Annotated in this window: 55 protein-coding genes, 3 pseudogenes and 1 riboswitch (1 of these 59 only partly in view); of the genes and pseudogenes, 21 read left to right on the top strand and 37 right to left on the bottom strand. The window is 67.4% G+C overall.

Features of this window, described 5'->3' with window-relative positions; genetic code table 11:
- Positions 1-1,868: the 5' portion of an ABC transporter ATP-binding protein gene (locus HBE64_RS03550; RefSeq protein ID WP_371744082.1), read on the bottom strand. 19 nt of this gene lie to the left of the window's left edge; only the first 1,868 of its 1,887 coding nucleotides appear in the window; the start codon lies at positions 1,866-1,868; the stop codon falls past the left edge of the window.
- Between the two features lie 308 nt (positions 1,869-2,176).
- On the opposite strand from HBE64_RS03550, the gene prrA reads away from it, so the two are divergent.
- Both prrA and HBE64_RS03540 read left to right on the top strand, forming a co-directional pair.
- Positions 2,177-2,878 (top strand): two-component system response regulator PrrA, encoded by a 702-nt coding sequence (prrA, locus tag HBE64_RS03545; RefSeq protein ID WP_167097823.1) that lies wholly within the window; start codon positions 2,177-2,179, stop codon positions 2,876-2,878.
- Between the two features lie 12 nt (positions 2,879-2,890).
- On the top strand, positions 2,891-4,228 hold the full coding sequence (locus HBE64_RS03540; RefSeq protein ID WP_167097821.1) for a HAMP domain-containing sensor histidine kinase: 1,338 nt from the start codon (positions 2,891-2,893) through the stop codon (positions 4,226-4,228).
- Positions 4,229-4,305: 77 nt separating this feature from the next.
- On the opposite strand, the gene HBE64_RS24590 is transcribed toward HBE64_RS03540, so the two are convergent.
- From HBE64_RS24590 to HBE64_RS03495, 8 genes are all read right to left on the bottom strand, one after another.
- Positions 4,306-5,244: a hypothetical protein gene (locus HBE64_RS24590; protein ID WP_243841484.1), complete on the bottom strand. Its 939-nt coding sequence runs from the start codon at positions 5,242-5,244 to the stop codon at positions 4,306-4,308.
- Complete coding sequence (locus tag HBE64_RS03525; protein WP_167097819.1) at positions 5,244-5,396, bottom strand: hypothetical protein; 153 nt, start codon at positions 5,394-5,396, stop codon at positions 5,244-5,246. The genes HBE64_RS24590 and HBE64_RS03525 overlap by 1 nt, the downstream gene beginning before the upstream one ends.
- Positions 5,397-5,406: 10 nt before the next feature.
- Positions 5,407-6,399 (bottom strand): OmpA family protein, encoded by a 993-nt coding sequence (locus HBE64_RS03520; protein WP_243841483.1) that lies wholly within the window; start codon positions 6,397-6,399, stop codon positions 5,407-5,409.
- Between the two features lie 157 nt (positions 6,400-6,556).
- Positions 6,557-6,916, bottom strand: coding sequence for an FKBP-type peptidyl-prolyl cis-trans isomerase (locus HBE64_RS03515; protein ID WP_167097817.1), 360 nt, complete (start codon positions 6,914-6,916; stop codon positions 6,557-6,559).
- 46 nt (positions 6,917-6,962) lie between these two features.
- Positions 6,963-7,709 (bottom strand): SDR family oxidoreductase, encoded by a 747-nt coding sequence (locus HBE64_RS03510; RefSeq protein ID WP_167097815.1) that lies wholly within the window; start codon positions 7,707-7,709, stop codon positions 6,963-6,965.
- Positions 7,710-7,754: 45 nt separating this feature from the next.
- Positions 7,755-8,540, bottom strand: coding sequence for a GntR family transcriptional regulator (locus HBE64_RS03505; RefSeq protein WP_167097813.1), 786 nt, complete (start codon positions 8,538-8,540; stop codon positions 7,755-7,757).
- Positions 8,541-8,542: 2 nt separating this feature from the next.
- Positions 8,543-9,319, bottom strand: a complete 777-nt coding sequence (gene fabG / locus HBE64_RS03500) for a 3-oxoacyl-ACP reductase FabG (protein ID WP_167097811.1) — start codon at positions 9,317-9,319, stop codon at positions 8,543-8,545.
- A 25-nt stretch (positions 9,320-9,344) separates the two neighbouring features.
- On the bottom strand, positions 9,345-10,358 hold the full coding sequence (locus tag HBE64_RS03495; protein WP_167097809.1) for a phosphotransferase enzyme family protein: 1,014 nt from the start codon (positions 10,356-10,358) through the stop codon (positions 9,345-9,347).
- A gap of 281 nt (positions 10,359-10,639) precedes the next feature.
- On the opposite strand from HBE64_RS03495, the gene HBE64_RS03490 reads away from it, so the two are divergent.
- Genes HBE64_RS03490 through HBE64_RS03480 form a run of 3 tightly spaced genes read left to right on the top strand, consistent with a single transcriptional unit; the run spans position 10,640 to position 13,864 of the window.
- Positions 10,640-12,211 carry an APC family permease gene (locus HBE64_RS03490; RefSeq protein ID WP_167097807.1) on the top strand — a complete coding sequence of 524 codons (1,572 nt, stop codon included), beginning with the start codon at positions 10,640-10,642 and terminating at the stop codon, positions 12,209-12,211.
- A 42-nt stretch (positions 12,212-12,253) separates the two neighbouring features.
- Positions 12,254-13,573: an aspartate aminotransferase family protein gene (locus HBE64_RS03485; RefSeq protein ID WP_167097805.1), complete on the top strand. Its 1,320-nt coding sequence runs from the start codon at positions 12,254-12,256 to the stop codon at positions 13,571-13,573.
- Positions 13,574-13,600: 27 nt separating this feature from the next.
- Positions 13,601-13,864 (top strand): DUF2630 family protein, encoded by a 264-nt coding sequence (locus tag HBE64_RS03480; protein ID WP_167097803.1) that lies wholly within the window; start codon positions 13,601-13,603, stop codon positions 13,862-13,864.
- Here HBE64_RS03480 and HBE64_RS03475 read toward each other — a convergent pair.
- From HBE64_RS03475 to pdxH, 6 genes are all read right to left on the bottom strand, one after another.
- Positions 13,857-14,270: a MarR family winged helix-turn-helix transcriptional regulator gene (locus HBE64_RS03475; protein WP_167097801.1), complete on the bottom strand. Its 414-nt coding sequence runs from the start codon at positions 14,268-14,270 to the stop codon at positions 13,857-13,859. The genes HBE64_RS03480 and HBE64_RS03475 overlap by 8 nt on opposite strands.
- Positions 14,263-15,711 (bottom strand): MFS transporter, encoded by a 1,449-nt coding sequence (locus HBE64_RS03470; RefSeq protein ID WP_167097799.1) that lies wholly within the window; start codon positions 15,709-15,711, stop codon positions 14,263-14,265. The genes HBE64_RS03475 and HBE64_RS03470 overlap by 8 nt, the downstream gene beginning before the upstream one ends.
- 116 nt (positions 15,712-15,827) lie before the next feature.
- Complete coding sequence (locus HBE64_RS03465; protein WP_167097797.1) at positions 15,828-17,123, bottom strand: citrate synthase; 1,296 nt, start codon at positions 17,121-17,123, stop codon at positions 15,828-15,830.
- Positions 17,124-17,186: 63 nt separating this feature from the next.
- Positions 17,187-17,870 (bottom strand): TetR family transcriptional regulator, encoded by a 684-nt coding sequence (locus HBE64_RS03460; RefSeq protein WP_243841482.1) that lies wholly within the window; start codon positions 17,868-17,870, stop codon positions 17,187-17,189.
- Between the two features lie 115 nt (positions 17,871-17,985).
- On the bottom strand, positions 17,986-19,284 hold the full coding sequence (locus tag HBE64_RS03455) for an MFS transporter (RefSeq protein ID WP_167097795.1): 1,299 nt from the start codon (positions 19,282-19,284) through the stop codon (positions 17,986-17,988).
- Positions 19,285-19,304: 20 nt separating this feature from the next.
- Positions 19,305-19,931 carry a pyridoxamine 5'-phosphate oxidase gene (pdxH, locus tag HBE64_RS03450; protein WP_167108581.1) on the bottom strand — a complete coding sequence of 209 codons (627 nt, stop codon included), beginning with the start codon at positions 19,929-19,931 and terminating at the stop codon, positions 19,305-19,307.
- 116 nt (positions 19,932-20,047) lie between these two features.
- Between pdxH and HBE64_RS03445 the strand changes: the two genes are divergently transcribed.
- Entirely contained in the window at positions 20,048-21,172 is a 1,125-nt protein-coding gene (locus HBE64_RS03445; protein WP_167097793.1) for a citrate synthase 2, read from the top strand.
- 12 nt (positions 21,173-21,184) lie between these two features.
- Here the strand turns inward: HBE64_RS03445 and HBE64_RS03440 are convergent, their stop codons facing one another.
- The gene (locus HBE64_RS03440) at positions 21,185-22,522 is read right to left on the bottom strand and encodes an MFS transporter (protein WP_167097791.1); all 1,338 of its coding nucleotides are present in this window, start codon (positions 22,520-22,522) and stop codon (positions 21,185-21,187) included.
- 180 nt (positions 22,523-22,702) lie between these two features.
- Here HBE64_RS03440 and HBE64_RS24950 point away from each other — a divergent pair.
- Positions 22,703-22,828, top strand: a pseudogene (locus HBE64_RS24950) (VOC family protein); the annotation flags it as partial.
- Here HBE64_RS24950 and HBE64_RS03430 read toward each other — a convergent pair.
- On the bottom strand, positions 22,805-24,487 hold the full coding sequence (locus tag HBE64_RS03430; protein WP_167097789.1) for an FAD-dependent oxidoreductase: 1,683 nt from the start codon (positions 24,485-24,487) through the stop codon (positions 22,805-22,807). The pseudogene HBE64_RS24950 and the gene HBE64_RS03430 overlap by 24 nt on opposite strands.
- A 19-nt stretch (positions 24,488-24,506) precedes the next feature.
- Positions 24,507-25,523: a diiron oxygenase gene (locus tag HBE64_RS03425; RefSeq protein ID WP_167097787.1), complete on the bottom strand. Its 1,017-nt coding sequence runs from the start codon at positions 25,521-25,523 to the stop codon at positions 24,507-24,509.
- A gap of 140 nt (positions 25,524-25,663) precedes the next feature.
- On the opposite strand from HBE64_RS03425, the gene serC reads away from it, so the two are divergent.
- Both serC and sepH read left to right on the top strand, forming a co-directional pair.
- Positions 25,664-26,785: a phosphoserine transaminase gene (gene serC / locus HBE64_RS03420; protein ID WP_167097785.1), complete on the top strand. Its 1,122-nt coding sequence runs from the start codon at positions 25,664-25,666 to the stop codon at positions 26,783-26,785.
- Positions 26,786-26,862: 77 nt separating this feature from the next.
- On the top strand, positions 26,863-27,639 hold the full coding sequence (gene sepH, locus HBE64_RS03415) for a septation protein SepH (RefSeq protein WP_167097783.1): 777 nt from the start codon (positions 26,863-26,865) through the stop codon (positions 27,637-27,639).
- A gap of 6 nt (positions 27,640-27,645) precedes the next feature.
- Here the strand turns inward: sepH and HBE64_RS03410 are convergent, their stop codons facing one another.
- Genes HBE64_RS03410 through HBE64_RS03400 form a run of 3 tightly spaced genes read right to left on the bottom strand, consistent with a single transcriptional unit; the run spans position 27,646 to position 29,212 of the window.
- Positions 27,646-27,915 (bottom strand): DUF2537 domain-containing protein, encoded by a 270-nt coding sequence (locus HBE64_RS03410; protein ID WP_167097781.1) that lies wholly within the window; start codon positions 27,913-27,915, stop codon positions 27,646-27,648.
- 32 nt (positions 27,916-27,947) lie between these two features.
- Positions 27,948-28,784: an RNA methyltransferase gene (locus tag HBE64_RS03405; RefSeq protein ID WP_167097779.1), complete on the bottom strand. Its 837-nt coding sequence runs from the start codon at positions 28,782-28,784 to the stop codon at positions 27,948-27,950.
- Positions 28,781-29,212, bottom strand: a complete 432-nt coding sequence (locus HBE64_RS03400; RefSeq protein WP_167097777.1) for a MarR family winged helix-turn-helix transcriptional regulator — start codon at positions 29,210-29,212, stop codon at positions 28,781-28,783. Before HBE64_RS03400 ends, HBE64_RS03405 begins: the two co-directional genes overlap by 4 nt.
- 97 nt (positions 29,213-29,309) lie before the next feature.
- Here HBE64_RS03400 and HBE64_RS03395 point away from each other — a divergent pair, with 97 nt between their 5' ends.
- Together HBE64_RS03395 and HBE64_RS03390 are read left to right on the top strand one after the other, a co-directional pair.
- Positions 29,310-29,600, top strand: coding sequence for a DUF2530 domain-containing protein (locus HBE64_RS03395; protein ID WP_167097775.1), 291 nt, complete (start codon positions 29,310-29,312; stop codon positions 29,598-29,600).
- Between the two features lie 34 nt (positions 29,601-29,634).
- Positions 29,635-30,087, top strand: coding sequence for an SRPBCC family protein (locus HBE64_RS03390; protein ID WP_167097773.1), 453 nt, complete (start codon positions 29,635-29,637; stop codon positions 30,085-30,087).
- Here HBE64_RS03390 and HBE64_RS03385 read toward each other — a convergent pair.
- Positions 30,084-31,037 (bottom strand): DUF3027 domain-containing protein, encoded by a 954-nt coding sequence (locus tag HBE64_RS03385; protein WP_371744166.1) that lies wholly within the window; start codon positions 31,035-31,037, stop codon positions 30,084-30,086. The two genes, HBE64_RS03390 and HBE64_RS03385, sit on opposite strands and share 4 nt — an antisense overlap.
- Positions 31,038-31,209: 172 nt before the next feature.
- On the opposite strand from HBE64_RS03385, the gene HBE64_RS03380 reads away from it, so the two are divergent.
- Positions 31,210-32,814, top strand: a complete 1,605-nt coding sequence (locus HBE64_RS03380) for an MFS transporter (RefSeq protein ID WP_243841603.1) — start codon at positions 31,210-31,212, stop codon at positions 32,812-32,814.
- The gene (locus HBE64_RS03375) at positions 32,811-33,302 is read left to right on the top strand and encodes a DUF2771 domain-containing protein (protein WP_167097767.1); all 492 of its coding nucleotides are present in this window, start codon (positions 32,811-32,813) and stop codon (positions 33,300-33,302) included. The genes HBE64_RS03380 and HBE64_RS03375 overlap by 4 nt, the downstream gene beginning before the upstream one ends.
- Here the strand turns inward: HBE64_RS03375 and HBE64_RS03370 are convergent.
- Both HBE64_RS03370 and HBE64_RS03365 read right to left on the bottom strand, forming a co-directional pair.
- Complete coding sequence (locus tag HBE64_RS03370; RefSeq protein WP_167097765.1) at positions 33,299-34,300, bottom strand: glutathione S-transferase family protein; 1,002 nt, start codon at positions 34,298-34,300, stop codon at positions 33,299-33,301. The two genes, HBE64_RS03375 and HBE64_RS03370, sit on opposite strands and share 4 nt — an antisense overlap.
- Positions 34,301-34,339: 39 nt before the next feature.
- Positions 34,340-34,750 carry a cold-shock protein gene (locus HBE64_RS03365; RefSeq protein WP_167108578.1) on the bottom strand — a complete coding sequence of 137 codons (411 nt, stop codon included), beginning with the start codon at positions 34,748-34,750 and terminating at the stop codon, positions 34,340-34,342.
- A 145-nt stretch (positions 34,751-34,895) separates the two neighbouring features.
- On the opposite strand from HBE64_RS03365, the gene HBE64_RS03360 reads away from it, so the two are divergent.
- The 6 genes and pseudogenes from HBE64_RS03360 (at position 34,896) to HBE64_RS03335 (ending at position 40,420) form a co-directional block, all read left to right on the top strand.
- Positions 34,896-35,288 carry a YccF domain-containing protein gene (locus tag HBE64_RS03360; protein WP_167097763.1) on the top strand — a complete coding sequence of 131 codons (393 nt, stop codon included), beginning with the start codon at positions 34,896-34,898 and terminating at the stop codon, positions 35,286-35,288.
- Positions 35,285-36,349 (top strand): GTP 3',8-cyclase MoaA, encoded by a 1,065-nt coding sequence (gene moaA / locus HBE64_RS03355; protein WP_167097761.1) that lies wholly within the window; start codon positions 35,285-35,287, stop codon positions 36,347-36,349. Before HBE64_RS03360 ends, moaA begins: the two co-directional genes overlap by 4 nt.
- 1 nt (position 36,350) lies before the next feature.
- A complete protein-coding gene (locus HBE64_RS03350; RefSeq protein ID WP_167097759.1) occupies positions 36,351-36,620 on the top strand; it encodes a MoaD/ThiS family protein in 270 nt (89 codons plus the stop codon).
- Between the two features lie 217 nt (positions 36,621-36,837).
- A riboswitch (cyclic di-AMP (ydaO/yuaA leader) is annotated at positions 36,838-37,052 on the top strand.
- Positions 37,053-37,061: 9 nt separating this feature from the next.
- Positions 37,062-37,529 (top strand): annotated as a pseudogene (locus HBE64_RS03345) (transglycosylase family protein); the annotation flags it as partial.
- Between the two features lie 11 nt (positions 37,530-37,540).
- Positions 37,541-38,551 (top strand): annotated as a pseudogene (locus HBE64_RS03340) (DEAD/DEAH box helicase); the annotation flags it as partial.
- Positions 38,552-38,647: 96 nt separating this feature from the next.
- Positions 38,648-40,420 (top strand): PE-PPE domain-containing protein, encoded by a 1,773-nt coding sequence (locus HBE64_RS03335; RefSeq protein ID WP_167097757.1) that lies wholly within the window; start codon positions 38,648-38,650, stop codon positions 40,418-40,420.
- Here HBE64_RS03335 and HBE64_RS03330 read toward each other — a convergent pair.
- Positions 40,417-41,151: a DUF899 domain-containing protein gene (locus HBE64_RS03330; RefSeq protein ID WP_167097755.1), complete on the bottom strand. Its 735-nt coding sequence runs from the start codon at positions 41,149-41,151 to the stop codon at positions 40,417-40,419. The genes HBE64_RS03335 and HBE64_RS03330 overlap by 4 nt on opposite strands.
- Positions 41,152-41,167: 16 nt before the next feature.
- On the bottom strand, positions 41,168-41,905 hold the full coding sequence (locus HBE64_RS03325) for an SDR family oxidoreductase (RefSeq protein WP_243841481.1): 738 nt from the start codon (positions 41,903-41,905) through the stop codon (positions 41,168-41,170).
- Between the two features lie 146 nt (positions 41,906-42,051).
- Here HBE64_RS03325 and HBE64_RS03320 point away from each other — a divergent pair, with 146 nt between their 5' ends.
- Positions 42,052-42,999 carry an RNA polymerase subunit sigma-70 gene (locus HBE64_RS03320; protein WP_167097751.1) on the top strand — a complete coding sequence of 316 codons (948 nt, stop codon included), beginning with the start codon at positions 42,052-42,054 and terminating at the stop codon, positions 42,997-42,999.
- A 13-nt stretch (positions 43,000-43,012) separates the two neighbouring features.
- Here HBE64_RS03320 and HBE64_RS03315 read toward each other — a convergent pair whose 3' ends face one another.
- From HBE64_RS03315 to HBE64_RS03290, 6 genes are all read right to left on the bottom strand, one after another.
- Positions 43,013-44,158: a thiolase family protein gene (locus HBE64_RS03315; RefSeq protein ID WP_167097749.1), complete on the bottom strand. Its 1,146-nt coding sequence runs from the start codon at positions 44,156-44,158 to the stop codon at positions 43,013-43,015.
- Between the two features lie 19 nt (positions 44,159-44,177).
- On the bottom strand, positions 44,178-44,603 hold the full coding sequence (locus HBE64_RS03310) for a Zn-ribbon domain-containing OB-fold protein (protein ID WP_167097747.1): 426 nt from the start codon (positions 44,601-44,603) through the stop codon (positions 44,178-44,180).
- 91 nt (positions 44,604-44,694) lie between these two features.
- Positions 44,695-45,684 carry an LLM class F420-dependent oxidoreductase gene (locus HBE64_RS03305; RefSeq protein WP_167097745.1) on the bottom strand — a complete coding sequence of 330 codons (990 nt, stop codon included), beginning with the start codon at positions 45,682-45,684 and terminating at the stop codon, positions 44,695-44,697.
- Between the two features lie 39 nt (positions 45,685-45,723).
- Positions 45,724-47,211 (bottom strand): class I adenylate-forming enzyme family protein, encoded by a 1,488-nt coding sequence (locus HBE64_RS03300; RefSeq protein WP_167097743.1) that lies wholly within the window; start codon positions 47,209-47,211, stop codon positions 45,724-45,726.
- Between the two features lie 82 nt (positions 47,212-47,293).
- The gene (locus HBE64_RS03295; protein ID WP_167097741.1) at positions 47,294-49,441 is read right to left on the bottom strand and encodes a 3-hydroxyacyl-CoA dehydrogenase NAD-binding domain-containing protein; all 2,148 of its coding nucleotides are present in this window, start codon (positions 49,439-49,441) and stop codon (positions 47,294-47,296) included.
- Between the two features lie 9 nt (positions 49,442-49,450).
- The gene (locus HBE64_RS03290) at positions 49,451-50,662 is read right to left on the bottom strand and encodes an acetyl-CoA C-acetyltransferase (protein ID WP_167097739.1); all 1,212 of its coding nucleotides are present in this window, start codon (positions 50,660-50,662) and stop codon (positions 49,451-49,453) included.
- Positions 50,663-50,817: 155 nt separating this feature from the next.
- On the opposite strand from HBE64_RS03290, the gene HBE64_RS03285 reads away from it, so the two are divergent.
- Positions 50,818-52,032: a pyridoxal phosphate-dependent aminotransferase gene (locus HBE64_RS03285; RefSeq protein ID WP_167097737.1), complete on the top strand. Its 1,215-nt coding sequence runs from the start codon at positions 50,818-50,820 to the stop codon at positions 52,030-52,032.
- Here HBE64_RS03285 and HBE64_RS03280 read toward each other — a convergent pair.
- The 5 genes from HBE64_RS03280 to HBE64_RS03260 all read right to left on the bottom strand — a co-directional run.
- Positions 52,006-52,920 carry an LLM class F420-dependent oxidoreductase gene (locus tag HBE64_RS03280; RefSeq protein WP_167097735.1) on the bottom strand — a complete coding sequence of 305 codons (915 nt, stop codon included), beginning with the start codon at positions 52,918-52,920 and terminating at the stop codon, positions 52,006-52,008. The genes HBE64_RS03285 and HBE64_RS03280 overlap by 27 nt on opposite strands.
- A gap of 39 nt (positions 52,921-52,959) precedes the next feature.
- Complete coding sequence (locus HBE64_RS03275) at positions 52,960-53,412, bottom strand: SRPBCC family protein (protein WP_167097733.1); 453 nt, start codon at positions 53,410-53,412, stop codon at positions 52,960-52,962.
- Between the two features lie 56 nt (positions 53,413-53,468).
- Positions 53,469-54,551 carry a CaiB/BaiF CoA-transferase family protein gene (locus tag HBE64_RS03270; RefSeq protein WP_167097731.1) on the bottom strand — a complete coding sequence of 361 codons (1,083 nt, stop codon included), beginning with the start codon at positions 54,549-54,551 and terminating at the stop codon, positions 53,469-53,471.
- A gap of 14 nt (positions 54,552-54,565) precedes the next feature.
- Positions 54,566-55,006 (bottom strand): SRPBCC family protein, encoded by a 441-nt coding sequence (locus HBE64_RS03265; RefSeq protein ID WP_167097729.1) that lies wholly within the window; start codon positions 55,004-55,006, stop codon positions 54,566-54,568.
- 65 nt (positions 55,007-55,071) lie between these two features.
- On the bottom strand, positions 55,072-56,158 hold a 1,087-nt coding region (locus HBE64_RS03260), incomplete at its 5' end, for an MlaD family protein (RefSeq protein WP_167097727.1).

The raw sequence follows: 56,158 nt of genomic DNA, 5'->3' as shown, positions 1-56,158 counted from the left end.
GATGCGACGTAATCGGCTGGGAAACGGGAGGATTCACGTTCACCGCGCGACTCGTCGTAGACGTGGCCCAGCCGCTGCCGGTCGTCGTCGCCTTCCCAGTCAGGTTGCGGCTCGCAGCCGTCGTCGAGTTCGTCGTCAGCGGCCAGCAGGTAGCGATACCGCGGCACCGTCGCCAGCAGTTCGGCATGGGTACCGACGTGGGTGATGGTGCCCTGATCGAGCAGGGCAACCTTGTCGGCCAGCAGCACAGTCGAGGCGCGGTGGGCCACCACCACTGCCGTCACACCACCGAGCACCCGCTGCAGCGCCTCGGTGACCGCGGCCTCGGTGTGCACATCGAGGGCGGACAGGGTGTCGTCGAGCACCAGGATCCGCGGTGCGGCCAGGATCGCCCGGGCCAGCGAAAGTCGTTGCCGCTGACCGCCTGACAGGCTCATGCCCTGTTCGCCGATGCGGGTTTGCAGGCCGAACGGCAGGTCGTAGACGAACTTGGCGGCCGCGATGTCGATGGCCCGGGCCAGTTGGTCGTCGGTCGCGTCAGGGCGCCCCAGCCGCAGGTTCTCGGCCACCGACATCGAGAACAGCGTCGGGTCCTCGAACGCGGTGGCTACCACCGCCCGCAGCACCGGCAGGGGCAGCTCACGCACGTCGGTGCCGTCGATGCGGATCGAGCCCTCGGTGACGTCGTAGAGCCGGGGCAACAGCGCCGCCAGCACCGACTTACCCGACCCGGTGGCACCCACCAGCGCCAGGGTCTCACCCGGTTCGACCGTCACGTTGACATGCCGCAGCGCCCAGGCTTGAGAGTCAGGGCTCAGGCCATCGTTCCCCGCCGTCGCGGGGAAGCGGAAGCCCACGTCCACCAGTTCCAGCCGGCCCCCGCGCGGCACGTCGGCCTGGGCACCGTCGGTGATCTCACGCGGTGCGTCGAAGATCTCGGCGATCCGGTTGGCCGCCGTCATCGACTCCTGCGTCATCGACAGCAGGAATCCCAGCGAGGCGATCGGCCACACCAGCGACAGCATCATCGTGATGAACGCGACCAGCGTGCCGAGGGTGACCAGTCCGTGGCCGGCGGCATAGGCGCCGAACCCCAGCACGACGATCAGCGTGAGGTTGGGGATGACCTCGAGCATGGTCCAGAACTTCGCCGAGACGGCGACCTTTTGGACCTGGGTGTCGTAGAGCATGCCGGCCTGCTCGTCGAAACGGTCGTAGACGTAGTCCTCACGGCCGAACGACTTCACCGCGCGCAGCCCCAGGGCCGACTCCTCGACGTGGGTGGCGACGTGGCCGGCCTGGTCCTGGGCCAGCCGGGACAGTCGGGTGAAGGTGCGCTCGAAGTGCAGCACGATCAGGGTGATCGGCACGATCGAGACCAGCACGACCACGCCCAGCGGCCAGTACATCGCCAGCAAGATGCCGGTGACGACGGTGATCTGCAGGATGTTGAGCATCAGGAACACCAGGCCGAACGACAGCAGACGCCGAATTGTGCTCAGGTCGTTCATCATTCGCGACAGCAGCTGACCTGACTGCCAACGCCCGTGGAACGACATCGGCAGGATCTGCAGACGCGCGTAGAGGTCCTTGCGGATGTCGGCTTCCACACCCATCGTGGCCCGGCCGACCAGCCACCGGCGGACGAACCACAGCACCGCTTCGGAGATCCCGACGGCCATCGCCGCGGCCCCCACCACCCACAGGCCGTGCCGATCCTGGTGGCGCACCGGACCGTCAATCACCGCCTTGGTCATCAGCGGGATCGCCACGGTAGCCCCCAGGCTGGTGATCGCGACCACGATCATCGCGATCCAGCGGGCGCGGTAGGGCATCAGATACGGAGTCAGCCGCAGCAGGTCGGACACCGCACGAGGATGCGGACGCGGTGCGGCGATAGCCGGAGCCGGACGCGCAGCACCCGGTTCCTGGGTCAGATCGCCCAACAGTCCGTCTCCCTCGTCATCGACCGCCGCTGAACCCGGCGCGTCTGGCAACAACGCCGCGGTCGACCCCCCGATTCCGATGATCCCACGGCGTGCAATCCGATATCGGCTGCACCATGGGCCACGCTAGAACCTCAACCACCATTGAGGTCAACCGCGGTCCCGGACGCGTCACCGTGTCAGGGTCCGGCCTCCCACGCCGACGGGCAGCCATCAGGCAAGATGAGGTGATGGACAGTAGTTCGGCCTCACCGCGGGTGCTCGTCGTCGATGACGACCCCGATGTGCTCGCATCCCTGGAGCGTGGGCTGCGACTCTCGGGATTCGAGGTGTCCACCGCCGTCGACGGCGCCGAGGCGTTGCGCTCGGCCACTGAGACTCGCCCCGACGCGATCGTGCTCGACATCAACATGCCGGTACTCGACGGCGTCAGCGTGGTGACCGCGCTGCGCGCCATGGACAACGACGTGCCGGTCTGCGTGCTCTCGGCCCGCAGTTCGGTCGACGACCGGGTGGCCGGCCTGGAGGCCGGCGCCGACGACTACCTGGTCAAGCCCTTCCAGCTGGCCGAGCTGGTCGCCCGCGTGAAGGCACTACTGCGCAGGCGCGGGGCCACCGCGACGTTCTCCTCGGAGACCATCCAGGTCGGGCCGCTCGAGGTCGACATCCCCGGTCGGCGCGCCCGGGTCAACGGCGTGGACGTCGACCTGACGAAGCGCGAGTTCGACCTTCTGGCCGTGCTCGCCGAGCACAAGACCGCCGTACTCAGCCGGGCCCAGCTGCTTGAGCTGGTCTGGGGTTACGACTTCGCCGCCGATACCAACGTCGTCGACGTGTTCATCGGCTACCTGCGCCGCAAACTCGAGGCCGGCGGTGCGCCCCGTCTGCTGCACACCGTGCGCGGGGTGGGCTTCGTACTGCGAACCCAATGATCTGAAACCGACGTGACGCTCGCGCGCATCTTCCGTCGCACCCCGTCCCTGCGCACCAGGGTGGCGTTCGCGACGGCGATCGGCGCGGCGATCGTGGTGACCATCGTCGGCACCATCGTGTGGATCGGCATCACCAACGACCGGCTCGAGCGCCTCGACCGGCGACTCGACGAAGCCGCCGGGTTCGCGGTCCCATTCGTGCCGCGCGGCCTGGACCAGATTCCCCCGTCACCCAACGACCAGGACGTCGTCATCACCGTCCGCCGCGGCGAACAGGTGAAGTCAAACTCCCCCGTCGTGTTGCCCAAGCTCACCGGCGACTACGCCACCACCTATATCGACGGCGTCAAATACCGGGTGCGCACCGTGGAACTGCCCTATCCGGATGCCACCACGCTGGCCGTCGGCGCCACCTACGACGACACCATCGCCGATACGAACAGTCTGCACCGGCGGGTACTGATCATCTGTGCGTCGGCCATCGGCGCGGCAGGACTGCTCGGCTGGCTGCTGGCCACCTTCGCGGTGCGCCCCTTTCGGCGCCTCGCCGAGCAGACCCGCCAGATCGACGCCGGCGACGTCGCCCCCGACATCGATGTCAGCGGCGCCAGCGAGGCGATCGAGATCGGCGAGGCGATCACCGGGCTGCTCGGCCGGGTCCGCGCCGAGCAGGACCGCACCAAGGCCGCGCTGGCCTCGGCGCGCGATTTCGCCGCGGTGTCCGCCCACGAGCTGCGCACGCCACTGACGGCGATGCGCACCAACCTCGAAGTGTTGGCCACCCTGGACATGCCCGAGGAGCAGCGCAAAGAAGTGCTCGGCGACGTGGTACGCACCGAAGCTCGGGTGGAGGCCACACTGGGCGCGCTGGAGCGGCTGGCCCAGGGCGAGTTGTCCACCGCGGCCGACCAGGTGCCCGTCGACATCACCGAGTTGCTCGACCGCGCCGCGCACGACGCGATGCGGGTCTATCCCGATCTGGTGGTGTCGTTGGTGCCGTCGCCGACGTGCATCATCATCGGGCTGCCCGCGGGCTTGCGGCTGGCGGTGGACAACGCGATCGCCAACGCGGTCAAGCACGGCGGCGCCACCCGGGTGCAGCTCTCGGCGGTCAGCTCACGCGACGGCGTGGAGATCGCCGTCGACGACGATGGCAGCGGCGTGCCGGAATCCGAACGCACCGAGGTCTTCGAACGGTTCACCCGCGGCTCGACGGCCTCGGTGTCCGGCTCCGGGCTGGGTCTGGCGTTGGTCGCACAACAGGCCGAGATCCACGGCGGCACAGCAGCGTTGGAGACCAGCCCGCTCGGTGGCGCGCGGCTCATACTGCGACTGCCGCCACCCCGCTAAGGGTTGCCCGCCCGCAGCGACAGTAACGCCACGGCGGTTTCAGAGCACATTCACCACCGTGGCGTTACTGTCGGAAACTAGCGGAAGTTCTTGTCCCACTTGTCGAAGCCGGCCGCCTTGGCGGTCTCCTCGTCGAAGAACCAGACCTCGGCGATGGTCTCGTTGTAGGCGGGGCTGTCCGGCGGATGGTAGAGCATCGAATCCGCGTTGCCCTTGATCAGCCAGCCCGCCGGGCCACTGCCACCGTCGCCGGCCTTGGCCGAACCCTTGCCGTACGGGCCAGGCGGCACATCGGCAAGCGAGGCGACCTTGACACCCTTGTCCTTGGCATCCCACCGGGTGAACCCGGCAGCCTGGGCAGTGGGTTCATCGAAGAACCACACCTCGGCGATCGTCTGCTCGTACCAAGGACTTTCGTCCGTGTGATACAGCATGGAATCTTCGTTGCCCTTGATCAGCCAGCCCGCCGGGCCGCTGCCACCGTCGCCGGCCTTGGCCGAACCCTTGCCGTAGGGGCCGGGCGGCACATCGGCGAAGGCCGAGATCGTCGCGCCCTTGTCCTTTGCGTCCCAACGGGTGAACCCGGCGGCCTGGGCGGTGGGCTCGTCGGCGAACCACACCTCGGCGATTGTCTGCTTGTACCAAGGGCTTTCCACCGTGTGGTAGAGCATCGAATCCTCGTTGCCCTTGATGTCGAACCCTGACGGTGCGGCGGCCCCGGCGGCGAGCCGGATCGACCCGGTTCCGTAGGGCTCCTCGAAGTCGCCGGCAGCGAACTTCGCAGCGGCCGCGCCGGTGGCAGCTGCACCCGCGGCCACTGCCCCGGCACCGGCGGCGGACAGCTTCACCTCCGGTACATCGGCGCCTGCACCCTTGAGGCCGCTGGCCCCAATCGCGGCGGACACCGAATGCTTGACCGGTACCTCACGAGTGACCCGGCCGATCACCAGCACCAGGGTCAGGATCAGACCTAGCGCGAAGGCCAGGGCCATCAGCCACCAGTTGACGTCGTGCATCAGCGGGCTCCAATCTCACGTGAGCCGGGCAGGTCGGCGATGGCTTCTTCTTCGCTTGTCCGTTTGATCGTCGCGATGGCGATCAGCCAGGCGACCACCGAGCCGGCGACGAACGCCAGCAGGTACCACAGCCATTGAATGACGAATTCCATGTCGGTTCTCCTAGCTGACCGTGATCTCGACGCGACGGTTCTGTGCACGACCGGCCTCGGTGTCGTTTGTGGCGATCGGGTTCGCCGCTCCAAGGCCGTTGGTGGTGATCTCAGCGGCTGAAACCCCTTGAGAAACAAGGTAATCGCCGACCGACTTGGCCCGGTTGCCGCTCAGCGGGATGTTGATAGAGTCGTTGCCGGTGTTGTCGGTGTAGCCGGTCACCACGATCCTGGCAGTCGGGCACACCTTGATCTTGGCGGCCACCGCGGCGAGCATCTGCTGCGTCGCCGGCGTCAGTGTGAAGCCGTCCGTCTCGAAGTTGATCGGGGCGTTGAGCGCGGCGGCGATATCAGACTGCAGCGAACCGCACCCCCCACCACCGGCCGGCGCAGTGGCCGTCGGAGCGGTGGTGGCGGGGGCCGGGCCCTTGACCGTGATGTTGTTGACAATCGTCACGTTCGGCCAGGCCGCCTTGGCGGCGGCCTCGACCGCGGCTTTGACCTCTTCCGACGGCGCGGTGCCGGTGAGCGTCACGGTGCCACCGGAGAGGTCGAAGTTGAAGTCAGGAATGTCCAGTGCGGCCTTGAAGAGCCCGCCCAGGCCCGAGAAGTCAGGTGCGCTGACACCGGCCTTGATGTTGAGCTTGTCGATCAGGTTCACCCCGGGCCCCAGCGCCGCTTTGAGGCTGTCGAGCAGCGACGCCTTGACGGAGAGGTCCGGAAGATCGCCGGACAGGGTGAAGTCGTTGCCGTTGCGGATGATCGACAGCGGCGCGAAGTTCAGCGACGGCACCGACAGGCTGGGTGCGGTGATGCTGACGCTGGGGGTGCTCACGCTGACCTTGGGCTTGCTGAGCGTTCCCCAGCCGATCAGACCGAGGAGCAGCGGGATCAGTAGAAGACCCAGCAGCCAGCCCAAGCCGGGCGAGCGGCGGAAGTACCGCGATTCGCGCCGCCACTCAGTTGCCGTTGCGCTCACCCGCGCATCATCGGGATCCGTCATCGATTGGCTCCTCCGCCATTGCCGGCGCGTCAATTGTCCGAACCGCTGCACGATATGTGGCTCGAGTGCGCGTTTGGAAGCGAACGGACGAATATTAACTGAATCGTCAGAGGAGGCGAGGGCAAAGTTTCATCTCTTCGCCCGCGAAAACGGAGGTTCAGCGGGTGGCGAGCAGATCTATCACGAAGATCAGCGTCTTGCCCGACAGCTGGTGTCCCGAACCGGCCGGACCGTAGGCCTGTTCCGGTGGAATGGTCAACTGGCGGCGCCCACCCACCCGCATACCGGGGATACCGTCCTGCCAGCCCTGGATCAGGCCGCGCAACGGGAAGGAGATGGACTCGCCGCGATTCCAGGAGCTGTCGAACTCTTCGCCGGTGTCGTATTCGACGCCGACGTAGTGCACGTCGACCACGGCACCGGGAGTGGCTTCATCGCCGTCTCCCACCACGAGGTCTTTGATGACCAGGTCGGTGGGTGCCGGTCCGTCGGGGAATTCGATTACGGGTTTCGTCACCCACTCACCTTAATAGGACCGAGTCGGACGTTTTGGGGTCTTTCGGTCAGGCGCCCGGGGGTTGGAGCCACTCGATCGGCCGCAGCAGGACGATCTCAGGCACCACACAACTTCTCGACACCCGGATGGTCATCCTGATCGCCTCGGCGATGTCGGCGGGGGCGATCATCTCCCCGGGGCTCACGCTGTCGCGGTAGCCGTCGGCCATCGGGGTGTCCACCAGACCGGGGCATATCGCGGTGGCCTTGATGCCGGAGGTGGACAGTTCGTCGTGCAACGCCTCGGTGAACCCGACGACGGCGAATTTGGTGGCCGAGTACGCCGACAGGCCGGCCTCGCCGCGCTTGCCCGCGTTGGAGGCGATGTTGACCACCTGCGCTGTTTTCCGTTGCTGCACCGACTCTTTGAGTAGCCGAAGGCACTTGCCGGTCAGCAGGATCACGGCGCGGACGTTGACCGCGAGCTGCTCGTCGAGGAAATCGGCGGTGACCTCGCCGACCGGCCGCTCGCCGGCTATCCCGGCATTGTTGACCAGTAGGTCCAGCGAGCCGTGCCGCCGCGCATGCTCGGCGACGATCTCGTCGAGGAACGCCTCGGCCGCCAGCGAACCGGCCAGTACGTTGACGGGCGGGCCGGGCACCTGCGTCAGCCCGGAGGCCACCGCTTCCAGCTTTCCAGGGTCGCGACCGACCAGGGTGAGAGAGAACCCCTCCTCATGCAGCATCGCGGCGATGGCCGAACCGATCCCGCCGGATGCTCCTGTGACAATGGCACTGCGCGGTGGGGTTCCCATCAATGAATTACACACGCTCCGAACGAATCTCGCCTGGCGAGCAGATCAGGCGCTGCTGACGGAGCGTTCGACCCTGCCGTCGGTGCCGCGCCGTTCCCGGGCGGTCACGGTGGAGGTGGTCGCCGTGAGCCGGACACGGTCGGCTCGGAAAAGGTCGTAGGCGTACTCGAACGGCCGGTCGGACGCGTCGTGGGTGACGCGGGTGATCGCCACCAGTGGCCGTCTGCTCGGGATCGCCAGCCACTCGGCCTCGCGAGGACTGGCGCTGACCACCTCGATCATCTCCGTCGACGTCGCGGGGGTCAGGCCGTAGCGGACGGCGAGCAACTCATAGATCGAACCGCCCAGCGGCTGCTCGAGAAGGCCGACGACCTGGCCGGCGACGAAGCAGGAGAAGTCGACCGACAACGGCACACCGTCGGCGAACCGCAATCTGCGTATCGCGAAAACCTCGTCGCGGGTGGTGATCTCGAGCGCGGCGGCTTCGGCGGGGGTGGCGGGTCTGCGGTCGGTCGCCAGCACCCGGGTGGCGCTGGTATGTCCACCGCTGCGCAACCGGGCGGGAAGTCCAGCCAGTTCGGCGGCGTTGCGCTCGACGACATCGGCGCGCACGAAGGTTCCGCCGTTGCGGCCGGTGCGCCGCTCGAGCACACCCGCCCGACTCAGGGGCAGCAGGGCACTGCGCAGCGTCGACCGCGACACCGCGAACTGTTCGGCCATCTCACGTTCGGTGCCCAACCGAGATCCGGGCCGCAACGCACCTTGCGCCAGCATCGACAGGATGCGGCGGCGTACGTCCTCGGCGATCGGCCCCCCCTCGGACTCCTCCATCGCTACGGGCTCACGGCGTCCGGGGACTCGGGAAGCACCTGGCCACCGTCGACGGCGATGGCCTGACCGGTGATGTATCCGGCCTCTTTAGTGGCCAGGAACGCCGCGAGATACCCGATGTCCTCCGGCGTGCCCAGTTTGCCGGCCGGGATCGCCCTGGTCATTCCCGCGATGTACTCCTTACCCATGTCGGCGAGACCCTCGGTGAAGATGTTGCCGGGCAGCACCGCGTTGACGGTGATGCGGTGTGGCGCCAATTCGATTGCCGCCGTTCGCATGAAGCCCAGCTGGGCGGCCTTGGAGGCACCGTAGTGCGACCATCCCGGGAAGCCGGTGATCGGCCCGGTGATCGACGAGGTCAGGATCACCCGTCCGCGACCGGAGGCGATGAGCGCATCCAGGCAGGCCTGCACGGTGTAGACGGTGCCCTTGACGTTGACATCGAGCACCTCGCCGAGTTGAACCGGCGTCATCGAGGCCAGCGGCGCCTCGGGGAAGATGCCGGCATTCGCGCACACCACGTCGATTCCGCCGAATGTCTCGCGCACCGTCTCGGCGAGGTTGGCACACGACATCGGGTCGGAAACATCGGCCTGCACACCGAGCACCTTGCCCGAACCGAGGTCGTCCAGTTCGGCCACCACCGTGTCGATATCGGTCGACGAGCGGGCGGCGATGGCCACATTGGCACCCGCCGAGGCGAACACCGACGCGATTCCGCGGCCGATCCCCTTACTTCCACCCGTCACCAGAACCGACGCCGACTGAAGGTCGAACATGACATTCCTTTCTGCCGCAGGGTGATTAGACCCTGGATCCGAAGATCGCATCCTGTAGCCAGGTGCGGTCCTCCAGATAACGCTGCGCCAGCCGGGCCGTGTCCGGGGCGAACTGCTCACCGACGCCGATCGCGGCGTCGGCGTCGTAATGCGAGGCGATCCACGCGGTGAGCATGATCCGGCGCATCATCACGAATGAGGGGATCAACTCGAGGTGGGCGGCAGGGATGGACCCCACCTGAAGGTAGCCGGTGAGCCAGTCGGCGATGATGCGCTCGCCGGCCGGGGTGTCCTCGATGAACGACACCGCCGCCCCCAGGTCGGCCAGATACCAGGACCATCCACAGTCGTCGAAATCGATCACGGTGATGCCCGCCCCGACGTCGGCGGGATCGACCATCAGGTTGGCCAGCCGCAGGTCGGCATGGACCAGGCCGAAACGATCTGGAGCGCAACCGAACTCAGTAAGCTTTGCGGTGATGTCGTCGGAAGCGCGCTGAATCCAGTCCTTGTCAGCCACGGTCAGGCCCGGGGCCAGCCGCCAGTTACCCCAGCGGGCCTCCGGTCCCAGAATCGTCTCCAGGTCCCAGCGGAACCGGGTGAAGCCAGTGGGCGTCGTCCACCCGCGGGCATGGTCGTGCATGACCGCGGTGATACGACCGAGTTCGTCGAATCCCACTGCCTCGGGATCCTCTTCAGCGGTGCAACCGGGCACGAAGGTGACGGCATCGACATGCAGCGCAGTCCCGTCCGCCTCGGCGAGCACCACATCGGAACCGTCGCCCGCGAGGACCAACTCAGGTGTGGTGACCGCAGTCTCGGTGCGCAACGCCTTCATCCAGGCCAGTTCGGAGTGGATCGCGGCAAGTGAGTGGTAGCCGGGCCGGTGCACCCGCAGCACGATGGGCTCGTCGTCCTCCACCAGGTAGGTTGCGTTCTCCGACAGGCTCAGCAGCCGCAATTCGGCGTCAGCGGCACGGCCGTACGCAGGAAGTGCTGCGCGCGCGAACAACTCATGGGTCGGCGGCAGTCCCGGCATGTCGAACAGTGTGGACCATTAACCGCCGCAAAGCAGACCAAATCGGCACATTTAACGTCAGCGTTTCGCAACTGCGGATTCGGAAACATGGCCGAAACACTCCGGCGTGAATCCCGATTGTTCCTGTTGACCAGGCGATCTGGGAGGAGTAACAATGTCGGCGTCGTATCACAGTGTCGTCTTCGACATCACCTCGCTCCCCAGACGCAGCCGCATCTCGGGCCAAACCAGACCAAATATCCTGCGCGACCACCGGTCGTGTTCGAGACGGGAAATCAACAATGAGCGACATCATCGACCCACCTGCCGCGGAGGCAGCCCAAGCCAAGGGCGACGCCGTCCAGCGGCTCAAGCCCAACGCCGTCGGCCTGATCGGCGTCCTGTTCATGGCTGTCGCGACCGCGGCGCCGATCACCGCCATGGTGGGCAACGTACCGATCGCGGTCGGGTTCGGTAACGGCGCATACGCCCCGGCCGGCTACTTCGTCGCCACGATCGTGCTCACCCTGTTCGCTATCGGATACGCCGCGATGAGCAAGCACATCACCGCGACCGGAGCTTTCTACGGCTACATCTCACACGGCCTCGGCCGCATCGTGGGACTGGGCGCAGGATTCCTGACCACGATGGCCTACATGGTCTTCGAGGCGTCGCTGATCGGGATCTTCGCATTCTTCGCCAACGACACCGTCAACAGCCTCTTCCATGTCAACATCTCGTGGGTCGTGTTCGCCCTCGGCATGCTGGTGGTCAACCTGGTGCTGACCTACTTCGACATCAACCTGGCCGCCAAGGTGCTGGGCGTGTTCCTCGTGACCGAGATCCTCATGCTGTCGCTGATGGGAGTCTCGGTGCTGTTCGCCGGTGGCGGCCCGCAGGGCTGGTCGTGGGGATCGCTGAACCCGCTCAACGGCTTCAAGAGCCTCTCGGGCACCGTCACCGGACCCAACGGCAGTGCACTGGCAGTAGCAGGCTCGGCAGGTATCGGCCTGTTCTTCGCATTCTGGTCATGGGTCGGATTCGAGTCCAGCGCGATGTACGGCGAGGAATCCAAGAACCCCAAGAAGATCATCCCGATCGCGGTCATCGGCTCCGTCATCGGCATCGGGGTGTTCTACATCCTGATCTCGTGGCTGGCCATCGTCGGGACCGGACCGCAGAATGCCATTGCGCTGGCGCAGGATTCGTCCACCGCCGGTGACATCTTCTTCGGCCCGGTCGACAAGAACCTGGGCACGTGGGCAGTCGACATGTTCAAGATCCTGCTGATGACGGGATCGTTCGCCTGCGGCATGGCGTTCCACAACTGCGCGGCGCGCTACATCTACGCCCTCGGGCGCGAGAACGTCATCCCCGGGATGCGCAAGACCCTGGGCGCCACCCACCCGGTGCACGGCTCGCCGCACATCGCCGGCCTGTTCCAGACCGTGTTCGCCACCATTGTGGTGCTGTTCTTCGCCATCACCGGTCGTGATCCCTACACCGGCCTGTACGGGCTGATGGCACTGCTCGGCACCACGGCGATCCTGATCGTGCAGGCACTGGCCGCTTTCGCGGTGATCGCCTACTTCCACGTCGGCAAAAATCACCCGGAGACAGCGAACTGGTTCCGCACGTTCCTCGCTCCGCTGCTCGGTGGCATCGGCATGCTCTACGTCATCTACCTGCTCGGCAAGAACGCGTCGTTCGCCGCCGGGACGGCATCCACCGACTGGGTGTTCACCATCATCCCCTACGTCGTCGGTATCGTCGGGCTCAGCGGCATTCTGCTAGCCGTGTACCTGAAGGCCAAAGCCCCGCAACGGTATTCGGAGCTGGGCCGGATCGTCCTCGAGGAGGCACACGAGCGCTGAGTTGCACGGGCCGCGACCAACGAACGACGAAGGAGTAGCAACGTGGGTTTCTCGAACATCATGGATTCCAACAGCTACTCCCCGGATCAACCGCTCGATCCGGCCATCGAATCGTTGGTCGCGGCCCGCGACCGTATGCTCGGCCCGGCCTACCGGCTGTTTTACGAGCGGCCCGTGCACCTCGTCCGCGGCGAGGGCACCCGCCTCTACGACGCGGACGGCGCCTGCTACCTCGACGCGTACAACAACGTCGCCAGCGTCGGGCATTGCCACCCGCACGTGGTCGAGGCCGTCAGCCGCCAGCTGGCCACCCTCAACACCCACACCCGGTATCTGCACGGCACGATCGTCGACTACAGCGAGCGTCTGCTGGCGACCATGCCGGACGAGATCGACCAGGTGATGTACGCCTGCACCGGCTCGGAAGTCAATGACCTCGCCCTGCGGGTGGCCGAAATGCACACCGGCGCAACGGGCGTCATCATCACCACCGACGCGTACCACGGCAACACCGCTGCCGTGACAGCGATCTCGCCGTCCATCGGCGGGGCGACCGCCCTCGGCAAGCACGTGCGTGCCATCGCCCCGCCGGACAGTTACCGGATCCCGGCCGACGAACTGGCGGGCCGCTTCGCCGCCGACGTCACCGCCGCAATCGACGACCTCAGGGCCACAGGCGCAGGGGTGAGCTGCCTGATCGTCGACACCATCTTCTCGTCCGACGGCATCTATCCCGACCCGTCGGTGCTCGCCCCGGCGGTCCAGGCGGTCCGCGACGCGGGCGGGGTGTTCATTGCCGACGAGGTGCAACCCGGATTCGCCCGCACCGGCGAAGCAATGTGGGGCTTCCTGCGCCACGGTGTGGTGCCCGATCTGGTGACGACCGGCAAGCCCATGGGCAACGGCCTGCCGATCGCGGCGATGGCCGCGCGCGCCGGCGTGCTGGAGTCCTTCGCCCGCGGGGTGCCCTACTTCAACACCTTCGGCGGCAACCCGGTCACCATGGCGGCTGCGGCAGCCGTGCTCGACGTCATCGAGGACGAGAAGCTGATGGCCAACGCGGCGAACGTCGGGACCGCGTTGCGCACCGAGCTGGCGGCATTGGGCCGCGACCATCCGCGCATCGGCGACGTGCGCGGCGCCGGACTCTACATCGGCGTCGAAATCATCGATGAGACAGGCGAACCCGACCGGACGGGCGCGAAGAAGATCGTCAACGCGATGCGCGAACATCGGGTGCTGATCTCGGTATGCGGTCGCGACGGCAACGTGCTCAAGGTCCGCCCGCCGCTGGTGTTCTCCGAATCCGACGTCGACTGGTTCTGCACCGCATTCTCCGACGTTCTGCATTCCTCGCACTGACCCCCAGAGCACAGGCACACTGGAGCGGTGGCACACGAATCCAAACCCGGCGACCGGGACACCCTCGCACGGATACACGACCTGGTGGCCCAGGAGCGCGAGCTGCGCGAGCAACTCATCCACCAGGAGATCGATCCATCCGAAGAGCACCGGCGGCTGCGCTCGATCGAAACCGAACTCGACCAGTGCTGGGATCTGCTGCGGCAGCGCCGGGCCCTGCGCGAGACCGGCGGTGATCCGAGCCAAGCCGCGGTGCGCCCACCCGACGAAGTCGAGGGCTATCTCAGCTGAGCACCCGCGCCAGGATTGCCTGCAGGGTGGCGAGGTCCTCGTCGCCGAGCGTGGCAAGGCGATCAGGTGCTGGATCTTCAGTGGCATCCAGCACGGCGACCATCTGATGACCGGCCTCGGTCAGCGACACCAGCTTGCAACGGCGATTCTGCGGGTCGACCTCCCGGATCACCAGGCCGCGGGCTTCCAGATCGTTGACCGCGACCGTGGCCGCCGGTGCGTCGATGGTGGCCATCTCGGCGACCTGCTTCACCGTCATCGGCCTCTTGGCGAGCCGTTTGAGGATGCGGATCCGGCTGAACGGCAATCCCGTTCGCTCGACGACGGCGCGTCGCCAGCCGTCCTTGTTGTCGAGAACCAGTGCTGACAGGGTGCGCCACACCTCGTCAGCCAGGGGGTTAGACACGGGCGGCCCCCACTCGCTGCTGGTCGATCAGCGGTGCCAGCCGTTCGGCGGACCGGTGCGCACGGCTGGATGTCGACGTGATGGCCAGTACGGCGATGACGAGGCCCAGGGCGATGTTGATGAACCACAGCGGCCGCGCCGCCGAGGTGAAGTCGGCGCCCAGCCCGGCCAGTGCCGGCCCCGCGACCGAACCGCACAGCGCCACACCGATACTCACACCGACCTGGCGTGAGGTCGAGGTCACCGCAGACGCCGCGCCCGCGCGGTCCTTGGGCATGCCGCTGACGGCGGCGTTGGTGATGGGGGCATTGACCATGCCGAAACCGATGCCGTACACCGCGAAGATCGCCAGCAGCGCCCACACCGGCGTCGCCGGGGTCAGGAATGTCAGCATCACCGATGCGATGACCATCAGGACGCCGGAGATCAGCAGGGAGGGGCGGGCACCGAAGCGGCCCACGAGCCGGCCGGACAACGGCGAGAAGAACAGCGCCCCGACGGCGATCGGCAGGTAGATCAGCCCGGTGTGCGCAGCGGAGTAGCCGCGCTCACCCTGCAGGTACAGCGACATCATGAACAGGAACGCACCCCAGCCGGCAAAGGCGCACACGGCGGTCACCGTAGCCGACGAGAACGGGATACTGCGGAAGAACCGCAGATCGATGAAGGGGTCGTGGCGGCGCGACTCGTAGCGCAGGAAGGCCACGAAGGCGGCGGCTGCGGTCACGGCGATCGCGAGGATCCGGGGATTGGTCCAGCCCATCCCCGGCCCTTCGATCAGCACGAACACCAGGCCGAACAACGAGAGCACGGCCAGCAGCTGGCCCACCGGATCGATGTCGCGCATGGTCGCCGACTTGGTCTCCGGCACGAAGATGGCCGTCAGCGCGATCGCGGCGGCACAGATCGGCAGGTTGATCCAGAACACGGCGCGCCACCCGACGACCTCGATGAGCAGGCCGCCGACGATCGGGCCGAGCGCCATCGAGATGCCGACGACCGCACCCCAGAACCCCAGTGCTCGGGCCCGCTCGACCCGTCCAACGAAGATCTGCGAAATGATGGATAGCGCAACAGGATTGAGCATTGAGCCGCCGACAGCCTGGATCAGTCGTGCGGCGATGAGCATGGTGATGGTCGGGGCGATGCTGCACAGCAGGGAGCCGACCGCAAAGGTGGCCAGGCCGATCTGGAAGACGCGGCGCCGGCCGAAGCGGTCACCGGTCGCACCGGCGAGCATGAGCAGCGAGGCCAGCACCAGGGTGTAGATGTCGACTACCCACTGCATCTGGGCGGGTGTCGCGTGCAGATCGGCGCGGATCGACGGGATCGCCACGTTGACGATGGTGGCGTCCATCGACACGATCAGCAGGCTCAGGCAGCAGGACGCAAGAACGATGGTCTTGCGTCGCGCACTGAGGTCGCTGACAGTTGCATTCACACAACTATTGTTAAACTACAACTGTCCTGCGGTCAAGTGCGGGCGGCGTCGAACTCGACGAAATGGCGGAAGTCACTCGAACTTCCTCGCCCGAATGTCGGGTTGGGCGAGAAAGATCAGCGGCCGTTGATGGTGACGTAGTCGCGTTCGGTGTAGCCGGTGTAGATCTGCCGCGGACGGCCGATCTTGCTGTTGCCCTCGTCGTGCATCTCGCGCCAGTGCGCGATCCAGCCGGGCAGCCGGCCCAGGGCGAACAGCACGGTGAACATCCGGGTCGGGAAGCCCATCGCCCGGTAGATCACGCCGGTGTAGTAGTCGACGTTCGGGTAGAGCTTGCGTTCGATGAAGAAGTCGTCGGTGAGCGCGATCTCTTCGAGTTGCTTGGCGATGTCGAGCAGCTCGTCGTCGCCGCCGAGCTTGCCCAGGATCTTGTCGGCCTGCTCCTTGACGATGCGGGCGCGCGGATCGTAGTTCTTGTAGACGCGGTGCCCGAAGCCCATCAGCTTCACGCCGTCTTCCTTGTTCTTGACCTTCTTGACGAACGTCTGCACGTCGTCTTCGCCGGTGCGGATCTTCTCCAGCATCTCCAGCACGGCCTGGTTGGCGCCGCCGTGCAGCGGACCCCACAGCGCATTGATCCCGCCGGAGATCGACGTGAACAGGTTGGCCTGGGACGAGCCGACCAGCCGCACCGTCGACGTCGAGCAGTTCTGCTCGTGGTCGGCGTGCAGGATCAGCAGCATGTCCAGCGCCCGGACGATCTCGGGGTCCACCTCGTAGGGCTCGGCGGGCAGGCCGAACGTCATGCGCAGGAAGTTCTCGACGAGGGTCAAGGTGTTGTCCGGGTACAGGAACGGCTGGCCGACGGACTTCTTGTAGGCGTAGGCGGCGATGGTGGGCAGCTTGGCCAGCAGCCGGATGGTGGACAACTCGACCTGCTTGTTGTCCAGCGGGTCCAGCGAGTCCTGGTAATAGGCCGACAGCGCGTTGACGGCGCTGGAGAGCACCGGCATCGGGTGGGCGTTGCGCGGGAAGCCGTCGAAGAACCGCTTGAGGTCTTCGTGCAGCAGCGTGTGGCGCTGAATCTGGGTGGTGAACGCCTCGAGCTGTTCAGTGCTGGGGAGCTCGCCGTAGATGAGCAGGTAGCTCACCTCGATGAAGGTCGACTTCTCGGCCAGCTGCTCGATGGGGTAGCCGCGGTAGCGCAGAATCCCGGCGTCACCGTCGATGTAGGTGATGGCGCTCTTGGTCGACGCGGTGTTCACGAAGCCCGAGTCGAAGGTGGTGTACCCGGTCTTGGACAGCAGCGACCCCAGTGCGATTCCGTCGGACCCCTCCGTCGCGTGGACGATGTCCAGGTCGAGCTCGCCCCCCGGGTACTTCAGGGTGGCGGTGTCGTCGGTTGCGGCCACAAGAACCCCTTCTGCGCTCTTCGACGCCTGCTAAGGCTGTCCGTACTTAGGTGAAGGTAGTCGCTATTGTGCCGACTCGCCCGCGGGGGGCTGGCCCGGGGTGTGCCATGGGGTCCACAACCGCGCGAACAAGGCATATGTCGACTCGATTCGCTCGCACAGAACGCCCGGCTCGATCGGCGGTGCACCAGGTGCACCGAGGCCCGCGCAGGCGACACCCATGAGCACCGCCCAGGTGTCGAAGAGGATCCGCAACGCCGGGTCGGTGACCGCCACACCCATGCGACGCGCGACGGCGGCGAACACCGGATGCTGAGGTCCGTCGGGCCGATAGGAGAAGGCCGACAGGCCGATCGCCGGCGCCGTGCCGAGGATCTTGAGCAACAAGGTCATCCGGTCGAACACGACGGGGTCGGGTTCGCGGCCTTGGCGGCCGCGGAACGTCTCGACACTGGCCCGCATGAGGGCCTCGTGTTCGGTGATGTCCAGGGGTTGATGGGCCAGCGTGGCGGCCACCCCGTCGGCGACGTCGGCGATGACGGCGACGACGACCGCTTCCTTGGTCGGAAAGTAGCGGCTGAAGGTTCGGGCCGAGACGTCGGCGGCTGCGGCGATCTGGTCGACGGTGGTGTTGTCGTAGCCCTGTTCGACGCACAACTTCGCCGCCACGTCGATCAGCGTGGCGCGCGTGCGTTGCTTCTTGCGTTCCCGTAACCCAGAAGCGCCGTTGTTCATCTCACCGGCCACGTCCGACCAGCCCCTCGCCTCACAGCGTCCCTTAAGTCAGCTGGTCGAGGGTATGCCGCGACTATCGCCGATGGCGGCAATATCACCGTATTGATGGCACCGCCACACGGCCCGGCTAGCGGGCTTGCGCCGGCCCGACGCGATAGCGCACGAAGGCCGGAACCGCCGCCGAGGCGAGCAGCACACCGACCACGACGAGCCCTCCCCCACCGGCCGCGGCGATCGTCGTGCCCACCGCGGCGGCCGCCGCACCGTGCACCGTGTCGGCCAGCCGGGGGCCGCCCGCGACCACCACGAGGAACACCCCCTGCAGCCGGCCCCGCAGGTCGTCGGATGCCACCTCTTGCAGGATGGTCGACCGGAAAGCTGCTGACACCATGTCAGCTGCCCCACCAATTGCCAAGAACACCAACGCAATCCACATCACAAGACCGCCATGCCCGCCAGCCAGCCCGCCGGCCACCCCGAACCCGGCCATCGCCACACCCCAGACGACGATCGCGACGATCACCGCCAGTCCCTGTCGGCGAACCCGCGGGAACCAGCCGGAGAACACCCCGCCGGCGACGGCACCGAACGACATCGCGGCAGCCAGCAGAGCCATCGTGGTGCCGCCCGCGACCGGCCCACCGAAGCTCTCGTGCGCCATCTGCGGGAACAACGCCCGCGGCATTCCGAAGATCATCGCGATCAGGTCGACGACGAACGACATCAGCACCACCCGGTTTCCGGCCAGGTAGCGAAATCCCTCGAGCACCGCGCCGATGCCCCAGCGGGAGGTCCCGTCGGAGTCGGCCGCCCCTGTTGCCGGCATGGGCGCGAGCCGGAACGTCACCCAGATCGGCAGCAGGCAGGTGATCGCGTCGATCAGATACAGCGTCGACAGGTCGACCCAGCGCAGCAGCAGGCCGGCGAGCAGCGGACCGACGATCGCCCCGAACTGCTGCACCGTCATGTTCAGCGAGTTGGCCGCGGGCAGCTGATCGATCGGAAGCATGCGGGGTATCGCTGCGCCGCGGGTCGGCGAGTTGATCGCGAAGAACGCCTGCTGCACCGACAGCAGGACGAGCACCAGCCAGACGTTGTTGCACTGCAGCTCGGCCTGCAACCACAGCAGGACCGAGGCCACCGCCAGGCCGCACGAGGCGATGATCAGGAGCAGCCGGCGATCCATCGCGTCGGCCCAGGCCCCGCCGAGCAGACCGAACACGATCAACGGCACGAGCGCGAACAGACCCGACAGTCCCACGTACGCGGAGTTCTGCGTCAGGACGTAGAGCTGCACGGGCACCGCGAAGATCGTGAGGTTGCCCCCGATCACCGTGACGATGCCGGCCAGCCACAACCGGCGGAAGTCCGGCGTTCGAAGCGGTGTGGTGTCGGCGAAGAACTGGAGCCGCCGGTCCGGCGACATCGGATCGCGCCGCCGCACGGCTAGGGCTGCAGCCGCTCGACCACGTTGCCGGTTACCCGAATTCGGTTGTGGATCCGGTTCTCCCGGCCCTGCCAGAACTCGACGACCTCCGGCGCGATGCGGTAGCCGCCCCAGTGCGGGGGCACCGGCACCTGCTCGTCAGCGGCGAAGCGCGCGGTCACCTCGGCCAGCTGGTCGAGCAGTTCGGAGCGCGACCCGATCGGCCGCGACTGCGCCGAAGCCCACGCGCCGAGTTGGGAGCCACGGGGACGTTTGGACCAGTACTCGGCGGTCTCCTCCGCACTGACCTTGGTGACCGAGCCGCGGATGTGAACCTGGCGGCCCAGCGCGTACCAGGGGAACGTCACCGACGCATAGGGTGTGGCGGCCAGGTCGGCGCCCTTGGCGGAGTCGTAGTTGGTGTAGAAGGTGATGCCGGTCTCGTCCACGCTCTTGCACAGCACCGTCCGGCTGACCGGCCTGCCGCCCTCGACGGTGGCCAGCACCATCGCGTTGGGTTCGGCTACCCCGGCCGCTTCCGCATCGGCAATCCACCTGTGCAACAACGCAAGCCAGCCGTCGGCCAGCCAGTCGACGTCGAGGTCGGTGCTGCCGTCCTTCTCGACCGACCCGTACTCCACCCGCATCGCCGCCAGGCGATCACCCGCTGGAAATTCCACGCTCATACGGTACGCCGCCGGCGGCGGGCAGATAGTTACCGGCCGGTAGCGACAGGCCTGTGCCCGAGTGGAACAATCCACCTATGACGCTGGTACCGGAAGACTTCGCACCCGGCCTGGAAGGCGTGGTGGCGTTCACCACCGAGATCGCCGAACCCGACAAGGACGGGGGCGCGCTGCGGTATCGCGGCGTCGACATCGAGGATCTGGTGCACAACGGCGTGACCTTCGGCGACGTCTGGGGGCTGCTCGTCGACGGCCGATTCGGCGACGGCCTGCCGCCGGCCGAACCCTTCCCGCTGCCCATTCACACCGGCGACGTCCGGGTCGACGTGCAGGCCGGTCTGGCCATGCTGGCGCCGATCTGGGGCTACCGGCCGCTGCTGGACATCGACGGCGAGACGGCCCGGCAGCACCTGGCGCGGGCCTCGGTGATGGCCCTGTCCTACGTCGCCCAGTCGGCACGCGGCATCTACCAGCCGGCCGTGCCGCAACGCGTCATCGACGAATGCTCCACCGTCACAGAACGATTCATGACCCGCTGGCAGGGCGAGCCGGACCCGCGGCACATCGCCGCGATCGACGCCTACTGGGTGTCGGCGGCCGAGCACGGGATGAACGCCTCCACGTTCACCGCGCGGGTGATCGCCTCCACCGGAGCCGACGTCGCCGCCGCGCTCTCGGGAGCGATCGGTGCGATGAGTGGACCGCTGCACGGCGGCGCGCCCGCCCGGGTGATCCCCATGATCGAGGAGGTTGAGCGCACCGGAGACGCCCGGACCGTGGTCAAGAACATCCTCGACAGCAAAGAGAAGCTGATGGGCTTCGGTCACCGGGTGTACCGGGCCGAGGACCCACGGGCGCGGGTGCTGCGGGCCACCGCCAAACGGTTGGCCGCCCCCCGCTACGAGGTGGCCGCAGCCCTGGAGCAGGCCGCCCTGGCCGAGCTGCGGGAGCGTCGCCCGGATCGGGCGATCGAGACCAACGTCGAGTTCTGGGCTGCGGTGATCCTGGACTTCGCCAAGGTGCCCGCCAAGATGATGCCGGCGATGTTCACCTGTGGCCGCACCGCCGGCTGGTGCGCCCACATCCTCGAGCAGAAGACACTGGGCAAACTGGTGCGGCCGTCGGCGATCTACATCGGCCCGGCACCGCGCGCAGCGGAATCGGTCGAGGGCTGGGACCAGATTTCCCACACGCCCAGCTAGCCGGCGCAGCGCTCACGACCCGAACGCCGAGCCCCGTTCTCGATCCAGATACGTATCAGCCTTGTTGCGCAGGCAGAAGATGTAGATCACCAGCGACACGGCGATGCAGACCGTCACATAGCCGATGAACAGCGGCACCTGGCCCTGCGCCTTGGCCGCCTGGTAGATCAGCGGCGCCGTCCCACCGAAGATCGAGTTCGCCAGCGCATAGCCGACCCCCACCCCGAGTGCGCGCACCTGCGCCGGAAACAACTCCGACTTCACCAGCGCGTTGATCGACGTGTATCCCGTCAGGATCACATAGCTCACCGCGACCAGCGCGAAAGAAGTCAGCGGCGAACGGGTTTGGGGCAGAAATGTGATCAGCACATACGTCCACACCACGCCGCCGACACCGAAGAACACCAGCATCGGCTTGCGTCCGATCCGGTCGCTGATGAGCCCGCCCACCGGCTGCAGCACCATCAACAAGATCAGCCCGCTCAGGTTGATCCATGTCGCCGTCATGCCCTCGCCCTTGTAGGCGGTCTTGACGATCGCAGGCGCGTTGACGCTGTAGGTGTAGAAAGCCACCGTCCCGCCCAGCGTGATCAGGAAGCACAGCAGCAGTGGCCGCCAATAGTGGGTGAACAGCGCCCGCATCGAACCCGCCGCAGGGTCCTTTCCCGCCTTGGCGGCCTCGATGACCTCCGGGGACAGCGACTCGTCCATCGTGCGGCGTAGCCAGAACACCACTACCGCCGCCACACCGCCCACGGCAAACGCGATGCGCCAACCGAATTCATGCAACTGCTCATCAGTGAGAACCGACTGCAGGATCAGCAGCGTGAACTGCGCCAGCACGTGCCCACCGACCAGCGTCACGTACTGGAACGACGAGAAGAACCCGCGCCGCTCCCGGGTCGCCGCTTCCGACATGTACGTCGCCGATGTGCCGTATTCACCGCCGGTCGCGAAACCCTGAACCAGCCGGGCCACGATCAGGATGATCGGCGCCGCCATTCCGATCCGCGCCTGCGACGGCACCAGCGCAATCACCAGCGAGCACAGCGCCATCAGCGACACGCTCACCGTCAGTGCCGCACGCCGGCCCCGCCGGTCGGCGAACCGGCCGAAGAACCACGCCCCGACGGGCCGCATCACGAAGGTGATCGCGAATATCGCGTACACGTAGACCGTCGAGTTCTTCTCGGACTCGTCGAAGAACTGGCCCTCGAAATACGTTGCGAAGACGGTGTAGACGTAGACGTCGTACCACTCGACGAGGTTGCCCGACGACCCCCGGATCGTGTTCCAGATCGCCCGCCGGGTCTCGGCGGCGCTCGACCGCACCACTGTCGTGGTGGTCATCGTCGACCTCCCTGTGTCAAGCCCCGAACCGTACTCCAGTGTGGGCTGTGTACCGCGGGTGAGCGATGAAATTCGCCCGCCCGCGATGCCTCCCCGATGACGCCCCCGGCCGCTCCTAACCGACAGGAGGATCCCCATGACGATCGATGTTCAATCCGCAGCGTCGCCGCGCCACACATCGACGGGGCCGTGGTGATGCCGCCCGAGGACCAGTTCTGGGGCAATCGGTACGGCATGGCCCGCGATCCGTTCGGGCACCAGTGGTCGCTGGGGCAGCCGGTCTCAGCGCCGCAGGCCGGCCAGTAGCCGAGCGGTCACCGACGGTCCCGGGGCAGCAGCGGCCGCGGCGACCATGTCGGCCACCGCGGTGAACTTCGCGCGCGGCCTGCCCTCCGCCTCGCCGCGGCGGATCTCGGCGGCGTCGATCGCCTGCCAGCCCGCCGCGTCGATGACGCCGGGGCGCCGGGCGCGGACCAGACGCTCCACCGCACCGGGCCGCCCGACCGGATCGGTGAGAAGCCCGGCGTTGAAGTCGTCGACGAGTCGCGACACGGTCTGCATGGCGCAGGACTTGTTGGTTCCGATGAACCCAGTGGGTCCCCGCTTGATCCAGCCGGCGACGTACGAGCCGGGCAACGGGCGTCCGGATTCCGGGTCGACGACCCGGCCGCCGTCGTTGGGCACCACCGCCGCAGCGTCGTCGAACGGAAGCCCGGGGACGGGCTTGCCGCGATAACCGATCGATGTGAGCACCAGGCCGGCGTCGAGGTGGGCGGTGTCCTCGGTTCCGGTGCGGCGGAACTCGATTCCCGTCACGCGATCGCTGCCCACGATGCGGTGCGGAGTCAACCGGTAGGCCAACCGGATTCGCGGCCGCGCGGCAGTGGCCGAGGCCACCGGCAGCTTGGCCAGGATCTCCAGCTTCGCCGTGGTGAGTGCATCCTCGACCGCGGCGAGGTCGCGCCGCACGAGGTCGCGGTCCTCGGCGTCGAGCACGACGTCGGCGACCGATGTCAGCCCGATCAGCTCGGGCAGGGTGAAGGCGGAGTCGGCGGGATCGCGCCGGGCGGCGATGACGACCTCCCGTATCGCCGAGGCACGCAACGCCTGCAGCGCCGCACCCGAGATGTCGGTGCGCGCCAGGTCGTCGGGGTCGGCGGTCAGAATCCGGGCCACGTCGAGGGCGACGTTGCCGTTGCCGACGATCACCACCTGCTCGTGGCCCAGCTCGACGTCCAGTGCGGCGAAATCGGGATGACCGTTGACCCAGGCCACCGTCTCGGTCGCGGTGCCGGTACCGGACAGGCCCATGCCCGGGATGTCGAGCCTGCGGTCGTCGGGCGCACCGACGGCATAGAGCACCGCATGGTGATGCTCGAGGAGTTCGGCATGCGAAAGATGCTTACCCACTTCGACATTGAGGAAGAACGTGAAGCGGGGATGGCTGCTGATCCGGTCGAAGAGCCGCGTCACACCCTTGGTGCTCTGGTGATCCGGGGCGACACCGGCACGGACCAAGCCGAACGGGGTGGGCAGTTTGTCGAAGACATTGACCCGGACGCCCTTCTGCGTCAGCAGCTCGTCGGCGGCGTACATGCCTGCCGGTCCCGACCCGACGATGGCGACCGTGAGGTCCCCTCCGCGGTGTAGCTGCGGCGCCGGCAACACCGGTGCGAGCTTGGACGTCGGCGGCAGCTTCACACCGGCAGGGCGCTCCGGATAGAACGAGGCATTGAGTTCGACGAACGGGAGTTGCGCGGCCGCCAGGTTCCGGTCGGGCACGATCGCGCCGACCGGGCACGCGCTGACGCACGCCCCGCAGTCCACACACGCCACCGGATCGATGTAGAGCATCTCGGCGGTGGCGAAACCCGGCTCGTCAGGGCTGGGATGGATGCAGTTCACCGGGCATGCGTAGACACAGGACCCGTCGCTGCAACACGACTGGGTGATCACATGGGGCACAGTGCGTGAGTCCTTCGGCCTACGCGGCGGTGACCACGTGCTGGCGGGCCGGCTCGCTGCGGAACCGAGTGGGCTGACCGTCGATCCGGCAGATCCGCCACATCAGCTTCGCCAACGGGTTCATCAGCCCGGTGTCGGTGGCGAGCATGCGGACGTCACCGAACATGTCGCGCAACATCTGTCGCGACTCGGGTGAGGAGAAGAAGATCTCCTTGCGCACCGAGCGCGGGATGTCGAACTCCTTCCAGAACGCCCTCGGCGGGACGATGATCGCCGAGCACAGCACCCGCATCACCACAGGCACGTAGAGCGACAGCCAGAACCGCTTGCGCCGCGGCAGGTGGGGCACCCGCTTGCGCAGGTACTCGTGGGCGAACGAGATGTGCCGGGCCTCCTCGGCGACGTGGATCGCCATCACCCGTTCCATGATCGGGTGCAACGTCTTGCCTTCGCGCAGAACGTTTTTCTGCGTGTGGTCGATCGGCTCCTCGCCGGCCAGGATTCCGAACCAGAACGGGATGGGCAGCGGTCCGGCCACCAGCGGAATACCCGGCTGAAGCCACTTCAACAGCCGCGGCATGCCGGGCACGTCGGCACCAATGCGGTTCACCATCTCCTGGAACATCATCGTGTGGTTGCACTCTTCGACCGCCTCGTGCAGGCAGTACCGGTATTCCGGTGAGCCGTTGGGCGTCCAGAAGGCGTACTCCATCAAGCCCCGGATCAGGATGGACTCGAAGTGAAGACCGACCTTGGCGACGTTGGACTGCCGCCACATGCCGATCTCGATCTGGCGCTGCTTGGTCTGCGACTGGTACCAGGGATGCCGTCCGATCGGGTCGCTTGCCGGCAGAATCCAGCGCTCGTCGTTGGGCACGACGGCGAACTCGGGTGAATCCCAGTCGATATCGGTGTAGGGATTGAAGTTCCTGCGCACCGAGCCCTCGGAGAGAGTAGCCAGCTTCTCGACGTAGACGGTGTCGTCCAGCACGTCCATGTTGCGGCGCCAGCGTCGCACGATCTTGGTTCTCGCCATGACATCCTCCTCAGAGGTTTACATTGGGGCGGGTGATGTCCAAACGGTACCGCAGGTATCACCTAAGTGTCCATACCCGTTTTCAGCTATGCCGAACGGCTGGATTTCGGGAGTGGCGCGCCGACTTCTAGGCTTGAGGTATGGCTGATGCAGCGCTGACGATCCCCGCCGACCTCAAACCTGCCGACGGCCGCTTCGGGTGCGGACCGTCGAAGGTACGTCCCGAACAACTGCAGGCACTGACCACCACCGCCGCCGGTTTGTTCGGAACCTCGCACCGACAGGCGCCGGTGAAGAACCTGGTCGGCCGGGTTCGCGACGGGCTGCGTGAGCTGTTCTCCCTGCCCGACGGCTACGAGGTGATCCTGGGCAACGGCGGTGCGACCGCGTTCTGGGATGCCGCCGCGTTCGGCCTCATCGACAAGAAGTCGCTGCACCTGACGTTCGGCGAGTTCTCGGCCAAGTTCGCCTCTGCGGTGGCCGCCAACCCGTTCGTCGGGGACCCCATCGTGATCAAGGCCGACGCGGGCAGTGCGCCGGAGCCGACGTCCGACCCGTCGGTCGACGCGATCGCCTGGGCGCACAACGAAACCTCGACCGGGGTCGCCCTGGGTGTCAAACGCCCCGCTGGTTCCGGCGATGCCCTGCTTCTCATCGACGCCACCTCCGGAGCAGGTGGCTTGCCGGTCGACGTCAGCGAGGTCGACGCCTACTACTTCGCGCCGCAGAAGAACTTCGCCAGCGACGGTGGGCTGTGGCTGGCCCTGCTGTCACCGGCCGCGCTGGCCCGCATCGAGGCCATCGCCGCCTCCGGGCGCTGGGTACCCGACTTCCTGTCGCTGCCGATCGCGGTCGACAACAGCCTGAAGAACCAGACGTACAACACCCCGGCGATCGGCACGCTGGTGCTGATGGCCGAGCAGCTCGACTGGATGAACGGCAACGGCGGCCTGGACTGGGCGGTCAAGCGCACCGCCGACTCCTCGAGCAGGCTCTACTCCTGGGCCGAGGCGTCGTCGTATGCGACCCCGTTCGTCGCGGACCCGGCGCTGCGCAGCCAGGTGGTGGGCACCATCGACTTCTCCGACGACGTCGACGCGGCGGCCGTCGCCAAGATCCTGCGGGCCAACGGGATCGTGGACACCGAGCCGTACCGCAAGCTGGGCCGCAACCAGCTCAGGATCGCGATGTTCCCCGCCATCGAACCCGATGACGTCAGCGCGCTGACCCAGTGCGTCGACTGGGTGGTCGAGCGGCTCTGACCCGGGGCCGTAACTCCAGCGTGTCCTAACCGTTATTTTCGGCGCGCCGAGTTAGAGTCCGGACGAAGGAGGTCGGCATGCGTGAGCTCAAGGTGATCGGACTCGATGTCGACGGCAAAGCCATCATCTGTGAAGGTCGCGACCCGTCCGACAAGTTTCTCCTGCCAGTCGATGACAGGCTGCGTGCCGCCGTGCGCGGCGACCGGTCGTTGGGTCAGACCCTGAGGGACATCGAGGTCAAAGGCGTGTTGCGTCCCAGAGATATTCAGGCCCGCATCCGAGCAGGTGCATCCGTCGAGCAACTGGCCGAAGCATCCGGCATGGACGTCAGCAAGATCGAGCGCTTCGCCCATCCCGTCCTGCTGGAACGCCAGCGCGCCGCCGAACTGGCCACCGCCGCCCACCCGATGCTGGCCGACGGTCCGGCGGTCGTGACGCTGCTGGAAGCCATCAGCGCGTCCCTCGCGGGCCGCGGCCTGAGCTCCGAAGCCACCACCTGGGATGCCTGGCGCAACGACGACGGCCGCTGGACCGTGCAGATGGCGTGGCAGGCCGGTCTCTCGGACAACGTGGCGCACTTTCGGTTCTCCCCCGGTGCGCACGGCGGCACCGTCACCGCGGTCGACGACGCGGCCAGCGAACTGATCGACCCTGGCTTCGAGCGCACGCTGCGGCCCGTCGCCCCGGTCGCCCTCGTGGAATTCGAGGAGGAGCCGGAACCGGCGCAGGCCCCTGTCGAGACCGAGCCTTCACCGCCGGTCCCGCCGGTTCGCGCCAAGCGGACGAAGGCCAAGCCGACCGTTCCCGCCTGGGAGGACGTTCTGCTCGGAGTGCGCTCCAGCGGCCAGCGCTGACCCGCGCTAACGCGCGAGGAGCCCGAGCAGGGTGATCCACCCGGCCGCGACACCCACGGCAGCACCCAGCACGAACCACCGTCGCACCGGTATCTGACGCCAGCCCCACAACGTGGGTGCCAGTCCGCCGACCGCGATCAGGTTGAGCGCGACGGCCACCGCCGGGTGCACCCGGACCATCCCGAGGCTGAGGACGACGATCGCCGCGCCCACGATCGCTGCGACGAACGCCGCGACCGTCAGCCCGGTGCCCCACGGGGTCGACTCTTCGGTCATGGCTGGCCTCCTCTGCCCGAGTCGGCAGAATCCTATCCGGCCGACCTGACCCGTTCGTAGAACGCCAGCGCGGCGGCCGTGGCCACATTGAGCGAGTCGGTGCCCCGCGACATCGGGATGCGTACCCGCACATCACTGGCCCGCATCGCAGTCTCGGTCAGCCCGGGCCCTTCGGCGCCGACGAGCACCGCGACCTTCTCCCCCGCCAGCTCGTCCATCGCGTGCGCCAACGTCTGCGCCTGCGGGTTGGGCGTCATGGCCAGCATCCGAAAGCCTTGCTGCCGTAGGGCATTGAGGTCGGCGGGCCAATGCTGCGCCTTTGCGAAGGGAACCCGCAGGGCATGGCCCATCGACACCCGCACGGCGCGGCGGTAGAGCGGATCGGCACAACCGGTGCCGAAGATGACCGAGTCGACACCGAGCCCGGCCGCATTGCGGAAGATCGAGCCGAGGTTCTCGTGGTCGTTGACGCCTTCCAGGACGGCCACCGTGCGAGCCCCGTCGACGACATCGCCGACTGTCAGCTCAGGTGCCCGCCGGGCGGCCCCCAGGACACCGCGGTTGAGGTGAAATCCGACCACCTCGGCCATCACCTCGGCACTGGCCCGGTAGTACGGGATACCCACACCGGCCAGATCGTCCCCCAGTTCGGTGAGGCGGCGCTCGGTGCCCAGGAACGCGTGCGGGCGGAAGCGCGACGCCAGCATGCGCTGAACGACCAGCACGCCTTCGGCGATCACCAGGCCCTTACCGGTGGGCAGATCGGGTCTGCGGTCGATGCTGTTGAGGTCGCGGAAGTCGTCGACCCTCGGGTCGGCGGGATCGGTGATGTCGATGACGTCGAGCGCGCCGAAACCCTTGTCGCTCACGCGTCTTCGTCGACGAGCGTGGTCATCAGATCCGCCGCACGCAGCAGGGTGTCGCGGTCTTCGGCAGCCAGGGTGGCCAACCGCTTACTCAGCCACTCCTGACTGGCCCGGCGTTCGCTGTCGACCAGACCCGCACCGGTCGGCGAGACGGCCACCAGGACCTGGCGCCCGTCGGCCGGGTGGGCGGAGCGCTCGACCAGACCGAGTTCGGTCAGCGACCCGATGATCCGGGTCATCGACGGTGGCCGGACCCGCTCCCGCGAGGCGAGCGCACCGGGTGTCATCGCGCCTTCCTTGGCCAGGGTGGTCAACGCGGACAGCTGTGACAGCGTGACCGTCGACTCGACCCGCCGGAAGCGGAGTTGCCGAGCCAGGCGGACGACAGCCAGGGACAGATCACCGGCGAGCAGCAGATCCCCATCCTTCACATCGCAAACATACGACACAACAACCCCGAAACCTCTCAACCTGCAACTATCGATCTGCGCACCCTACCGGCCATCGCATCGGTTAGTTTGGACCGCAATGCCTTCCGATCCGCGCGAGCCGAACCCCGGGCCGGTGGCCGACCCGCAGCCGCCGGCACTCCCGCCGGCCCTGCTCGACCCCTGGCCCGTCATCGTCACCGGAGCGATCCTGTGGGCGCTGGCGACCATCGCCGCGTTCGTGGTTCCGGCCCTGCAGACGTGGCGACCGATCACCGTCGCCGGTCTCGGTGTCGCCGTCGTGGGCACCTCGATCTTCCTCTGGCAGCGCGCGGCCGCCCGCCGCGGTGCCCGCGGGGCGCAGACGGGTATCGAACCGCGCCGACCCTAGCCCGACAACCATCGCGTGACAGCAAGGAGAAACCATGGCAGCGCCACTGTTGCAAGCGGAGATCGAGATCAACGCGCCGGTGAACAAGGTGTGGACCCTGATCTCGGACCTGGGCAACATGCCCAAGTGGAGCCCGCAGTGCCGGGTGATGAGGGCACTCGGTCCGCTGCGACCCGGTACCCGCACGCTGAACCTCAACCGGCGCCACAACCTGTTCTGGCCGACGACGTCGACCATCACCGAGGTGATCCCCGAGCGCAAACTCGCCTTCCGGGTCAACGCCAACAACACCGTGTGGAGCTATGAGCTCGAGCCCACCGCCACCGGCACCAAGGTGGTGGAGACCCGGCACGCCGAGAACGGCGTCAAGGCGATCTCGACGATGACCGTCAATGCCGTCCTGGGTGGGGTGCCGGGCTTCGAGAAGGAACTCGTGGCCGGGATGAACACCTCGCTGGCCCGCATCAAGGCGGCCGCCGAAAGTTAGTCGGCGGGATCGGCCTGCTGGGGCTCGTCGACCTGCTCGGCGGGCTCGTCCTCGCCAGCCGGTTCCGCCGGCTCGTCGACCGTCACGTCGGAGGCTGGCTCCGGCTCGTCGACTGCATCGACAGTCTCGATCACGATGTCAGCGGCGGGCGCCTCCGCTGGCCGTTCGACGACGTCGAGGACGCCGTCGTCGAACGGGTCGTAGATCGGTGACCCGGTGCCGGGCGGAGGCGGGGTATCGGAATGCGCGCCGCAGCCGTACTCGAAGTCGACGACGTGGCCGTCGGCGGCCAGCTCGTTGCAGCACACCCCGAACATGACGCCGAGCGCGCCGTCGAGCCGAATCATGAAACCGCAGTCGCGGCAGGAGCGCTTGGTCGAGCGTGCCATCGGGGCGTCGGGCCCGTAGTCGCCGTCATGCCAGCGCTGGGCGGCCAGGTCCCTGCCGAAGGCACTGAGGACCTGGCGCCGGCCGAAGCCGATCTCCAGGGCGGTGTCGTCAACCAGCGGATCACCGGTCGCGGTGTAGCCCGGCGCCAGCCTCGGGTCGTTGACCGGCGGCGCAAGCAGGTCACCGGGGCTCAAGTCGCCCGGCCTGACCCGGTTCTCCCACGGCACCCAGGCCGGTGCGAGCAGCGCGGTCGGCCCGGGGACCAGCACGACTTCACTGACCGTGGCGTGATCGGCGCCCGGATAGGCCGCCACCACCACCGCCCACTGCCACCCCTGATAGCCCGGCATGTTCGCCAGGAATCGGTGCGTGGCGGCCGTCTCGTCCTCGTAGGCGACGCCCAGGTACTCCCCGACCGTGTCGCCACTGAACTCCACAATCGCCTGACGAGCCAGGTCCACGGCGCCGTCGAGCACGGCGGCGACCGCGTCGGACGGCTCACCCCGATACACCGGAGCCGCGGATTCGGCGGAGTCGATCTGGCTGTCCATCGACACCAATCTTGCCTCACGACTCCTGCGGGTAGCCACACCGGTCGCGTCTGCGTCCCACCAACGCTGGATGGGGGAGAATCGTGACGTGTCTGGAAGGCGGCGCGACCACCCGAGCGCGGAACCGGTGTCCGGTTCGGCGCGCCGTTATCCGGCCGGCGGAACCGGCGAGCATCCGGGCATGGCCAACTACCCCAGCGATGAGGGAGCCGACTACGGCACCCCCTCGCGGCGCCGCCCGGATCCGCCGCCGAGCGCCAACCGCTACCTGCCGCCGCTGGACTCCGAACGTGGCCACGGCGGCGGCTCGGAGATACCACCGCGCTCAAGGGGCGTCGGTGACGGCGCCGGCGAGCGCATCACCGTCACCCGCGCGGCCGCCATGCGCAGCCGCGAGATGGGCGAGCGGATGTACTCGATGGTCCACCGGGCGGCCACCGCCGATGGCGCGGACAAGTCCGGCCTGACCGCACTGACGTGGCCCGTGATGGCGAACTTCGCCGTCGACTCGGCGATGGCGGTGGCGCTGGCCAATACGTTGTTCTTCGCCGCCGCCTCAGGTGAGAGCAAGAGCAAGGTGGCCCTGTACCTGCTCATCACGATCGCCCCGTTCGCGGTGATCGCTCCGCTGATCGGCCCGGCGCTCGACCGGGTCCAGCACGGCCGGCGCGCCGCGCTGGCCATGTCGTTCATGCTGCGCACCGTGCTCGCGATCGTGCTGATCATGAACTACGACGGCGCCTCCGGCAGCTACCCGTCCTGGGTCCTCTATCCCTGCGCGCTGGGAATGATGGTGCTGTCCAAGTCATTCAGCGTGCTGCGCAGCGCCGTGACGCCACGGGTGATGCCGCCGAGCATCGACCTGGTTCGGGTCAATTCGCGGCTGACCGTGTTCGGCTTGATCGGCGGCACCATCGTAGGCGGCGGTATCGCTGCCGGCGTCGAGTACATCTTCACGACGCTGTTCGGGTTACCGGGTGCGTTGTTCGTCGTCGTGTTCGTCACCCTCGCCGGCGCTTCACTGTCGATGCGCATTCCGCGCTGGGTGGAAGTGACCGAGGGTGAGGTCCCCACCACACTGACTTACCACGGCCGCAGCGGACCGCTGGGCGGATGGTCCGGTGACGCCGTGACCGCGCCCATCAACTCACCTCGACAGCCGTTGGGCCGCAACATCATCACCTCGCTGTGGGGCAACTGCACGATCAAGGCGATGGTCGGGTTCCTGTTTCTGTATCCCGCTTTCGTAGCCAAGGCCCACCAGGCCAGCGGGTGGGTGCAGCTGGGCATCCTGGGCACGATCGGGGCCGCGGCGGGCATCGGTAACTTCGCGGGCAACTTCGCCGCGGCACGTCTGCGGCTGGGACGGCCCGCGCTTCTGGTGGTGCGCGCCTCGATCGCGGTCACTGTGATGGCGCTTGCCGCCGCGGTGACCGGCAGCCTGATCGTCGCGGCGGTCGCCACACTGGTCACCTCGGGCTCCAGTGCGATCGCCAAGGCCTCCCTTGATGCCTCGTTGCAGGACGACCTGCCCGAGGAGTCGCGCGCCTCGGCGTTCGGCCGGTCCGAGTCGGTGCTTCAGCTGGCGTGGGTGATGGGTGGGGCACTCGGCGTGCTGGTGTACACCGAACTATGGGTAGGGTTCACCGCGATCAGTGCGTTGCTGATCCTCGGGCTGGCCCAGACGATAGTCAGCAATCGAGGGGCCTCTCTGATACCGGGCTTCGGCGGTAACCGCCCGGTGCTGGCCGAGCAGGAAGGTAAGTCGGCGGTGACGAACCTGTGAGACGTTGGCTTCGTTGGGTTCTCGTCGTCGCGGTGGTTTTGGCGTCGGCCGGTGCGGGTATCGGCGCGTGGCTGCTCACCCGTGACACCAACGACACGCTGCCACAGGTCAGCGCCTACTCGCACCAGCACTCGGTACGTGTCGGGCCCTACGTGTACTGCAATGTGAGGAACCTCAACGACTGCCAGAACCCGAAGACCCAGGGTGAACTGGCCGTCGGCGAGCGCTATCCCGTTCAGCTGTCGGTGCCCACCACGATCGGGCGGGCACCGTGGCGGCTGCTCAAGGTCTACGAGGACGAGAACAACTCGACCACCACCGTCTTTCGCCCCAATTCCACTCTGGCCGTGACCATTCCGACGGTGGACCCGCAACGCGGCAAACTGACCGGAATCGTGGTGCAGTTACTCACCCTGGTGACCGACCCACAGGGTCAGCTCCGTGACGTGCCGCACGCGGAATGGTCAGTGCGCCTGGTGTGGAGCTAGCCCGCGAACTGGTCGGGAACCCGTTCGCCGTCGCGGGTCGGCCCCGGCGGCGTGCCGTCGCCGAAAGGTCTGCCGCCCAATGCTTCTCGTCCGTGCGGCGTCAGCCAGTTCGACAGCTCGGGACCTTTCGGCACGATCCGGGTGGGATTGATGTCGGCGTGCACGATGTAGTAGTGCTGCTTGATCTGTTCGAAGTCGGTCGTGTCGCCGAAGCCCGGAGTCTGGAACAGGTCACGGGCATAGGCCCACAACACCGGCATCTCGGCAAGCTTGGCGCGGTTGCATTTGAAGTGGCCGTGATAGACCGGGTCGAAGCGGGCCAGGGTGGTGAACAGTCGCACGTCGGCCTCGGTGATGGTGTCGCCCACCAGGTATCGCCGGTCGGCCAGCCGCTCGGAGAGCCAGTCGAGTGCGGTGAACAACCGGTCATAGGCCTTGTCGTAGGCATCTTGTGAGCCGGCGAAACCGCAGCGGTAGACGCCGTTGTTGACCTCGGTGTAGATACGCCGGGCCACCTCGTCGATCTCGTCGCGCAGCGGTTCGGGATACAGCTGCGGAGCGCCGGTGCGGTGGTGGGCGGTCCACTGGGTGGAGAAGTCCAGCGTCATCTGCGCGAAGTCGTTGGTGACGACCTTGCCGGTCGAGACCTCGACGATCGCCGGCACCGTGATGCCCTTCGGATACTGCGGGTCGCGGGCGAAGTACGCGTCCTGCAGCCGCGGGATCTTCAGCACCGGATCCACCCCGGCGGGATCGAGGTCGAACGTCCAGCTGCGCTCATCGTGGGTCGGCCCGCAGAAGCCGATCGAGAGCGCATCCTCCAGGCCCAGCAGACGGCGCACGATGATCGTCCGATTGGCCCACGGGCAGGCGCGGGCGACGATCAGCCGGTACCGGCCCGCCTCCACGGGATAACCGTCGGACCCGTCCGCGGTGATCCGCGTGGTGATGTAGTTGGTATCGCGCGTGAATTCGCCGCCGCCGGCCACATAGGTCACCCGACCAGTGTTACCCAGAGCGGACGTCGGTGACGCGTGTCAGGCGTCGAGCTCGCGCGCGACCGCCTTGACCACCTCGGAGACCCGGCGGGCCACCTTGCGGTCGGGGTAGCGCCCCTTGCGCAGCTCGGGCTGCACGGCGCCTTCGAGCAGCGTGATCATGTCCTCGACCATGCCGTGCAGTTCGTCGGGCGTGTGCTTGCGCTCGACGACAGCGGCCTCGCGACGGGTGCGGGTGATGCTCGGCGGCGGGTCGATCAGCTTGACGCTCAACGCCTGCGGCCCGCGGCGACCGGAGGCCACCCCGAATTCCACCTTCTGGCCGGCCTTGAGACCTTCCACGCCGTCCGGCAGAGCCGAGGCACGCACGTAGACGTCCTCGCCCTCTTCCTGGGAGAGGAAGCCGAAACCCTTCTCGGCGTCGTACCACTTCACCTTGCCGGTCGGCACTGGTCTCACCTGCTCTGTCTAACTGGTCCGTGACAACATGAAGCGTCCCGCGGGTGCAGGACGCGTGCCGGTGATCCTACTCGGGGAACAGTCGAGGAAGCACCCCCGTTTAGTTCGGTAGGCTGGCCAAACCCCTGGAGGAGACATGCGCCTGGTCCTGAACGTCATCTGGCTGCTGTTCGGCGGCCTATGGCTGGCTCTGGGTTACGCGCTCGCCGCAGTGGTCTGCTTCGTCCTGATCATCACCATTCCGTTCGGGTTCGCCTCGCTGCGCATCGCCTCCTATGCACTGTGGCCGTTCGGCCGGACCATCGTGGAGAAACCGGGGCCGCGGCCCGGCGCGCTCATCGGCAATGTCATCTGGATCCTGCTGTTCGGCCTGTGGCTGGCGATCGGCCACATCGTCAGTGCGGTGGCGATGGCGATCACGATCGTGGGTATCCCGCTGGCCTTGGCCAACCTCAAACTCGTTCCGGTGTCACTGGTGCCCCTCGGCAAGGAGATCGTGCCCGTCGACCAGGTTGCGGCGGCCGCGTGACCGACACCATGCTCGGCCTGCCGTCGGTGCGTCGCGACGACGCCGCTCCCGCCGAGGGCATGCCCGTCAGCGGTCCGCTGGTCGACACGTTCGGCCGAGTGGCCACCGATCTGCGGGTGTCGCTGACCGATCGGTGCAATCTGCGCTGTACCTATTGCATGCCCGCCGAGGGCCTGGACTGGCTGCCCAGCGACGATCTGCTGACCCGGGACGAGTTGACGCGGCTGCTCGCGGTGGCAGTCGGCAGGCTCGGCATCACCAACGTCCGCTTCACCGGCGGCGAGCCGCTGCTCTACAAGGGCCTCGAGGAGATCGTGGCCGCCACCGCGGCGCTGCGACCGCGCCCGGAGATCGCGCTGACCACCAACGGCGTCGGGCTGGCCCGCCGCGCCGAGGCCCTGGCCGCCGCCGGACTGGACCGGGTCAACGTCTCGCTCGACACCGTCGACGCCGAGCGGTTCTCCGCCATCACCCGCCGCGACCGCCTCACCGACGTGCTTGACGGGCTGGCCGCGGCGGCGGCCGCCGGACTGCGGCCGGTAAAGGTCAACGCCGTACTCGACCCGGTGTCGGGTCTCGACGACGCCGTCCAGTTGCTGACCTACTGCCTGGAGTTCGGCTACCAGCTCCGCATCATCGAACAGATGCCGCTGGACGCCGGACACAGCTGGCGCCGCGATACGACGCTGAGTGCCGACCAGATCTTCGCGGCCCTGGCCGCGCGGTTCGACCTAACCCCGGACCCGGCCCCGCGCGGGTCCGCGCCCGCCCAGCTGTGGCAGGTCGACGGCGGCCCGGCCACCGTCGGCGTCATCGCATCGGTGTCGCACGCCTTCTGCTCGGCCTGCGACCGGACCCGGCTGACCGCCGACGGTCAGGTGCGCAGCTGCCTGTTCGCCACCGAGGAGACCGACCTGCGCGCGCTACTACGCAAGGGCGCCGACGACGACGCGCTGGAGTCGGCCTGGCGCACCGCGATGTGGCGCAAGGCGGCCGGTCACGGCATCAACGACCCCGACTTCGTACAGCCCCAGCGCCCGATGAGCGCGATCGGCGGGTGAGATGGCTGAGGTTCCCGAACCGGTCGTGGTGACGGTTCGATTCTTTGCCGCGGCGCGGGCGGCCGCCGGCACCGACGCGGATGAACTGACCTTGGCCACCGGTGCCACTGTGGCCGATGTGGTCAATGAACTGTGTTGCCGCGGTGACGAATTGGCACGCGTGTTACAGCGGTGCTCGTACCTGTGTGACGGTGTCGCAGTCCGGGATCGGGCGCTCAGGCTGCAATCCGGCCAGATAGTGGACGTGTTACCCCCGTTTGCCGGCGGATGACCGTGATTTGCGTCACATAACGATCAGGTCACGAGATGGCCAAGTGGCGGTGGGACGCCATATTTACCAGGGACAACGCCCGGATGACGTGGGCATTTAGAGGTCTTTTAAGGTTTGCCGCTAGCAGAAACGCCAGTTTTTGCAAAAGGTGACGACTCTCTCCATAGCCATTACCGTCTCTCAACAGGTCAGCCCCCTCAACCAGGGCAGGCCCTTTCCGCTCCTAGCGCCAAACTCCATCCAAGGAGCGGAGAGACCAACGAGAACCAATGGATGGAGGCGGGGGACCCAACCGGTCCACCGAGATCGGACCCGGAGTCGCCAGCGACTCCTTGGGGTGAAGCCGAAGTCGTTCCACCAGGAGCGGCCAGGCCGGGCAACCTCTCCAGCCCGAACCCGACAGCTGACCTCGCAGGCGTTTAGAGAGGATTCAACCGACCTATGAGTGGACGGCATCGCAAGCCCACCTCCTCGTCCATCAGCGTCGCCAAGATCGCCTTCACCGGAGCCGTTATCGGCGGCGGAAGCATTGCGCTTGCCGGTCAGGCCCAGGCGGCTCCCGACTCCGAATGGGATCAGGTAGCGCGCTGCGAGTCCGGCGGCAACTGGGCCATCAACACCGGCAACGGCTACCAGGGGGGTCTGCAGTTCTCCCCCGGCACCTGGGCCGCACACGGCGGCACCCAGTACGCCCCGGCGGCCAACATGGCCACCAAGGACCAGCAGATCGCCATCGCCGAGCACGTGCTGGCCACTCAGGGCAGAGGCGCATGGCCGGTGTGTGGTCGCGGTCTGTCCGGTGCCACCCCGCGCAACGTCGTCAACGAACCCGCGCCTGCAGCCCCGGTCGAGGCCGTCGCGCTCGACGCGCCGCTGCCTGAGGCCCCGGTGCCCGCCCCCTACTGTCCCTTATACACAACTCAGCGGCGATGGCCAAGGCGGGTGCGACCACCCTGATCCTGGTCACCAACACCGTGGCCGGCCGGCAGTGGAAGCGCGAGCTGATCGCCAGGACGTCACTGACCGAGGAGGAGATCGGCGAGTACTCCGGTGAGCGCAAGGAGATCCGCCCGGTCACCATCGCCACCTACCAGGTGATCACGCGGCGCACCAAGGGCGAGTACCGGCATCTGGAGTTGTTCGACAGCCGCGACTGGGGGCTCATCATCTACGACGAGGTGCATCTGCTGCCCGCCCCGGTCTTCCGGATGACGGCCGATCTGCAGTCCCGGCGCCGGCTGGGGCTCACGGCAACCCTGATCCGGGAGGACGGCCGCGAAGGTGACGTCTTCAGCCTCATCGGCCCCAAGCGCTACGACGCGCCGTGGAAGGACATCGAGGCCCAAGGCTGGATCGCTCCCGCGGAATGCATCGAGGTCCGGGTGACGATGACCGACAACGAGCGGATGCTCTACGCGGTCGCCGAACCCGACGAGCGCTACAAGCTGTGCTCCACGGCGCGCTCGAAGATCGCGGTGGTCAAGTCGATCCTGGCCCGCCATCCCGACGAGCCGACGTTGGTGATCGGCGCGTACCTCGACCAGCTCGACGAGCTTGGGGCCGAGCTGGATGCGCCGGTGATCCAGGGTTCGACGAAGAACGCCGAGCGCGAGGCACTGTTCGAGGCGTTCCGCCGCGGCGAAGTCCGCACCCTGGTGGTCTCCAAGGTGGCGAACTTCTCCATCGACCTTCCGGAAGCCTCGGTGGCCGTACAGGTTTCGGGAACATTCGGATCGCGCCAGGAGGAAGCGCAGCGACTGGGCCGGCTGTTGCGCCCCAAACACGACGGTGGCGGGGCGGTGTTCTACTCGGTCGTCTCCCGCGACAGTCTCGACGCCGAGTACGCCGCGCACCGGCAGCGATTCCTGGCCGAACAGGGCTACGGATACGTCATCAGGGACGCTGACGACCTGCTGGGCCCCGCCATCTGATCGGGTTCGCCAACACCCCAACGTTCTGAGCGCGAACGGCCCCCACGCGAGTTACTCTTCGCACAAATTGTTCTCGTCGTAAAAAAGGGGCATCCCGTGAGGGCAGCGAGCTTCGTCGGTCGAGTCGGTGGTCTTGCGGTTGCCCTTGGTATCGGCGCCGCCGCGTTCAGCGGGTCAGCGGTGGCGTGGGCGGACAGCCCGTCGTCGGATTCCTCGTCCCCGCACGCCTCCTCGGCGCGCTCGACGGCCAATCATGATGGACCGAAGGCCGCGGGTGCGTCGAATAAGCCGCAACTGCACCCGGTCTCCGCGGCTGCCGCGACGCGAAGCCGGACCCCCGCCCCCGCGACGGCGATCTCGGCGGTGCCGGCCGGCGTCACCGCCGCCGTTGAGGATTCCTCGACGGACGGCACCCCGCCGGCGCCGGCGGAATCACCACTGGACCTGACGTTGCTGGAATACAGCCGCCGCGAGCTGACCAGTACCGCACATTCCGCGCGCACCGCACTGCCGGCCGCGGCCACCACATCACTGCAGACCGCGGGGGTGCAGGCCGCCGCCGCGCAGAACATCGGCATCATCATGGGGCCGAGCGGCGTGCCGGTGCCCACCGAGAACTACATCCTCAAGGTCTATGCGCTCTACGTTCAGCAGAACAGCCCGAACGGGACCATTCCCGTCGAACTCACGACGCCCGAGGGGTTGTACCCGATCACCGGTGTGAAGAGCCTCCCCCTTGACATCTCGGTGACCCAGGGCATCGCGAGCCTGCAGACGCAGATCGACCAGCAAATCGCCCTGCAGCACTCGATGACGATCTTCGGTTACTCCCAGAGCGCCATCATCTCCTCGCTCATCATGAGCACCGAGCCGACGAGCGAGCCGATCAACTTCGTTCTGGTCGGCAACGAGATGAACCCGAACGGCGGCTTTCTGTCCCGGTTCCCGGGCCTGACCCTGCCGAGCCTGGGCCTGACCTTCTACGGCGCGACACCCAACGACCGCTTCCCCGTCGTCAACTACACCCAGGAGTACGACGGCTTCGCCGATTTCCCGAAGTACCCACTGAATTTCCTGGCCGACCTCAACGCGGGGTTGGGCATCGTGTTCGTGCACACCAAGTACGCCGACCTCAGCCCGCAGCAGGTGAGTCAGGCCATCCTGTTGCCGAGCAGCACGTCCGACCAGAAGTACTACATCATCCCGACCGAGAATCTGCCGCTGCTCGAACCGCTGCGCCTGATCCCGCTGATCGGCAACCCGCTGGCCGATCTCCTGCAGCCGGCGCTCAAGGTGATCGTCAACCTCGGCTACGGCAGCGACCCTTACCAGGGGTGGTCGAGCGACGGGTATGCAGATGTGCTGCACCCGTTCGAGTTTCTGCCGAACATCGACGTGGGTCAGGTTGTCCAGGCCCTCGTGGCGGGCGTCCAGCAGGGCGTCAGCGACTTCGTCTCGGACTTCGCGCCGGGTGGATCCTTCTGGCAGGAACTGTCGTCGATCAAGTTACCGACGTTCGGCCCGGTGGCTCTGCCGACGAGCCCGGGCGGCATCATCTCCGCCGTCCAGGACGTGACGACGAAGGTGGCCTCGGCGATCTCGACGGCCGCCGCGTCGCTGTATGCGGCGCTGCTGCCGACGGCCGACATCGTCAACGCCATCGCGACCATGCTGCCGGCCTACAACGTGACGCTGTTCCTCGACGGCATCCAGCAGGCGATCCACGGCGATCCCCTCAACGGCCTGCTCAATGCGTTCGGCCGTCCTCTTGCCGCCGACGTCGGTCTGGTGACCACCGCCGGGCTGATCGAGTTCCTCGTTGTGGCGCAGGCGATCGCCGGCGTGTTCGGTGTCCAGCCCAGCACCTAGGTTCGCGGCGGGCGCATGTCGTTCGGGTCATCGGGGTCGGGGTCACCGAACCAGCGCGACGGCTCGTGCTGGCCATAGGCATCGTGCCAGTCCCACCATTCGTAGGCCGGACTCTGCGGGTAGCCGGGCGGGGAGTCTTCCCACTTCTCCTGGCGCCCGAGTGCGGTCATGTCCAGGAAGCTCCACGTCGTCCCGAGCGCCTCGTCACCGCGGTTGTTGATGAAGTATGTGCGAAACACTGTGTCGCCGTTGTGAATGAAGGAGTTCGTGCCGTGCCACGCGTCGACGTCGAAGTCGGCGTCGAACGAGTCGGTGATCTGGTACCACGGCATCGTCCAGCCCATCCTCGCCTTGAGGCGTTCGATGTCTGTGTGCGGCGCCCGTGACACGAACACCAGGGTGGTGTCGCGGGCGTTGAGGTGGGCCAGGTTCCCGACGTGGTCGGCCATCATCGAGCAGCCGCGGCAGGCGTGCTCGGGCCAGCCGTGTACCTCAGGCTCGAAGAAAGCGCGGTAGACGACGAGCTGGCGGCGGCCGCCGAACAGGTCGAGGAGGCCCATCTCGCCGTCGGGGCCGACGAACGTGTAGTTCTTGTCCACGGCCAGCCACGGCATGCGTCGGCGTGACGCGGCCAACGCGTCGCGGGCCCGGGTCAGCTCCTTCTCCTTGACGAGCAGTTCCCGATGGGCGCTACGCCACTGATCGCGGGAGACGACTTCTGGTGTCTGCATTGCACTTTCCTTTCTGTCAGGCGATGGCGGTTGGTCCGGCTGTTGTCAGTGCGTAGGAGCGGTGGGCGGGCTGACGCATCGTCGCGAACTGCACTACCGATGCGCCCACCTGGCGGGGAGTCAGGGTGGATCCCATCGACTGCACGAAGGTGTCGACGTCGACCCCCTGCCGTTCGGCGTAGGCCGCCACTGCCGCGGCCCCGAGTTCTGTCGCCGGCGTCAGCTGCGGAAGCAGGGACGTGAAATCGATTCCGAGGCCGTCCCTTTCCGACTCGATGGCGGCATAATCGGTCAGGAACTTCACCGTGGCGTTGGCGCCGGCGTAGCCGCCGCTCAGCGGTGACCCGTTGATCGCGGCGCCGCTGGAGAACACGATCACCGAGCTGCCCGGATCCAGCGGGCAGCGCAGGGCTTCGCGGGTCCAGTGGAAGGCCTGCGCGACGTCGACGTTCCAGTTCGCGCTGAAGCTTTCCCACGTCTGGTTCTGGATCGGTGTCATCAGCGGGGCGGCTCCGGCGCACAGCACCACGGTGCGTGGCCGGTACTGTCCGATGAGCCGACTGGCGATGGCCGGGTCGGCGGCGTCGGCGATCACGGCCGTGAAGGAATCGCCGAGTTCGGCGTGCACCTGCTCGAGTTGGGCGCCGGTGCGGGCCACGCCGACGACGTGGGCGCCGGTCGCCACCAATGCCTCGGCGATGCCGCGCCCGAATCCGCGGCTCGCGCCGGTCACGATCGCAGTCGTCTCACGCATGTCGGTTGAATGTGTTTCGGGGTTCATGCCAATTGAGATACCTCGCGCAGCCCGAACTCATCGGTGGGCCGGTCAGCGATGAGTTTCGGCGGCCACCCGGATCTGTATTGAGGTAGGACGTCCGCTATGTCCAGTAGGAGAACACCGTGCCGGTCCAGGAAGACTTCATCGAACAGGCCGCGCCCTTTCGGGCTGAGCTGATCGCCCACTGTTACCGGATGGTGGGCTCGGTGCACGACGCCGAGGATCTGGTGCAGGAGACGTTCCTGCGGGGCTGGCGCGGCTATTCCGCCTTCGAGGAGCGGGCCGCGCTGCGCACCTGGTTGTACCGGATCGCGACCTCGGCCTGCCTGCGGGCGCTGGAGAACCGCGGGCGGCGCGTGCTGCCCGCAGGCCTGGGCGGCGGTTCGACCGACCCGGATATCGCATTGGACGCCGACGGGGGCGGCTATCAATGGCTCGAGCCGCTGCCGGATTCGCTGACACCGGAGACTCAGGCCCTGGCCCGCGAGAGCGTCCGGTTGGCGGTGATGACGGCGATGCAGGAGCTACCGCCGCGGCAGCGGGCTGTGCTGATCCTGCGCGACGTCGTCGAATTCAGCGCCGCCGAAGTCGCCGAGCTGCTGGAGACGACTCCGGCCGCGGTCAACAGCGCCCTGCAGCGGGCGCGGTCTCACCTCGCCGCGGTGGCGCCCGCGGAGGACAGCGTGGCGGTGCCCGCCGATATCGAACGCCGGGAGCTGCTCGAGCGTTACTGCGCGGCGTTCGAGAATGCCGACCTCGCGGCGCTGACCGACCTGCTGGCGGCCGACGTGCGGCTGGAGATGCCGCCGGTGCCGGTCTGGTTCGCCGGACGCGACGCGGTCACCCGGTTCCTCGTCAAACGCGCGTTCGCCGCGCCCGGCGACGTGGCCCTGGTCCCGACCGGGGCCAATGGGCAGCCCGCTGTCGCGGAGTATCGCCGGGACCCCGATGGCGTCCTGGCGGCGCACTCCATCCACGTCATCACCGCGGGGCACGACGGAATCTCGGCGATCACCGTGTTTCTGGAGCCGACCCTGTTCGCCGGCTTCGAGATGCCGCCGACCTGGTGAAGGCTGGCCGCTGCTACAGCGAAAGTATTGTGGCCGAGGCGGTTCCGGGTGCGCCGTAGACCTGGGCCAGCCCGACGCGCGGGTTGCCCGGCACTTGGCGCTCACCGGCCTCACCGCGCAGCTGGCGCACCAGCTCGTGCATCTGGCGCAGCCCGGATGCCCCGATCGGCTCGCCGTTGGCGATCAGGCCGCCGTCGGTGTTGATCGGCAACGAGCCGTGGATCTCGGTGGTGCCGTCGGCAAGTAGCTTCTCCTGCTCGCCGTCGGCGCACAGGCCCGTCTCGGCCATGTGGATGACTTCCGCGCCGGCGTCGGTGTCCTGCAGCTGGGCGATGTCGACGTCCTCGGGCCCGATCCCGGCGGCCTCGTAGGCGGCCTTGGCGGCGTAGACGGTCGGCGAGACATCCTCGTCCAGCGGCGCCGAGGTGCCGTGCACCTCGTAGGCGCCGTAGGTGCGGGTGCGGATCTCGCTGGCCCGCACATACACCGGCTTGTCGGTAAAGCGGTGGGCGATGTCGGCCCGGCACATGATGACCGCGGCCGCACCTTCGTCGGGAGCGCAGAACATGTACTGCCGCAGCGGATAGTTCAGCACCGGCGAGGCCATGATCTCCTCGACCGAGATCTCCTTGCGGCGAAACGCATTGGGGTTGCGCACACCGTTGCGGAAGTTCTTGTTGGCCACCCGCGCCAGCGTCTCCTCGGAGATGTTGTGGTCGTGGAGATAGCGGTTAGCCTTGATGCCGAAGAACTTCGTGGTGACGAACTGCCCGTTCTCGGCATACCACTGCGGCAGCGCCAGTTTGGCGGGGTCGTCGGTGAACGCGCCGCGCGGATGCTTGTCGAGCCCGATGGCGATACCGATGTCGTACTTGCCGAGGCGGATGGTGTCGGCGGTCTGCTGGATGGCGCTGGCCGCGGTGGCGCACGCGTTGAAGACGTTGGTGAACGTGATGCCGGTGAGACCGACAAGCCGGGTGACCGCATCCGGGTTGGACACCTCGTAGCTACCGCCGAAGCCGAACTGAATGTCCTTCCACTGCACACCGGCGTCGGTGAGCGCGGCCTGGATGGCGTCGGCGCCCATCTGCATGGCGGTCTTGTCGAAGCGGCCGAACGGGTGCAGGCCCACGCCGATGATGGCGACGTCATTGGTCATGTCTTGAATTCCTCTCGACTCAGACCGGCTGGAAGGCGAAGGTGACGATCTCGTTGCCGTCGGCGTCGGTGGCGAACGGGATCATGGTCAACTCGACGTCCATCCCCCACTCGAGCTTGGCGGGGTCGTTCTCGGTCAGGCGGCCTTCGACGCGCACCACGGCCTCGTCTCCGAGGCCGAGCTGGACCAGGCCGACCCCGAACGGGACGAAGTCCTTGCCGGTCGGGCCGATGTAGGGCGGACCGGGGGCAAAGCCCTGGGTGGTCCAAGCCACCAGCGTCCCCCGCCGCGGCAGTTTGACCTCGGCCATCTCGCCGGCACTGCACCGCGGGCAGCGGTCCTGGGTTGGGAAGACCACCGCGGCGCACCTCCCGCATTTACTGCCGATGAGCTGCGGGTTCTCCTGCGGCCATGTGGAGATTTCCGGGGCCAGGGCCTTCTGCATAGCTGCGATCCTCCGTCGACTCGGTAGGCGGATCGTACAACACAGTTAGCCCCATTTGGAAACCCCATTCTCATTTACGTGCATGCGCTTCTCACGTCAGCGCGGGGATGACCTCGCGCTCGAAGAGTTCGATGCCAGACCGGTCGTAGGCGGCCTCGGGGAAGTAGCAGATGACGTACTCGCAGCCGAGCTCCCGCAGGCCCGTCAGGCTCTCGACCACCTGCTCGGGGGTGCCGGCCGCCGAGCCGGGTGCGCTGAACATGGACAACATCGCGTCGGCCGCGTCGTCCCCGCAGACCCCGGCCAGCCGATCACGCACCCGCTGGATCCGCTGGGCGACGTCGGCCTCGCTGCTGCCCAGGATCGCGTTGACGTTCGCCGAGCGCACGATCGCGCCAAAATCGGTGCCGACCTCGCCGCAGTGTTCGGCCAGCACCTGCGACTTGTGCCGGAATCCCTCGGGATCGGAGGTGAAGTTGGTGTACTGCGCGTACTTCGCGGCGATCTTCAACGTAACTCTCTCGCCACCACCGGCGATCCACAACGGAATCCCGTCCCCCTGCAACGGCTTTGGCGCGACGATCGCGCCGTCGACCTGATAGTGCTTACCGGTGAAGCTCACCCGGCCGTCACGCCACGCGTCTCGCATGATCTGTACGCCTTCGTCGAGGCGGGCCAGCCGCGCCCCGGCCGAGGGGAATCCGTATCCGTAGGCCCGCCATTCGTGCTCGTACCAGCCGCCGCCGATGCCCATCTGCACGCGCCCGCCGGAGATGATGTCGGTGGTGGCCGCGACCTTGGCCAGATACGCCGGGTTGCGATAGCTCATCGCCGTACACATCTGGCCGAGCTTGATCCGCGACGTGGTCGCAGCGTAGGCGGCCATCAGCGTCCACGCCTCGTGGGTGGCCTCGTCGGTGGGGACGGGCACGGTATGGAAGTGGTCATAGACCCACAACGAGTCCCATGGCCCGTTGTCTGCGTGGGTGGCCAGATCGCTCATGACCTGCCAGTGCTTGTCCGTGGGAATGCCGACGAGGTCGAGTCGCCAGCCCTGTGGGATGAAGAGTCCGAAGCGCATAGTTCTCGACTCTACGGCTGACGCCGGATCGGGCAACCCTCACTTCGAGTACAGGTCCGCCACGTCGCGAAGGCTCACTTTGAGCGACTGGGTGCGCGGGAGTTCGCCGACGACGGCGACACCGACCGGCACGCAGTGTTTGGGCAGCTGCCCGCGCACCAGCGCGATCAGCTCCTCCGATGACGGTGCCGCGGTACCCGGCAGGGTTTCCACCGCGGCGAAGGGCACCTGCCCCAACCGGTCGTCAGGTACGCCCACCACCGCGGCGTCGCGCACGCCCGGGTGTGAAACCAGCACGCGCCGAACGGTTTCCGGTAGGACTTTGAACCCGCCCCGGTTGATCGCGCCATCGGCGCGGCCGTGCAAGGTGATGAATCCGTCGGCGTCGATCGAGGCGAGGTCGTTGGTCCGGATCCAGTCCGGGCTGATGGTCGCGATCCGCGCCTCCAGCACACCCTGTTCGCCCGTCGGCACCACGTCCGCGGTCTGCGGGTCGATGATGCGCACCTCGGTGTCGGGCAGCACCCGCCCCGAGCTGGCCCGCTTGAGCGCACCGAACTCCCGATACAGCTCGGGCGTCCACGTACACACCGAGCCTGCGAATTCCGTTGCCCCGTAGGCCAGTAGAACCGGAATGCCGTACCGCTGCTCGAAGGCGTCGCGGGTCTCGGCGTCCAGTGGTCCCGACGCGCTCACCACGTAGTCGAGCGTGGCGAGGTCCTCGCGCGGCAGATCGGCCTCCACCAGCATCCGCACTGCAGCCGGTTGCAGCGCGCCGCGGCGGATGCCGTACGCCTTGACGACCCGCACCCACTCCGGCACCGAGAACTTCTCCAGCAGGGCGATGCGCTTGCCGAGGTAGGCACCGGTGATCAATTGGCAGACTCCACCGATACCGCCCAGCGGCCAGTACATGAGCTCGGGCGGTTCGTCGGCGGAAGCGGTCGGGCCGGCCACGCTATAGACCGTGTGCTCGAGCACCGATGCCGGAATGTCGTGTCGCTTGGGCGGTCCGGTGGTGCCGCTGGTGAGCACCCGCAGCCCGGCCGAGCCGTCGCGCCCGGCGCCCGACAGCTCCGGCGCCACCCGCTCGAGACCGACGACGAGTTCGGCACCCGGTATGTCCAGCGACACCGCCATGCCGGCGGTTCCCGTCCACCGGGCCGCTTCGATGACCGGTTCGGTCCAGTCCGCGTGGTCGGCGACGACGGCGGCCGGGCGAAGCTGCTCGATGTCTCGGCCGATGCCCTGCGGGGATTGGTAGGAGTAGATCATCGACACCCAGCGCCCGGCGGCGAGCAGGCCCACCACCGCGGCGGCGTGCGGCGGCCGGTTGCGCGCCACCACCGCGACCGTGGCGCCGTCGGCCACTCCCGCGTCGTGCAGCGCCGCGTCGATCCCCTCGACGTAGCCGGTGATCTCCCCACCGCTGTACCAGCGGCCCTCGAACTCGATGCAGGGTGCGTCGCCGTAGCGGGTCAGACTGGCGGCCAGCGCGCTGCAGAACTCGCCTGCGCCGTCGCTCATGCGGTAACGCTAGCGCCGATCCGCACCGCACAACGCAAAGATCCCCGAAACGAAACCGTTTCGGGGACCTTGCGTCTCGTGCCTACAGCAGCGAGGCCGGCGGGTTGAAGCGGTCGCCGTACTTGGCGGCCAGCTCCTTGGCCCGCGCGACGAACCCGGCCTTACCGCCATGCGGGTAGCCGGTGATCAGCTGCGCGGCGCCACCGGTCCACGGCGGGAAGCCGATGCCCATGATCGAGCCGATGTTGGCGTCGGCGGTCGTGGTGATCACGCCCTCGTCGAAGCACTTCTGGGTTTCCAGTGCCTCGGCGAACAGCATCCGATCGATCATGTCCTGCAACGGAATCTGCGAACTGCCGGAGTTGAATGTCTCCCGCAGGCCGGGCCACAGCCGGGTCCGCTTGCCGTCGACGTACTCGTAGAAGCCGGCACCGGACAGCCGCGACGGACGCCCGATCTCGATCATCTTCTCGACGACCGCCTCGGCCGGATGCCCGGTGTAGGTGCCGCCCGCGTCCTCGACACCCTTGCGGGTGGCGACGGCGATCTTGTGCATCAGCTCGAGGTTGAGCTCGTCGGACAGCTGAAGCGGCGGGGCCGGGTAACCGGCCTGCGCACCCGCGTGCTCGATGGACGCCGGCTCGACACCCTCGCCGAGCATCGCCAGCGCCTCGTTGACGAAGGTGCCGATGACGCGGCTGGTGTAGAAACCGCGGCTGTCGTTGACCACGATCGGGGTCTTGCCGATGGCCAGCGTGTAGTCGAACACCCGGGCCAGCGCCTCGTCAGAGGTCTTCTCGCCCTTGATGATCTCCACCAGCGGCATCTTGTCGACCGGCGAGAAGAAGTGGATTCCGATGAAGTCGTCCTGACGCTTCACGCCGGTCGCCAGTTCGGTGATGGGCAGCGTCGAGGTGTTCGATCCCAGCAGCGCGTTGGGCTCGACGATGTCCTCGATCTCCTGGAACACCTTGTGCTTCAGGTCGACCGACTCGAAGACGGCTTCGATGACGAAGTCGACACCGGCGAAGTCGGCGGCATCGGCGGTCGGGGTGATCCGGGCCAGCAGCGCGTCGGAGCGCTCCTTGGAGGTCTTGCCGCGCTCGAGCGCCTTGGCCTCGAGCTTCTCGGAGTAGGACTTGCCCTTCTGTGCGGCCTCGATGGTGACGTCCTTGAGGACGACGTCGAAGCCGGCCTTGGCCGAGACGTAGGCGATACCGGCACCCATCATGCCCGCGCCCAGCACACCGATCTTGGTGATCGGGGTCTTGCCGATGCCCTCGGGCCGCGAGCCACCGGAGTTGATGGCCTGCAGGTCGAAGAAGAACGCCTGGATCATGTTCTTGGCGATCGGGCCGGTGACGAGCTCGGTGAAGTAGCGGCTCTCGATGCGGGTCGCGGTCTCGAAGTCCACCTGCGCACCCTCGACGGCCGCGGCCAGGATGTTGCGCGGGGCGGGCATCGGTGCGCCCTTGAGCTGCTTGCGCAGCAGCGACGGGAAGGACGGCAGGATCGCCGCCAGCGCCGGGCTGCTCGGGGTACCGCCGGGCATCTTGTAGCCCTTGGCATCCCACGGCTGGGTGTGCGCGTCGGGGTTGGCCTTGATCCATGCCTTGGCGGCGGGGATCAGTTCCTCGACGCTGCCGACCAGCTCGTCGACCAGACCGTTCTCCTTGGCAGCGGCCGGCTTGAACCGGGTGCCCTGGCTCAGCACGTTGACGAAGGCGTTCTGGATGCCCAGCATCCGCACGGTCCGGGCCACGCCGCCGCCACCGGGCAGCAGGCCCAGGGTGACCTCGGGCAGGCCGATCTGCACACCCTTGACATCGGCGACGATGCGGTGATGGGTGGCCAGTGCGATCTCCAGGCCGCCACCGAGGGCGGCGCCGTTGATGGCCGCGACCACGGGGACACCCAGGGTCTCCAGCGCACGCAGATCGCGCTTGATGTCCTCGACCTCGTCGAAGATCTCACCGGCGTTCTCCGGGCCGGCATTGATCATGCTCTTGAGGTCACCGCCGGCGAAGAAGGTCTTCTTGCCGCTGGTGATCACCACACCGGTGATCGAAGTTGGGTCCTCTTTGACAAGGCGTGCTAGCTCTTCCACGGCCTTGTGCATGGATTCCTTGTAGTGCTCGTTCATCACATTGGCCGACCCGGTCGGGTCGTCCAGCGTCAGCGTGACGATGCCATCGGCATCCTTGTCCCACGCAATTGTGTTCTCAGCCATAGGTTTTCCTTACACTCGCTCGATGATGGTGGCCACGCCCATGCCGCCGCCGATGCACAGGGTGATCAGCGCGCGCTTGGCGCCGCGGCGCTCCAGCTCGTCGACCATGGTCCCGGTGATCATGGCGCCGGTGGCACCCAGCGGGTGGCCCATCGCGATGGCGCCGCCGTTGACGTTGAGCTTCTCGTTGGGGATGTTCAGGTCCTTCTGGAACTTCAGCACCACCGAGGCGAATGCCTCGTTGAGCTCGAACAGGTCGATGTCGTCGACGGTCAGGCCGGCACGGGCCAGTACCTTCTCGGTGGCCGGGGTGGGGCCGGTGAGCATGATCGTCGCGTCGGCGCCGGTCGTCGCGGTGGCCACCACGCGGGCGCGCGGGGTCAGGCCCTGGGACTTGCCCGCACTTTCGGAGCCGATGAGCACCAGCGCCGCACCGTCGACGATGCCCGAGCTGTTGCCGCCGGTGTGGACGTGGTTGATCTTCTCGATCCAGTGGTACTTCTGCAGCGCCACATCGTCGAAGCCGGCCATGGCGGCCAGGCCCTCGAACGCGGACTTCAGCTTGCCGAGGCTTTCCACCGTGGTGCCGGGGCGCATGTGCTCGTCATGGTCGAGGATCACCAGGCCGTTCTGGTCGCGGACCGGGACCACCGACTTGGCGAAGTAGCCGCCCGACCACGCCGCGGCGGCGCGTTCCTGGGACTGCGCGGCGTAGGCGTCGACGTCCTCGCGGGAGAAGCCCTCGATGGTGGCGATCAGGTCGGCACCGATGCCCTGGGGGGCGATGTAGTTGTCAAAGGTGAAGGGGACGTCGGTGAACATCGCGCCGCCGTCGGAACCCATCGGAACGCGGCTCATCGACTCGACACCACCGGCGAGCACCAGGTCGTCCCAGCCGGAGCGGACCTTCTGTGCGGCGGTGTTGACGGCCTCCAGGCCCGAGGCGCAGAACCGGTTGAGCTGCACGCCACCGACGGTGTCGGGCATACCGGCGGCCAGCACGGCGGTGCGGGCGATGTCGCCGCCCTGGTCACCGACCGGGGAGACGCAGCCGAGGATGACGTCGCTGATCAGGCTCTCGTCGAGGTCGGGGAAGCGCGTGCGCAGTTCCTCGATCAGGCCGACGACCAGGTTGAGCGGCTTGACCTCGGTCAGCGAGCCGCCCCGCTGCTTACCGCGAGGCGTGCGAATGGCCTCGTAGATGAAGGCTTCTTCGGACATGGTTGTTTGCCCCTTCTGTCCTTTTCGGAGTGTGTGGATCCGGCGCCTGCGAGCCTAGACCTCTGTACTGGCACCCTAACAGGCTGTTCGGCCAACCTGTTGGTTGGGCGTCTGAGCTGGGATTCCGCCCCATTCGCTCAGTAGGCTCTGTGCCCATGACGGAACCCACTGTCGCCGGCCCGGCGGCGACGGTCCAGCGGCTGCAACCGTATGCGGTCAACATCTTCGCCGCGATGTCGGCGCTCGCCGCGCGGCTCGACGCGGTGAACCTCGGCCAAGGCTTCCCTGACGAGGACGGCCCCATCGGCATGCTCGAAGCCGCCCAGAAGGCCATCGCCGACGGCGTGAACCAGTACCCGCCCGGTGCCGGCATCCTGCCGTTGCGCCAATCCGTCGCCGCGCAGCGCAAGCGCCGCTACGGCATGGAGTTCGACCCGGAGACCGAAGTGCTGATCACCGTCGGCGCCTCCGAGGCGATCGCCGCCTCGGTGCTCGGCCTGGTCGAACCGGGCTCCGACGTCCTCGTCATCGAGCCCGCCTTCGACACCTACGCGCCCGTCATCGCGATGGCCGGCTGCAACCGGATCACCGTCCCGCTGGCGCCGCACGGTCGCGGCTTCACCCTCGACGTCGACGCGCTGCGGGCCGCCGTCACCCCGCGGACTAAAGCGGTGATCGTCAACTCGCCGCACAACCCGACCGGCATGGTGCTCTCCGACCGCGACCTGCGCGCGTTGGCCCAGTTCGCGGTCGAGGCCGACCTGTTGGTGATCAGCGACGAGGTCTACGAGCACCTGGTCTACGACGGCACGCGGCATCTGCCGATCGCCACCTATCCCGGCATGGCCGAGCGCACCGTGACGATCTCCAGCGCGGCGAAGATGTTCAACTGCACCGGCTGGAAGATCGGCTGGGCCTGCGGCACACCGGAGCTGATCGCCGGGGTGCGCGCAGCCAAGCAGTACCTCTCCTATGTCGGCGGTGCGCCGTTCCAGCCCGCGGTGGCCTACGCGCTCAACGCCGAGGACGCCTGGGTCGATGCCCTGCGCGACTCGCTTCAGGTCAAGCGCGACCGCCTCGCCGGCGCACTGGACGATCTGGGCTTCGCCGTGCACGACAGCGCGGGCACCTACTTCCTGTGCGCCGATCCGCGGCCGCTGGGCTATTCCGACAGTGCCGCGTTCTGCGCCGAATTGCCGGCCCGCGCCGGCGTCGCGGCGATCCCGATGTCGGCGTTCTGCGATCCGAACTCCGGGCATGCCGACCAGTGGAATCACTTGGTGCGCTTCGCATTCTGCAAACGCGACGACACCCTCGACGAGGCGATCCTACGCCTGGCCGTGCTAAAGGGCGGCCGCGAGCTCCCATAGCGCGTCCGGCGGTGCGGGAATCCCCCGCAGCTGCGTGAGCACCAGGTCGCTGACACCGGCGGACCGGTAGGACCGCAGCTGTTCGAGTACCGCCTCGGCGGGCCCGATGGCCGCCAGCTCGGCGACACTGGAGACGCCTTCCCTGGCGATCACCTTCTGATAGGACGGGATCGCCGTGTAGAAGCTGAGTACTTCCTCTGCGGCGCGGCGTCCGGCGGGCACGTCATCGGTGACCAGGACCGGGACCGCGGCGATGACCCGGGGCTCAGGCCGCCCGGCCGCGGCCGCCGCGGCAGAGATCGTGGGCACGATGAACTCGCTGATGGTGCGCGGGCCGGCCAGATAGGGCAACGTTCCGTCGGCAAGCTCGCCGGTGACCGCAAGCGACTTGGGCCCCATCGCGGCGACATATATCGGTACCGGTGTCCCGCCGGCTACCCGTGGCGGCCACCCGGGGCTTGCGGTGATCTGGGAGCCGTGGAAATCGACTGTGCCAGTGTCGAAGATCGATCGCAGCACGGTGAGATGCTCACGGAGCCGCTCGACGGTGCCTGGCCACTTCTGCCCGAACGCCACCCGTTCGGGTTCGTGCGCTCCGAGACCTAGCCCCAGGGTGAAGTTGCCGTGGCTGGCGGCCTGTGCGGTCTGCGCGAGGGACGCCACCACCAGCGGGTGACGAGGATTGATCGGCACCACGAAGGTGCCGACGCCGAGACCTGGGACGGCCGCACCGACCACCCCGGACAGTGAGATGGCGTCGAGATCGAACTGCTGGGCGAACCACACCTGACGTACGCCCGCGGCGTACGCACCGCGGGCCTGGTTGATGACGTCATCGACGGCGTTGTCGGCATCGGCTTGGGGTGAGATCACGATTCCGGTTGGCATACCGGGGACAACTCAGGCTGATGCCGGCGGAATTCCGATCTACTCGGGCTGACGGGAACTGTTGCCACCCATGACGTAGCTGCGCAACCCTTCGGTCGCCGCCTGCAGGACCGTCTTCTTGGCACGCTTGACCAGGAACTCCGGCAGCGGCGCCGAGGGTTCCATGGTGATGTCGAAACGCACCCGCGTGCCCGCCGCTTCGGGGTGCAGCGTGTATTCGACGTGCTGGGCATGCTGTTGGGCAGTGCGGTCGGCGTCCCACACCACCCAGTCCCGGCCCCAGTGGTACTCCAGCATCTCGTGGTCGACCAGCCCGAGAATCTTGACGGTGACCCGGACGTGGTGCGGGCGCCCGTCGGGGTAGCGGTCGACGACGTGGGCGTGTTTGTGCACCGACGACCACGTCGGCACGGCCTCGACGTCGGCGAGCGCGTCGAGGATGGTCTCCGGCGAGGCGTCGATCACGATCTCTCGCGATGCTCGAACCGCCACAGGGCCAATCTAGCCAGCCCTCGGGCCGTACGACGAGGTTTGCCGGAACGCTTTCCCTACCAACCTATTTCATCGATCGCGGTGGACTCCCTCGGGGGTGAGCCGACCGGACCGGTGCTGCTTCTGGAGAACCGCGGTGCGGGCGCGGCCTGCGTGGTTCCGCCGACGTCGACCAGGGTGCCGCGCTCCCGCAGGTGCGCGCTGGCGGCGGCTTCGGTCCAGTCGAGAACCGGCGTGACACACGCGTCGGTGCCCGCGAAGATCGCGGCCCATTCGTCTCGGGTCTTGGCGGCGAAGCGCTCGGTGAAGATCCGCGCCATCTCGGGCCGGCCGGCGAGGTCCGACTGGGCAGGCACCTCGTCAGCCGAAAGACCAAGTCCAGCAATCAATTCGGCGAAGAACTGCGGTTCGATCGAACCGACCGCCATGTACTTGCCGTCGGCCGTCTCGTAGGTGCGATAGTACGGGCAGCTGCCGTCGAGCATGAACGACTCGCGCGCGTCGGAGAGCCGTCCCGTCGACTTGATCGTCCACATCGCCTGGGCCAGCACGCTGACACCGTCGACCATCGCCGCGTCGACCACCTGACCCTGACCCGACTTCTCCCGCTCGTAGAGCGCGGCGACGATGCCCAGCAGCACCAGCATCGAGCCGCCGCCGAAATCGGCGACCAGGTTCAGCGGCACCACCGGGGGCCGGTCGCGGTAGCCGATCGCATTCAGCGCCCCGGTCTGGGACAGGTAGTTGATGTCGTGGCCGGCCGCCGAGGCCAGCGGACCGTCCTGGCCCCAGCCGGTCATGCGGGCGAAGATCAGCCGCGGGTTGACGGCCGCGCACTGTTCGGGGCCGATGCCCAGCCGCTCGCAGGTGCCGGGACGGAAGCAGTCCAGCAGCACGTCGGCCTTGGCCACCAGATCCAGCAGCGCCTGCCGCTGCGACTTCATGTCCAGGTCGACCACACGCTTGCCGCGGTGAAACAGGTCGATGTGCTCGGCGGGCATGGCCAGTCCCCCGCTGGGTCTGCGCACCCGCACCACGTCGGCGCCCAGGTCGGACAGCACCATCGCGGCGTGCGGTCCCGGCCCGATCCCGCCCAGCTCGATAACTCTCACCCCGGCGAGGGGCCCGGAACCAGTCACGCGATCAAGGTAACTCAGCCCTTCTTGACTTTGAGTACCTGCTTGCGCAGACCGTCGGTGGCGGTCTCCATCGCACCCTTGATCGTGCGCTTGACCACGAAGCCGGGTAGCGGTACCGCCAGGTCGATGCTGAGGTCGAACCGCACCTTGGTCTTGTCCCCGGCGGGGGTCAGCGTGTACGAGGCGTCCTGGGAGCGTAGCTGCCCAGCCTTGATCAGCGTCCAGCTCGCACTGCTGTCGGTCCAGCTGTATTCGACGATTTGCTCGTCGGTCAGGCCCGCGGCCTTGATCTTCATCTTGACCTGCCGGGGCCGGCCGTCGTCGTAGGCGTCGAGCACCTCGGCACTCTGGTACTGCGGCGACCACGTCGGTGTCGACTCGACGTCGGCGATCACGTCGAGAATCTCCTCGGGTGTCGCTTCGATGACCACTTCGCGGGAATCTTTGACTGCCATGGCGTGACCATAGCGAGGCGGCTGCGCCGGTGGACCGGTTTGGCCATCGACATCCGGCGCCCCGACTACGACGGCGGGATCAGCATTGACTGCCAGGTCTTGTTCTGCGGGTGGGCGAGGTCTGCCTGGGTGTAGCGCTTGCCGTCGGGGCCGACGTAGCCGCCGGTGGCGGGGTCGTAGGGAACGAAGGCCACCGGCGCCTGCCGTGGGTCGGTGCCCGGCGGGTACTGCGGCACACCCTGGCCGGAGAACGTCGCGTTGGGGTCGCCCTTCCAGTTGAAGCCGTCGTTCAGCGGCACGTAGTTCTCGTCGCTCTCGCACATCTCGATCGTGGGCGCCCGCTTCCACGGCTTTGTCTCGCACGGAATGTTGCGCACGCCACGGACATTCATGTCGGAATCCTGCGGGATCCGGCAGTACAGGTCGCCGGCCGGACGTTCGGGATAATCGACGTCGGATGCCGAGCGCTGCTGGTCCACCGGCAGGAACCCGGTGTTGCATGGTGGCGGCAGGTTGAGGTTGAGGTTGAAGTCCAGATAGATGCCCCGGTAAGCCTGTTTGACCCCGGAGTCCGCCACCGCGATCGCCGACATCACGGCCGTGCCCTGCGGGAAGAGGACCAGTAGCTGTTCAAGGTCGTTGCGATAGGTGACCGCGATGTCGCCGAGGCTGACCAGGTTGGCCAATAGCACGGGCAGCGTCGGCGCGACCCGGTCGAACAGCGCCCTGCCCTCGTCGAGCCCGGGACCGCCGACCCTCAACAAGTCGGCGAACGCCGCATCCTGATCTTTGAACTGTCCGGTGATCGAGGCCATCCGCGCCGCCCAGACGGCGATCGAGTCCGAGGTGCGGACTTGGGATTCGAGCACCGGTGGCGACTGGTCGATCAACTGGGTCAGCGGTCCGACGGTCTTGCCGCCCTCGATCCCCAGCGCCGTCGACCCGTCGACGATGCGGGCCAGCTCGGGACCCAGGCCGCCGACCGCCTTGGCGGCTTCGTCGACGACGGTGCGCAGGTTCTCCTGCGGGATCGCCTGCAACGCTGTGTTGGTCGCATCGAGCAGCTTGCCGATGTCGGGTGGGGTCTGCACGTCGGCGGCCGGTATGACGTCGCCGTCGCGCAGCTTCGGTCCGGAACCGGGTTGGGGGGTC

It is taken from the genome of Mycobacterium sp. DL592, assembly GCF_011694515.1.
Classification (GTDB): domain Bacteria; phylum Actinomycetota; class Actinomycetes; order Mycobacteriales; family Mycobacteriaceae; genus Mycobacterium.
Note: the sequence above shows the minus strand (reverse complement) of the source record. Positions and strands in the feature narration are given on the sequence as shown.

What these genes read in the sequence shown, in the direction of transcription:
- prrA (WP_167097823.1), top strand. Translation starts at nt 2,177, where the DNA reads ATGGACAGTAGTTCGGCCTCACCGCGGGTGCTCGTCGTCGATGACGAC.
- HBE64_RS24590 (WP_243841484.1), bottom strand. Translation starts at nt 5,244, where the DNA reads ATGCACGACGTCAACTGGTGGCTGATGGCCCTGGCCTTCGCGCTAGGT.
- HBE64_RS03525 (WP_167097819.1), bottom strand. Translation starts at nt 5,396, where the DNA reads ATGGAATTCGTCATTCAATGGCTGTGGTACCTGCTGGCGTTCGTCGCC.
- HBE64_RS03520 (WP_243841483.1), bottom strand. Translation starts at nt 6,399, where the DNA reads ATGACGGATCCCGATGATGCGCGGGTGAGCGCAACGGCAACTGAGTGG.
- HBE64_RS03510 (WP_167097815.1), bottom strand. Translation starts at nt 7,709, where the DNA reads ATGGGAACCCCACCGCGCAGTGCCATTGTCACAGGAGCATCCGGCGGG.
- HBE64_RS03505 (WP_167097813.1), bottom strand. Translation starts at nt 8,540, where the DNA reads ATGGAGGAGTCCGAGGGGGGGCCGATCGCCGAGGACGTACGCCGCCGC.
- fabG (WP_167097811.1), bottom strand. Translation starts at nt 9,319, where the DNA reads ATGTTCGACCTTCAGTCGGCGTCGGTTCTGGTGACGGGTGGAAGTAAG.
- HBE64_RS03495 (WP_167097809.1), bottom strand. Translation starts at nt 10,358, where the DNA reads ATGCCGGGACTGCCGCCGACCCATGAGTTGTTCGCGCGCGCAGCACTT.
- HBE64_RS03490 (WP_167097807.1), top strand. Translation starts at nt 10,640, where the DNA reads ATGAGCGACATCATCGACCCACCTGCCGCGGAGGCAGCCCAAGCCAAG.
- HBE64_RS03455 (WP_167097795.1), bottom strand. Translation starts at nt 19,284, where the DNA reads ATGTCGCCGGACCGGCGGCTCCAGTTCTTCGCCGACACCACACCGCTT.
- pdxH (WP_167108581.1), bottom strand. Translation starts at nt 19,931, where the DNA reads ATGCGGGTGGAGTACGGGTCGGTCGAGAAGGACGGCAGCACCGACCTC.
- HBE64_RS03445 (WP_167097793.1), top strand. Translation starts at nt 20,048, where the DNA reads ATGACGCTGGTACCGGAAGACTTCGCACCCGGCCTGGAAGGCGTGGTG.
- HBE64_RS03440 (WP_167097791.1), bottom strand. Translation starts at nt 22,522, where the DNA reads ATGACCACCACGACAGTGGTGCGGTCGAGCGCCGCCGAGACCCGGCGG.
- HBE64_RS03425 (WP_167097787.1), bottom strand. Translation starts at nt 25,523, where the DNA reads ATGGCGAGAACCAAGATCGTGCGACGCTGGCGCCGCAACATGGACGTG.
- serC (WP_167097785.1), top strand. Translation starts at nt 25,664, where the DNA reads ATGGCTGATGCAGCGCTGACGATCCCCGCCGACCTCAAACCTGCCGAC.
- sepH (WP_167097783.1), top strand. Translation starts at nt 26,863, where the DNA reads ATGCGTGAGCTCAAGGTGATCGGACTCGATGTCGACGGCAAAGCCATC.
- HBE64_RS03410 (WP_167097781.1), bottom strand. Translation starts at nt 27,915, where the DNA reads ATGACCGAAGAGTCGACCCCGTGGGGCACCGGGCTGACGGTCGCGGCG.
- HBE64_RS03395 (WP_167097775.1), top strand. Translation starts at nt 29,310, where the DNA reads ATGCCTTCCGATCCGCGCGAGCCGAACCCCGGGCCGGTGGCCGACCCG.
- HBE64_RS03390 (WP_167097773.1), top strand. Translation starts at nt 29,635, where the DNA reads ATGGCAGCGCCACTGTTGCAAGCGGAGATCGAGATCAACGCGCCGGTG.
- HBE64_RS03380 (WP_243841603.1), top strand. Translation starts at nt 31,210, where the DNA reads ATGGCCAACTACCCCAGCGATGAGGGAGCCGACTACGGCACCCCCTCG.
- HBE64_RS03360 (WP_167097763.1), top strand. Translation starts at nt 34,896, where the DNA reads ATGCGCCTGGTCCTGAACGTCATCTGGCTGCTGTTCGGCGGCCTATGG.
- HBE64_RS03350 (WP_167097759.1), top strand. Translation starts at nt 36,351, where the DNA reads ATGGCTGAGGTTCCCGAACCGGTCGTGGTGACGGTTCGATTCTTTGCC.
- HBE64_RS03330 (WP_167097755.1), bottom strand. Translation starts at nt 41,151, where the DNA reads ATGCAGACACCAGAAGTCGTCTCCCGCGATCAGTGGCGTAGCGCCCAT.
- HBE64_RS03325 (WP_243841481.1), bottom strand. Translation starts at nt 41,905, where the DNA reads ATGCGTGAGACGACTGCGATCGTGACCGGCGCGAGCCGCGGATTCGGG.
- HBE64_RS03315 (WP_167097749.1), bottom strand. Translation starts at nt 44,158, where the DNA reads ATGACCAATGACGTCGCCATCATCGGCGTGGGCCTGCACCCGTTCGGC.
- HBE64_RS03310 (WP_167097747.1), bottom strand. Translation starts at nt 44,603, where the DNA reads ATGCAGAAGGCCCTGGCCCCGGAAATCTCCACATGGCCGCAGGAGAAC.
- HBE64_RS03305 (WP_167097745.1), bottom strand. Translation starts at nt 45,684, where the DNA reads ATGCGCTTCGGACTCTTCATCCCACAGGGCTGGCGACTCGACCTCGTC.
- HBE64_RS03300 (WP_167097743.1), bottom strand. Translation starts at nt 47,211, where the DNA reads ATGAGCGACGGCGCAGGCGAGTTCTGCAGCGCGCTGGCCGCCAGTCTG.
- HBE64_RS03295 (WP_167097741.1), bottom strand. Translation starts at nt 49,441, where the DNA reads ATGGCTGAGAACACAATTGCGTGGGACAAGGATGCCGATGGCATCGTC.
- HBE64_RS03290 (WP_167097739.1), bottom strand. Translation starts at nt 50,662, where the DNA reads ATGTCCGAAGAAGCCTTCATCTACGAGGCCATTCGCACGCCTCGCGGT.
- HBE64_RS03285 (WP_167097737.1), top strand. Translation starts at nt 50,818, where the DNA reads ATGACGGAACCCACTGTCGCCGGCCCGGCGGCGACGGTCCAGCGGCTG.
- HBE64_RS03280 (WP_167097735.1), bottom strand. Translation starts at nt 52,920, where the DNA reads ATGCCAACCGGAATCGTGATCTCACCCCAAGCCGATGCCGACAACGCC.
- HBE64_RS03265 (WP_167097729.1), bottom strand. Translation starts at nt 55,006, where the DNA reads ATGGCAGTCAAAGATTCCCGCGAAGTGGTCATCGAAGCGACACCCGAG.